This is a genomic window from Pseudomonas sp. BN417, assembly GCF_029871205.1.
Taxonomy (GTDB): Bacteria; Pseudomonadota; Gammaproteobacteria; order Pseudomonadales; family Pseudomonadaceae; genus Metapseudomonas.
Genome location: NZ_SSOJ01000106.1, coordinates 1 through 55,875 on the forward strand (window position 1 = coordinate 1; position 55,875 = coordinate 55,875).

A 55,875-nucleotide genomic window follows, 5' to 3' on the forward strand; every position below is an offset into this window, starting at 1 on the left:
TCGGACTGGCTCAGGCCCACGGAGGTGTTCATGGCTGCGCCGACGCTGGTCTGGTAGGCCGCGCCGATGCTGAGGAACTTGGCCATGCCGATGGTTTCGATCTTGGTCTTGGCGACGGTTTCGGTCTTGTGGCCGCCGATGGTGACGCGGCGGTTGCGGCCGATCTCGATGGTCTCGTTCTTGCCCACGTCTTCCTTGCGGTGCCGGCCGATGGAGATGGTTTCGTCGTTGCCGACATCCTCCTTGCGGTCGTGGCCGATGGAGACGGTCTCGTCGTTGTCCACGCGCTCGCTACGGTCATGGCCGACGAAGGTGGTCTCGTCGTTGTTGACGATGTTGTTCTGGTCCTTCTGGGCGTGGATGAAGACCTCTTCCTGCCCGGCCTCGTCCTCGTAGCGGATTTCATTGAAGCCATCGCCCTTGTGGGTCTGGCTCTTGATGCTCATGCGCGTCTTGTTGGCCGGCAGCTCGTAGGGCGGCAACTGCAGGGCGTTGTAGGTCCGGCCCGTGATGACGGGCTGGTCCGGGTCCCCATCGAAGTTGCTGACGATGACCTCCTGGCCGATGCGCGGGATGGCCATGTGGCCCCAGAGCGCGCCCGCCCAGTTCTGCGACACCCGTATCCAGCAGGAGCTGTGCTCGTCGTTCCTGCCTTCGCGGTCCCACGGGAACTGCACCTTCACCCGGCCGTACTCGTCGCAGTAGATTTCCTCGCCCGGTGGGCCGACCACGGTGGCCTGCTGCGGGCCGTCGATGCGCGGCTTGGACAGCGGCTCGGCGCGCCACTCGGCATCGTCCGGCACCAGGGTGGCGGTGCTGCTGTAGTGCGTGCCCTGGGCGGCGTCGGCGCTTTCCTCGGCCTGGCTGGTGTACTGCCTGCCATGGTGCTCGATGCGCACCGGGCGCCAGCCGCGGTTCATGTCCGCACGTGGGTGGCCGATGAGGTCGAAGGCGATGCCCGGCACCAGGCGCGCGTCGTCGCCCTCGACGGTGGCTTGGCGCACATCGCCGCGGTGGCCGCGCAGGCGGTCCTGGGTGAAGCCCTCGCCCGCCGCGCTCTTGTAGCGCCCGGGGTAGTCGTAGCGCTCATAGCCGCGCGCCTGGTGCACCAGGTAGTCGCCATCGCGCTTGGTCTGCTGGTGGTAGCGCGGGTTCTTGAAGTCGTAGTCGCGTTGGGTCTGGCGCGCGGTGCGCACGTTCTCGCTGTAGGCGAAGCTGCGCAGCGCCGGGCGTGGGCGGTCGCCGCCGGCCATGGGGTTGTACTCCACCGGCAGGCCCGCCTGCTTGCCGAATATCCACAGGCGGTCGCAGTGGATGAGGCGGTGGCCCTCGGCGCTGTGCTGGAAGCCGTAGAAGAACCCTTCCTCGCGCATGATGCGTTCGACGAAGTGGTAGTCGGTGTCGCCGGCCTGCACGCAGTACTCGCGCGGTTCGTGGGGGTTGGTGACCTTCTGCTCGTAGTCCAGGGTGATGCTGTGCTTCTTGAGCACGGCCTGGGCGATGTCGGGCACAGAGAGGGTCTGGAAGATGCGCCAGTCCGAGGCCAGCTGCAGGCGGGTCAGACGCGGCTCCACGGTGGCGCGGTAGCGGGTGCGGCGAAAGCCGGTATCACCTTGGACGAAGGCCGAGACGGTGCCGTGGACGAAGCGCACCGGCTGGCCGCCCTGCCAGATGGTGAGCAGCCCGGGGCCGTCGAGCACCTGGCCGAAGTCGACGGCCGGGTTGGCGCAGCTCAGGTCGACGTCCAGCTTGAAGGTCTCGGACAGGCCTTCGTTGAGGTGGAACTCGACCACCTCGAAGTCGTCGCTGCCGGCGAGGAAGGTGAAGCGCAAATCGGATTGAACGGCCATGGGAAATCCTTGCCGGACCGCTGCCGGCCCAGTGCTCCTTGTGCAAGAGGGAGCAACCGGCGCGCGTAGCGCCGGTTGCCGGATATGCCTGGGGGTTAGGCTTCCTGGGGCTTGCGCCAGTCGTCAGAGGCTTCGGTGCCGGCGATGGCATGGGTCCAGGTGATCTTGCGGTAGGCCATGGCGACCTTGACCAGTTGGGTATACGCAGCCTTGCTCGGGTCCTGCGCGTGCGGCAGGACGGTGTTGATGTTGACGACGGTGGCGTCTTCGAGCTTGGTGGTGAAGAAGTGCTCCTGCTTGCCCTCGGTGGAGGTGCGGTACCACTTCACTTCCACTTCCGGAAGCATTTCGCCAGAGGCCAGGGCTTGATACAGCAGCGGGGTGGCCTTGTTCAGCGGCGCGGTGAAGATAAAGGGCTTGTGCACGCGCTGGCCGGAAGGCTGGCCGCTCTGCGGGTCGGTCGGGGTGGCGATCAGGTGCTCGATTTCCTGGACCAGGATCTGGTCCTCATGGCCTTCCTGGTAGACGTTGCCCACGGAGTCGGCAGTGAAGGCGCCCTGGGTGATGTTGCCCTGGGTCTTGCCCTGGATGCTGATATAGGCGGGAGTTGGCATTGGCTGCTTCCTTGTATCGTTGAGGTGAAGGCCCTGAGGGCCGCGCGCCATCGGTGATGACAAGGGGGGTATCGCAATCGCCGTGCCAGCTGCTTTCTGATTTCTACATTCCTCTTTAATAACAATGAGTTAGTGGCTTTCTACGTGAGTTGGAAGCCGCGCCCTCGGAAGCCGATTCGCTGAAAAACGCTTTTTTTCAAGGGTTTTCGAGCCACTGTTGGCCCGATTAATCGTAAGTAATTGATTTTTATATAGAAAAAATCGGGCCATTTCTGGCCCGGCGAGCCATTTCTGGCCCGATGCGCCTCCTGGCTTCGATATGGAGGCCTGGTCGCGCCGCCGGGAGGATGTCGGGCACGGAGAGGGTCTGGAAGATGCGCCAGTCCGAGGCCAGCTGCAGGCGGGCCAGACGCGGCTCCACGATGGCGCGGTAGCGGGTGCGGCGAAAGCCGGTATCGCCTTGGACGAAGGCCGAGACGGTGCCGTGGACGAAGCGCACCGGCTGGCCGCCCTGCTAGATGGTGAGCAGCCCGGGGCCGTCGAGCACCTGGGCGAAGCCGACGGCCGGGTTGGCGCAGCTCAGCTCCACGTCCAGCTTGAAGGTCTCGGACAGGCCTTCGACCAGATGGAACTCGACCATGTCGAAGTCGTCGCTGCCGGCGAGGAAGGTAAAGCGCAAATCGGATTGGACGGCCATGATCTATCTCTCCCTACTGTTTCCGCCGCTCAAGGCTTGAGGATGCTTTCGAGGGACTGCAGAACCTGGTCGGTGGTGCTACCCAGGCTCATGGAGAAGTAGAGGTAGGCGCCTATCAGTACGACCCCGGCGATGGCCCAAGGCGTCCACAGGGGCCATTGGCGCGCCAGGCGGTAGCGGCGGGAGGCGACGTTGTCGGGCGCGTCGGTCAGGCGTTCCGGCGCATCGCCGCGTTGTGTACGGAGAATCTTGTGCAGCTTTCCAATGATGTCGTTGAGAGTGTCTTTATGGTTGTGCTGCTGGCCGTACTTGCCCTGGAAGCCCAGGCACAGGCACAGGTACTTGAACTCCAGCACGTCGCGGTAGCGAGCCGGGTCCATCTGCATGCGCGCCAGGACGGTGAAGAATTTCTCGCCGCCCCAGGTTTCGTTGTGGTGGTAGCTGAGCAGGGAGCGCTCCCGCCACAGCGATGCCCGGCCCCAGGCGGTGGCCATGACGGCCTCGTCGATGTAGGCGCACAGCGCGTAGCGGTAGGCCAGCTGCGTGGCACCGTCATAGCCCAGTTGGCGGACTTCTTCGGACAGCGCGGTTATCTGGTCGCGCACGTTGGCGTAGAGCTTGGGAATGTCGTCGCATTTGTCGAGGCGACGCAGGCGTATCACCAGCCCCAGCAGGGGCTGGGCAGCGTCCACCAAGGGGTTGAGGCTGTGGCCGCGCAACTGGAATTGCAGGTCGTCGTCCTGGTCGATGCGGAACACCGAGTCGTAGAGCATGCTGCCCTTGTCGCGGATGTCCGCCATCGGCGCGGTGCGCAGGAAGTCATCCTGTGGCCGGGTGGTGGGCATGGGTGACTGCCCTTGCTGTGCGTCGGGTTCCTGTGAGGGGCGGTTGACCCGGTCGTTGCCGATTTCGATGGTGGTGGTCATGTCATTGGCTCCGAATGGCCCAGAATTGCATTTCCAGCTCCGGGAACTCGCCACTGATGTGGAAGCCGAAGCAGTTGGCGCCCTTTGGCATCAGCTTGTGCCAGGCGACCGAGGTGCGATCGAGCTGGAAGTATGTGAAGCCGGCATGGAATGGCAGGTGCCTCGGCGCCACGGGCAGCGGGCTGAGCGGTATGCCGGGCAGTTGCAGGCGAATGAGATCCATCAGTGTCTGCTGTGAGCACACCTTGGCCTGCTGCTGGAACAACTGGCGCATCTGTTCCAACGGCATGCGCGCCCGCACGGCGAGGATGAATTCCGCGCTCTGCATCAGGCTCGCGTCGTTGACCTGCGCGGTGACAATGCCGTGCGCCTGCTTGACCAGGGGCAGCGAGACGGCGCGCGGCTGCAGCACGGTGCTGAGCAGCTGGCGCAGGTAGTCTTCCAGCATCTGGAAGGAACCCTTGGGATTGTCGTGCTGGTAGGCCGGGAACTCGGGCGCCAGGCGGCCCTCGTCGATGCAGGTGGCCAGTTCGCCGCACGCCTGGCCGCAGGCCAGATAGGCCTCGACCGGTCGCACGTCTGGATCGCGGGCCATGTGGCGGAACAGGTGCAGCCAGCGGTTGAGGGCCTGCAGTAGGTTGAAGTCGGTGACGTCGGCCACGCCGGACTGACCAGGCGAGCCGATGCGTTGGGCGATGCTCTTGGTGCGCTCCTGCATCAGCGAGGAGATTTCTTCCATGAAATGCGCCAGCGGACGGATGGCATTGAGGTGCAGGCCGGTGATGTAGAACCCGGTATCCATTGTGAGGCTGCCATCCGGCCGCAGGTCGAGGATGCGGCCCAGGGCCAGTCCGGTGAAGGCGCTGCGGTCGTCGCGCTCCAGTGCCAGTTGCAGGTTGGGCACGGCGAGGTCCAGCGGAACGTGGTTGCCCTGGTGGCTGTGGGTGTCGCGGACTTCCTCGGTACGCAGGACGTAGCGGGTGTTGCCGTAGGTATCCGGCCAGCGTACCTGGGCAGTGCCGTCCGAGCGCAGCGGCAGGGTGAGGTAGACCGTCTGGTTGGCCGCGCCGGCGGCGGTAATGGCGAGCGGGTCTGGCGGCGGTTGGTCATGGGGAATATCGAACAGCGTGCCATCGGGCATGATGCCCCTGGCACGGACGATGGCAATCTTGCCGAAGGCGAGGAATTCCTGGTTCAGCTCCAGCTCGGAGAAGCCGTACCCGTACCGGCTTCCCTGGCGCGCGTTGATGTAGTGCTCCAGGTAGCGAGCGGTTTGCTGGAAGTGCTGGGGCTTGACGAACAGGCCCTCGCCCCAGACAACGGGATTGCGGGTGGTCATGGGTGGGTCCTTGCGTGAGGGGCCGCGCAGACATCGCCCTGCGCAGGCCGGTAGCTTTCATCGGTGATGGCCACGCGTGTGCTCTGCAGCATCACCATCAAGGGGTACTTGCGTCCGCGTGGCTCAATCCGGAATACGTCATGCCAGCGCTCGGCATTGGGGTCGTGAAAGTCCGCCACCACGGCGATGTAGCGGGTCTTTTCGTCGATGGCGCTGTACTCGATGAACTTGAACTGCCCCGGCGCCAGGGTGTAGTCGTCCGCGGCCAGGAAGGTGCTTCCCAACGCCTTCTTGGCGTCCTGGCGCAGCAACACGGGGTCGACGTTCTTGAGCATCGAGTCGTCCTTGAGCTGCAGTACACGGAAGGCGATCGGGGTTGCGGCGCTCGGCGTCGCGCGCACCTCGTCAGCGACAGGGACGATGCCTACGGTGCGGCTGTACTGGCCGAGGTCCTGGGCCTGCAGGGATTGAGTCCCTGGATCCGCGTCAGCGCCTGACAGGGGTTGCCGCCTCAGCAACCAGTGCGCCGGGTACGGCCCGCGTGACGTCGCGGTGCTGGTGAACAGTGTCTCGGGGAGTGTCTTGCCCAGGGTGAAGGGCGGGTATTGTTCGCCGACCGCCAGCCCGGGAATCGATGTCTTTTCCTGGGTAACCCGTGAGTGGGGTGAGCGTGCCGGCTCTTCCTGGAGGTGCCCGAGCAACGCCCGCAGGTGCTCGATGAGCTCGCCCTTGTTCGCGCTGCGCAGGCTGACCGCGAACGGGCCATCCTCCTCCAGTTCCAGGGAAGGAGCCTCGACGTCCTCGAGGGGCGCTGCTGTCGGGCAGCTGACCGGGTTCGGGTTGACGTCGGGGCTGGCGTACAGGCTCAGGGCGACCTGCGTGGGCTGGTCCTCGGCGGCGCCTACCTGGATGGAGGGGTCCATCAGTATCTGCCCGGTCTTCTTGAAGACGTTGCCCACTGTGCTGCATCCGGCAAGGCTTGCGGCGAGCAGGAGCACGATGGCTTGTTTCATTACGCCTCCGTGCGCAATGCCTGGTCGAAGACTTGCTCGAAGACTTCCCAGAACAGTTTCTCGAAGCCTTGCTGCCGGCCAGAGGTCAATTCGGTGTAGTAGTGCCCGTACATGCGCCAGGCCCAGTCATCCGAGTGCGCCTGTCCCGATTGCACGCTGCGATAGCGTTGGAACCGCTGTTGCAGTTGTTCGGGGGAGAAGGCTTGCAACAGAGCGCCGAGGCCCGCCGTAATGGCCTTTTGTATGGCAACCTGCTGCCGTTGGAGTTGTTCCAGCGACTCCTCCACTGCCGCGGCTGGCGACAGGTGCACGACGCTGCGCTCCGCGGAGAACAGCGCACGCACGGTATCCGGGTAGCTCTGGCCGAGGCGCAAGGGGTTGTCTTCGATGGGTTGCAAGGTCCGTCCGGCCAGGGAAATTCTCTGCTGCTGGCCGGCCTGGCTGGCATTCAAGGCGGACAAGCCGCGAATCAGCGCGCCCAACGTACGGCCTGCTTCATGCAGCAGCGCATAGGCTTCTTGCCCATCCATGGCTCCAATCGGGGCGTCGATTCCCTCTACGAAAGGAGCGACCATGCCCGTCGGGTCATTGCCATTGGCAAGCTGCCCCTGCAGCCATTCCCTGGCGGCCGGAGTCTGGGTGTCCTGTTCCAACATGTGGGATTCTCCTGGGGCGTGCATGGGCGAGCCGTAGATGGCTTCAAGCTGGGTGGTGGAAACATCCGCCTGGGCGGCCAGCGGCGTGTGCCCGTAGTGATGTGGGTCGAGGCTGGCGGCGGCAGCGTCCCATTGCGTGGGTGCGCCAAGGGTGGAGTCCAACGCTTTCAGTGGGTCGAGCTGGCCTTGCGGCGGCGGTGGCTCGGCCAGCGCCTGGAACTCGGCCCATCCGGGCGGCTGTTGGGTGCTGCCCCTCGAATCCTCGGGCACGACGGTTGGCAGTCCATCCAGGTAGTCCTCGGACAGGTGGAGAATTTCGCCCACGTCGTGCTCGGCGAGGGTGCGGTGCGGATCGGGCAAATGGTGGTGTTCGTCATCCAGTCGAGCGGAGATGCGGTACGGACCGACATGCAGCGTGTCCGCATTGCGCAGCCTTGCGCTGGCGTTGAGGCCCAGCGGCCGAGTCTGGTCGTTTACGCGGGTATCGCCACACCGGTCGATGACGAGGTAGCCGCCGTCCTCATAGCGAATCTCGCAATGGCTGGCCTGTACCCTTCCCCTGCGATCATGCAATTCCCAATGGGCACCGTGCGAACCGATGGTTCCGCCGCCCGTGTCGAAGCTGTGCCGCGGTTTGCTGCCTTGCTGCAGCGCCTGGGGGTTTTCCACAACCAGGGACAGGCGAATGTCTGGAGTACTTGTATTCATGTGCGTACCGTGAGTCGAACCCGGGGAGGCCTGCGCAGTTCGGGTTGCTCCAGAAAGCTGGTCCATCCCAACTGTGAGCCGGAGCCGTCGGCCTGCCCGAGATTGAAGGGCGGGACTTCGTTCTCGCGCAGTCCCAGTTCAAGATCGCAAGGGGTCTGGTCGCGCAGGAGATAGGCAACCAGCATGCGCAGTCGCTCGAAGTTCTCGCCCTGAGGAAGAAACTGGCGAAATCGCGCTTCGGAAAGGTTGGTGATGACGATGGTGAACTTGCAGTGGCGCGTCCTGACGCTGTCGCCGACACGGAAGCTGTCGCCCAACTGGCCATTGAGACAGCCCAGTTGTGTGCGATCGCTCGGCGCGATGTCGGTGTAGCGCAGTTCGAAGTCGCGGATGGCGACGTCCTCAAGACCAAAGCAGTGCGCGACGAGCCCCGCGACCATCGCGGGCGAGCGGCTGCGGTGGACTACCGCACCGGCAAAACTGAGCAGCCGGCTCCAGGCAATGGGCGTGGCGCCTCGGATGGCGTCGTCCTTCAGCCCAACCAGCGCAAACAGCCGTTGCGATAGGCGGTCGCTCGCGCCGGGGCGAAAGCGTATGTAGTGCCGATACTTGCGCCAAGCCTGGTGCAGCAGGGTCAGCAATCTGTGGTTGAAGACGTCGAAAAATGCGGGCCGGATGCCCTCGCCCTGACCGGCCTCGTAGGCAAGTCGCTCCACGTAGTAGTCCGGCAGTGGCGAGTCGGGCCCGTGCATGCCGAAGAAGGTCGCTTGCACCAGGTACTGGTGCGGGTGGCTGTCTTCGAGGCGCTGCGCCAACGACACGTCGGAGGCGGGAAAGCCCATCCCGGCGTAGTTGGTCAGGCGGATGCGCTGCCCCTCGGCGGCAAAGGCGTCGTCGGACTCCAAGTCGTCGCCGTGCAGCCCGTGAAGGCGCTCGAGCAGTACAAAGAAGTCGTGGCCCTTGGCTTCGTCGAGGAGAATGGCACTCAAATCAGGGGCTGCGTTCCGCTGCGCATCGGCCATGCGTAGTGCTCCTGATTCTTGACGTTGATGGCTTCCAGCACATGAAACGATGAGATGCTGGCGTAGACGGAAAGAAAGTGGCTCAGCACCGTACCGAACAGGTAGAGGTCGCCTTCGCAGGAAAAGCCATCCTGGTCGAGCTTGACCACGCTGCGCACGCCCCGGATGGGCAACGCCTTGAACATGCGATCAACCGGCGCGGTCTCCACTTCCAGCAGGCCATCCAGGCGCATCTGCGTTGCACGTGCACGCTGGATGTCATGATGGGCAGCGAAGTCGTAGGCTCGAATGACCGCCTTCAATGGATCGGCGGAAAGCAGGGACAGGTAGGTAGGCGACAAGTTGGATATGAGGGTCCATTGCAGGTCGCCCTCCAGAACTGGCCGGTAGGAGGGCGTAGGCGTGGTCAGGTTGCGGCAAGACACGAATTTCGGCATGTCCTGTGTGCGTTCGCAGATGTCGCCCACAGCCAGCGACAATGGCAGGTCACGGTTGGTGCAGGTCAGCGAGAAGGAGACGGTCTCGTCCCGGCCGATGTAGCGCTGTTCGTCGCTGCGCACGAAGGACACCCGGTGTTCTACGCCCGGGCTCTCCAGCGATTGGTCGATGCGGGTACGGTAGTAGAGCGTGGCATGGCCCTGTTCGTAGTCGATCTGGTGGCGCAGCGACTCGAAAGGCTGGTAGGTGCGCAGCCATTCGCCGGGCTGGCCGGCGGACTCGCTTTTCCAGCCGTCGACGTGGTCGATGCTGAAAATCTCGAATGCCTCTGGGCGCTGGCCCGCCGGGCGCAGGCGGTGGTCCACTGTCTTGCCGGTCAGTCGCACCGGCTCGGCCTCATGCTCGAACAGGTTCACCGCCGGGGCGCAGTACAGCGCCAGGTCGCCCGAATGGATGCGCACGTCGTCGGGCATCGGGCGAGTGAAGTTGAACTCCAGCCGGATACGCTCCGTGCTATGGCTCGGCCAGAGGGAGCGCAGTCCGGTCAGGCCGAAAAAGAAGTATCTCCGCGGAAAGAGAAAGTACTCCTGGAGGATGCGATATCCATCCAGGGCGTTCTTCGGGTAGGGAAGCAACGCCTCGTCCGGGCTGAAGCCGGGGAAGACTATCTGGCTGGCGGGAATGTGCCGGACCACGCCATCGCATTCCAAGCGAACATCACCCAGGTACTTGGACAACCACAGGTAGAGCGTCATGGCGTTGTAGTCACTGCCGCTCAAGTAGAAGTCCAGCCGTTCGCAGTCGTAGGTGCTTGGCGGATTCTTGCTCAGGGTGGCAAGGTCCACCCGCACCGTTGACTTCTCCAAGGTATGTGCGTCGCTGACGCCGTCTATCTGCAGCGGGTAGATGGCAACATCCGAGCAGGTCCGATACTCGCACTCAACGCCGTCAACGCTGCGCGAGCGTATCCGCATGCCCATGGATATCTGTTGGCGCGTGGTGATGGCCCGGTCCACGGGCGGGAACTGCATGATGGTCGCGCTGGGCAGTGGCCGCAGGTAGTTGGGCCACAGCAATTGCAGCAGCGGATGTGTCAGCTCCGGGAGGTCATCCTCAATCTTCAAGCGAAGCTTGGCCGTCAGGAAGGCAAAACCTTCCAGCAGGCGCTCCACGTCCGGGTCAGTCGCTTCCTCACCGAGGAATCTCGCCAACTGCGGATTACTACGCGCGAACACACGCCCGAGTCGGCGCATGTAATCCAGTTCTTCCCGGAACTTCCCCTTCAGTGGCATCTAGCCTCCTCGGTAATCCATCACATCACGTTGATCCGCTGTTGTCGGTGGTGCACCAACAGGTCTATCTCCACTTGCTCCGAGGAGTCCTTGACGGGCACCAGACAGTGCAGGCGGAATTGCAGGCCAAGTGGCTGTTCGTTGGTGGCGAGGGGGTGAACATCCACAACCCGAACCCGTGGTTCGTAGGTGGCCACCACCTCCCTGATTTCCAGGCAGATCTGGTTTCGCAGATCCATCTGGCCTGCCCCGGCATCGTTCATGTCCGGCAGACCCAGTCCAGGGCAGCTCTGCGAGCCGCCCTGTCGGGTATTGAGCAGTAGCTCCAAATGGTTCTTGATGGCCCGAATGCGCTCGGTCGCCAGGTCCTGCCGCGTGCGGGCGCGCCGCGGCGGCAGGTTGGGGTCGAGCCGCTCAAACAGGCTTCCTTGTCCCGGCGACCGAGGCATGACTCAGCTCCTTGTCATTCCTTGTCCAGCCGACCGACCAGCGACAGCTCGAAGTTGGCGCCCATGTACTTGAAGTGCGGGCGGACCGACAACGAGACCTGGTACCAACCGGGGTTGCCGGCGACATCCTGCACGGTGACCTTGGCGGCTCGCAGCGGACGGCGGCTGCGCACATCGGACGACGGGCTTTCCTGGTCTGCGATGTATTGGCGTATCCAGTTGTTGAGCTCGCGCTCCAGGTCCTGGCGCTCCTTCCAGCTGCCGATCTGCTCGCGTTGCAGCACCTTGAGGTAGTGGGCCAGCCGGTTGACAATCATCATGTAGGGCAGCTGTGTGCCGAGCATGTAGTTGGTCTGCGCGGCTTTGCCTTCCACCGTGTTCGCGAAGACCTTGGGGCGCTGCACGGAGTTGGCGGAGAAGAAGGCGGCATTGTCACTGTCCTTTCGCATGGTCAGCGGAATGAAGCCCTCACTGGACAGCTCGAATTCCCTACGGTCGGAGACGAGCACCTCGGTGGGAATCTTGGCCTGCAGCTGACCAAGCGACTCGTACAGGTGGACCGGAAGATCGTCGACCGCGCCACCCGACTGCGGGCCGATAATGTTCGGGCACCAGCGGAATTGCGCAAAGCTGTCGGTGATGCGGCTCGCCAGCAGGAACGAGGTGTTTCCCCACAAGTAGTTGTCGTGATTGCCGTCGATGGTTTCGCGATAGTCGAAGCCGCGAACAGGGTTGTCCAACGGGTCGTAGGGCTGACGCAACAGGAAGCGCGGCATGGTCAGCCCCAGGTAGCGGGCATCCTCAGACTCACGCAGGCCGCGCCATTTGGTAAAGCGCGGGCCTTCGAAGATATCCTTGATTTCCTTGAGGTTCGGCAGCTCCTGGAAAGAGTCCACGTTGAGCATTTCAGGGCCGGCCGCGCCCAGGAAGGGGGCGTGAGCCATGGCACCCACCGAGGCAACATATCCAAGCAATTTGATGTCCGGAGCCGAAGGTCCGAAGGTGTAGTTGCTGACGATGCAACCCACCGGCTCGCCGCCGAACTGGCCGTAGCCGGAGGTGTAGACGTGCTTGTAAAGACCGCTGCGGGTGATATCGCTTGCGCTGTCAAAGTCATCCAGCAACTCGCGCTTGGTGACATGCAGCATGTACATGGTGATGTTTTCGCGGAAATTGGTGCGCTCAACGAGTACCTTGAGGCCGCGCCAAGCCGATTCCAGTTCCTGGAAGGCCGGTTGGTGCAGGACGTCATCAACCTGTTTGGAAAGCAGCGCGTCCAGCTTCGTCAGCATCTGGTCAACCAGTTGCTTGTTGATCGGCTGTTTGCGATCGCTGGACTTGAGTATCTCGGAGATAAAGACGGCTACACCGCGCTCGGCGATTGCATAGCCTTCCTGACTGGGCTCAAGGCGCGTTTGCGCCATGATCTGGGCCAGCAGGCCACCTTGCGGTTGGGATTCTTGCTTTTCGGCAGCGGCAGTTTGCGCCTTTGACATGGTCATGTCCTTTGAAACCTGAATTGATGGGAATGGTTGCTGGATCGCCTAGCGGCTTCGCCATAGGGGCGCGAGGTCGCGCAGCTCCCGGGTTCCGACTCAATAGAAGTTGGAGTCACCTGCCGTGGGGCCGATGGCCCCTGGCAAGTCGAGTCCGGATATGGAACTGAGCTCGAAGCCCTTTTGCTGAAGTGACTACCGGTCTCGCATGGCCACCAATGAGGGGTGGCGTCTAGCCAGGCGTGCGGATGCGCGTGGGCGCACGCCATCCCCGCCCCAGCTACCGTTTCCGGCATGTGTCGCTCATTGGTGATGGCCATATCCCTTGCAACCTTGGGTGGGGAGAGTCGGTGGGCTCGCGTCAGCTGTTGTTTGAGCCCAGCATCTGATCCAATTCCTTGGCCAGCTGGTTGCGCGCTTTGTCGTCGCTCAGCAGCCCTTGCAACTGCTTGCGAAACGCGGGGATATTTCCCAGCGGTCCTTTCAAGGCGACCAGTGCCTCTCGAAGCTCAAGCAGTTTGTTCAACTCGGGGATCTGACGAGCGACAGAGGTTGGGTTGAAGTCGTCGATGGAGCGGAATTTGAGGTCGACATGCAGGGTGTCTTCGGCGCCCTCCGTCAGTCGGTTGGGGACATCCATCTTCAACCCGATGCCGCTCTCGGCGAGCACATTGTTGAAGTTGTCCTTGTTGACCTGTACGGGCACTCGATCTTCGAGCGCGATGTCTTCCTCATGCCCCTTGAAGTCTCCCGTTACCAGCAACTTAAGGGGAAGTTCGACTTCCTCTTGCTCGCCACCCGTTGCTGGAACGTAAGTAATGTTGATGCGTTCCTTGGGGGCAACTGATCCTTTCTTTGCCATTAGCCACTCCTTCGATTTGTCGATTGTGAGTTGGTGTCCATTGAAGCTGCTTTGCTTGAGAGTAGAGCCAGGCTGCGACCTTGCAGATGGACAGAAAAGCGTGCCGCGACGTGCTTGAAACACACACCCTTGGGGCTCCATGGCGCTCCATGGAGTGCGTGTGCGCCTGCAACAAAGGCCGAGGCTAGAGCATGGGCAAGCCCCAAAGGAATAAGAATTTTCTCAATCGCCCACGAGAAATATCCTGTTCGTCGAGATGCGTCTTAGTTGATGTCTGCCGTCACTCTTTTCGGAAAATTCTCATATACGAGCGATATCCGCGCGTGTTCTCTTTCAAGGTCATTGCGCGTGCAAACGTGAGATTCGGTGTTTACGCAGAACACAAAGCTCTATTTCGGTGAGTTCACGGCTTATATGAATGAGCTGTCCTGAAACAGGGAAGTCTTCTACCTTGAAGTGAGTTTCAACACATGATCACGGTTGATCTAGCGGCACTATTCGAACGCCTTAGCCCCTTCTGCCGAAATGCAGTGGAGGAAGCAGGAAGCCTGTGCATCGGCCAACGCGGTGCGGAGGTGACGGTTGCCCATCTAATGACGGCCTTCCTCGATCAGCCTGGTTGTGACGTGCGTGGCGTACTGGCGGATGCCGGCATCGGTGTCGATGCTGCGCGGCATGCACTGTCCACGGCGTTCCCCGGCCGCGACGGTGGCCACAGCCAGTACCCTTCCTTCTCGCCGCTTCTCGTCGATGTGCTCCAAGAGGCTTGGCTACTCAGTTCGGTCGAGCTGGCGCAGCCGCATATCCGGAGCGGCGCGATCTTCCTGGCGACCTTGCTCAATCCGGCGCGCTACCTGCCGTTGGCAGCTATTCATCTGTTCGATGGCGTGAACCGGGAAGCGCTGCGCAAGCGCTTCACTGTCCTGCTGTCGGCGTCGGCCGAGGCCATAGGGGTAGACGCTGATACGGCGGGACGCAGAGACGCGGCAGGTGACGACAGTGCACTGGCCAAATTCGGCAATGATTTCACCGCGCAGGCGCGCGATGGTCGTATTGACCCTGTACTTTGCCGCGATGCCGAGATCGATCTGATGGTCGATATCCTCTCGCGTCGGCGCAAGAACAACCCCATCGTCGTGGGCGACGCCGGTGTGGGCAAAAGCGCGGTGGTCGAGGGGCTGGCTTTGCGCATCGTGCAGGGCCGCGTTCCCGAACCGTTGCGGGCGGTCGAGCTCTGGGGGCTGGACCTTGGCGCCTTGCAGGCCGGGGCGTCGGTGAAGGGGGAATTCGAGAAGCGCCTCAAGGCGGTCATCGACGAGGTCAAGGGCGCCTCCCGGCCGATCATTCTATTCATCGACGAAGCCCATACCCTTATCGGTGCCGGCAACGCCGCCGGTGGGAGCGACGCCGCCAATCTCCTCAAGCCGGCATTGGCGCGCGGCGAATTGCGCACCATCGCCGCGACGACCTGGTCAGAGTACAAGAAGTACTTCGAGAAGGACCCAGCCCTGACCCGCCGTTTCCAGCTCGTCAAGCTGGAGGAGCCTACGCAGGAGCAGGCCGTGCACATCCTGCGCGGGCTGCGCCCCATCTACGAGGCCTCGCACCAGGTGTTCATCGGTGACGACGCCCTACAGGCTGCCGCCACGCTCGCAGGCCGATACATTTCCGGACGGCAATTGCCGGACAAGGCCATCGACGTGCTGGACACTGCGTGCGCCCGGGTGGCTTCCGCACTGGCAGAGCCGCCGCGGCGGCTGTGCGCTCTGGAGACCAAGCTCAGCCAGATCGACGCGGAATCTTTCCAGCTGCTACGCGATGGACGGGCGGGACGCACGGTCTCCCCTGGCCGACTGGAAGCGCTGGCGACGACCCGGCATGGCGTTGAGCTGAGCATCGAGGAGTTGCGCCAAGCCTGGGAGCAGCAGAAGGCGCTGGTCGATGAAGTCGTGTCGCTGCGCAGAAGGGAGGAGGGTGAGGAGGTTTCCCTCGTCCTCGCCGACAAGCTCGGTCAATTGGCAGAGCTGCAGCGCAAAGGAGCACTGCTCCATCCCGATGTCGGTGCCGAGCAAATCGCCCAAGTTATCGCAGACTGGACGGGAATACCCGCCACGACTATCAACAGCGATCAGATGGCGCGTCTGGACAGCCTGCCGGCCAATCTCCGCAATCGCGTGAAAGGCCAGGACGGTGCGCTGGATATCGTCTACCGACGGCTGCTCACTGCACTGGCCGACTTGCGGCGCCCGGGTACACCGATGGGGGCATTTCTGCTGGTCGGCCCGAGCGGCGTCGGCAAGACCGAGACGGCGCTGGCGGTGGCTGATTCGCTCTTCGGCGGCGAACAGTTCCTCACCACCATCAACATGTCCGAGTACCAGGAGAAGTTCACCGTCTCGCGGCTGCTGGGCGCTCCGCCGGGTTATGTCGGCTACGGAGAGGGTGGCGTGCTGACCGAGGCCATCCGCAAACAGCCCTACTCGGTGGTGCTGCTGGACGAGGTGGAAAAGGCCCATCCGGAAGTCCTGAACGTGTTCTACCAGGCTTTCGACAAGGGTGAACTGGCAGACGGCGAAGGCAGGCGCATCGACTGCCAGAACGTCCTGTTCTTCCTGACGTCCAACCTCGGCTTTGACGAAAGCGACAACTCCCTGACCGATCTCGATGCGGATACGCTGCGCCAACGGCTCATGCGCTTCTTCAAACCGGCGCTGCTGGCGCGGATGCAGATAGTTCCGTATCGCTATCTGGACGAGGTCGTCCTCAACGACATCATCGACAGCCGCCTGCAGCGGCTGCAACAGCAGTTTTCCCAACGCTACAACGCCACCCTGGTGGTGGCACCGGAAGCGCGCGATGAACTGCGGACGCGCTGCTCACGGCATCAGAACGGCGCCCGTATGCTCGATGCCAGCATCGACGGCGAGCTGCTCCCCCCTCTCTCGCTGGCAGTGCTCCAGCGGTTGTCTCGAGGGGACGAGTTTCAGCGGGCGGAAGTCGGCTGGGCAGACGGCACGTTCGCGGCAACGCTCGGCTGATCGGGGATACGACATGGAGGCCATGGATGTTGCCACCTTACTGCGTGACCTGCTCCTGGCCCGCAGTCTTGAGGCGGCGGCAAAGCGATTTCTCATCGAGCTGTGTAGGTCGCCGGGGATTAGCCAGGGCTATTGCTACTGGCGAGAACCTGTCGGCGATCGCTTGCTTCCTGTTGCTGACCATGGTGGGCCAGAAGGTGTTCTACCCGACATTTCGCTGGAGGAGATGGACAATCCTCTGGTCTACGGCCTGATGAGCAACAAGGCCTGCCATGTCGAACAACTGGGCCACCTCGTAGGTTTCGGAGCAGGGTTCGATGCGCTAAGGGAGCGGCACGCTGTCCGTGACGCCATGCTGGTACTGCCTATCTCCGGAAGGGGGCGCCAAGGTGCGCTGGGCGTCGTGGTCGTCGTTGGCAGTGACGCCGCGCTTCGCTTATGGCACCAGGACGGTGTCTGGCAGGAACTTTTCCGGTGTCAAGAATTAGTCATCGAACGTCTGCGCGAGCTGCACGGCGAGACTTCGCAAGGGCACCGGGAGCGAGTCGCCGACCAGCGTCGTGAAGTGGAACGGGGTAACGCTCGGGCGTCGAGACTTCTAGCCGGGGGATTCATCGGGGTCGGTGCCTCAGCCAAAAAGCTACGCACGGAAATGCTGCGCCTGGCCGACTCCTCCCTTTCGCTCCTGATTACAGGAGAGACCGGTTCGGGAAAAGACCATGCGGCATGGCTAGTTCACCAGGCGTCGGCGCGTCAAGGCAACTTCGTGCCAGTGAACTGCGCAGCCATTCCCAAGGACCTGATCGAAGCGGAGCTGTTTGGTGCGTCGCGCGGTGCATACACCGGAGCCGTGCAGGCACGCAAAGGCCTGGTGGCCGAGGCTGATGGCGGCACGCTGTTTCTCGACGAGATCGGTGACATGCCACTGGGGTTGCAAGGAACCCTGCTGCGTTTGCTCAACGAGAAGAAGTTCCGTCCTGTGGGCGCCACCCGTGAGCAAGCTTCGGATTTCCGTTTGATCTGCGCTACTCATCGCCCGCTGTCTGAGCTGATCCTAGAGGGATCTTTCAGGGAGGACCTGTATTTCCGAATACGCCAGCTGACCCTGCACATCCCGCCCCTGCGCGAACGACCAGAGGACATCCCTGCACTCGTTGCTCACGTGCTGCTCCAGCACAACCGGGAGAGTCGAAGCAGCGTGGCAGGCATATCCGCAACCGCTTTGGCGCGGCTACAAGCCTATGCCTTTCCCGGCAATGTGCGCGAACTGCGCAGTCTGGTGCTTGCCGCGGCAGAGCGCACCGCTGCCGGCAAGCATATCCGCAGCACGTTGCTGGACGAGTTGGTCGACAACCATGCGGCCAACCTGCGTTCGGCGAGACGAAGCGTGACAGCGGTGCTGCACGATCTGGTGCAGACGGACAACCTGCCAGAGGCCTTGTCGACAATCGAACGACTGATCGTGACCGACCGCCTGCGCAAGGTCGATGGGTCGCGCCGCAATGCTGCATTGAGCCTGGGCATACCCAAGCGCACGTTGGCGCGCAAATGCCTGGAGTGGAACTTGGATGGAGAGGATTCCAAAGCATGAAACTATTCAGCCTGACGCTGCTGTCGGCCGTGGCCATGATCGGCTGCGATACCGGAGGCACGGCTGTGGCCGCCGGCCCCGACTGCACCAGAATTGTCTCCGCGCTTGAGCGGCTTGCGTGCTTCGACGCCGCGGCCGGTACACCGCCCACACCCACGGCTGCGCAGCCATCAGCGCCTCCCTCCGTAGCAGTCGAACCCACCATGACGGGCCCCGACATCACCGTACTCGTGCATGCCAACGAAGCGATCCGGCCCCCAGACCTAACCGCATCGATGCTGATGCGAAGCGAGGATGTGCTGCCAGGACAGTACAAGGTCGTCATTTCTGCCCCAGCCCTGGGCGGTGCGGCGCCCCGTCCCTATCTGGCGATCAGTTGCCTGTCGAACATCTCCCGGCTGCAGTTGCTGACCGTCGAACCGTTGCCGGTGAATCGCGCCAACATCCGCCTGCTCCTCGATGGTCGCCCGATTTCCGACGCCAGGCCCTGGCAGGTGCTGGAAGACGGCACGGTCACGGACGCCGGCCGTGGCTTGGTGGCCATCGAGCAGCTCCGCCATCTGACCCGTCCCGGCCAACAACTGCAGCTTGAAAGCGACCACAGCCCATTCGATGGCCTGAGGTTCGATGCCAGTGCGCTTTCCGGGCACATGGCCGTGCAACGAGAGGCGTGTCACTGGTGACTCAATTTCCCCCACTCGACCTCAAGGCGTTGTTGGCCCCGCTGGATGAACGTCAGCCTGCGGGCGTATTCGATGAGGAAGACGAACTGTTCCAAGGCATCGACCACGAGATGATCAAACTCGGCAGCCTGCAAGAGCAGACCATCGATTGGACGTTCATCGACGAGGGCGCGCGACGATTCCTGAGCAACCAGTGCAAACACCTGCGTATTGCCGGGCACCTGATGACGGCGAGGTTGCGCTCGCGTAGTTGGCGCGGTTGGTCCGAAGCGGCCGGCGTGCTTGCCGGCATGGTGGAACGCTACTGGGAAACGGGACACCCCAAGCCTGGTAATACTGGCTACATCACCAAGCGGCGCGTGATTGCCCAACAGATTGAGCGCTTGAACGACGCCCTCGCTTCGCTCGACGGCCAAGGCTATGCCGAGGAGTTCTACAAGGTTGGGCAACAGGCGCTCGACAGTCTCCAGGCATCCGCCGAGCAGACAAAGCTCGACGTCCCCGCATTGAGCAGGCTGGAGGCTCAACTGCGGCGTCAAGCCGAGTCAAATCGCGCGCCGGAGCTTGCTGAAGAGGCCTCTGTGGTGCCCGTGAAAAGCGACGCGCTGACGGATGCCTTCTTTGCCCCGGTCATGGCCAACCCGGGCAATGAGCGAGAGAGCCGGCGTTCATTGCTGTCGGCCGCGGAAATCATCAATCAGCAGGACGCCTATGACCCTACAGGTTATCTGCTGCGGCGCTTCGCCCTGTGGGCCCACCTGACCCAGGCACCGTCGCCGCAGCGGGACTGCCGAACCGATCTCATGGCCGTGCCGGCGGACATTGCGGATCACTACGGCGAAGCGCTCAGCGCAAACGCTGTCGACCCGCCCCTTTTGCAGCGCGTGGAACGCAGCGTCACCTCGTCACCTTACTGGCTGCGGGGCAGTTTCTTGGCGGCAGGCATCGCCCGCAGGCTGGAGATGCCGCTGGTAGCCGAAGCCATACGACAGGCTGCCGAGCGCTTTGTCACGCGCCTGCCTGCGTTGGCCAAGCTGGAATTCGCCGATGGGCGTCCCTTTGTCGATGGAGATACTCATGCCTGGTTGAGCGGTGCGCAGCAGGACGCGACCGCATCAGGTTCCGGCCTCGAGTACCCGGCGCTTCGCGGTGAACTTCTCGCGCTACTCGAGTCCGTTGGCGTGGAACCGATGCTTCGCCGGCTGGAAACCCTCCAGCAGGAAGGGGCCGACATGAGGCATCGCTGCCACCTCATGGCCATCGCCGCCGATTTGCTCGCCGCCCGTGGGCTGAGCTGGCTCGCTGATGGCCTCTACGCGCGGGCGCATGACGCCATGCATAGCGCGAGTGCGAGCGAGTGGGAGCCAGAACTATTCAATCTTCTCGCGCGGCACGCGCCGGCCGTCGTGGCATCCAGGGATTAATCAGGAGCATCACCATGTGGAAAATCTGGTCCAACCTCCAACGCTATGGCCGGCCAGTGCTGCGCTGGTTCAAGCCTGGTGTACCACTCATGCTGCTGGTGCTCCTGGGCCTCGCCTTGGGTGCAATATGGTGGCTTGGCCCCAAATGGACCTGGGGCGAGTACCGACCCCTGGAAAGCCTGGCCACCCGCGTTCTGGCTACGGTGGTGCTCCTAGTCATCCCGTTGCTGGTGTGGGCGTTGCGCCTGCGCTCACGGGCACAACGCCTGGAAGCCGAACGCACGCACGACGAAGCGATTCAGGTCGACGCCTGCCTGCGCTATGTTGAAGCCCAGGAGCGCGATCTGGACCGAAGCCTGGCATTGCTCCAGTCCAACCTCAAAGGTCGCAACACCCTGTACCAGATGCCTTGGTACCTCGTGCTGGGTCAGGAGAACTCGGGGAAGACCAGCTTCGTCAACCGCTCCAATCAGAGCTTCTCGTTGACCGGTGAGGTGAAGGCCGGTAGCCGGCGCCTGCAAGAGGACCCGAACAAGATCTACTCCATCGACTGGTGGATGGGTGACCAGGCGGTGCTGATCGATCCCCCTGGCGAAATCATCAGCCAACCCAGGATTGTCGCCGACGCCAAGGACGCGGCTATCCAGGACGCAGCCGCAGTCGACACAGGCGTATCGCCGCGCAGGCTACCGGCAGGACTGCCGGAAGATCTCCATTCACGCCTGTGGGACAGCTTCGTCGCTTGGCTGGGGCGCAATCGCAGCCGCCGGCCTCTCAATGGCGTGGTGCTGATGGTCAGCCTGGTGACCTTGCTGAACCAGAAGCCCAGTGATCGCAAGGCGCTAGCCGCACTGCTGCGTGCCCGCCTGACCGAGCTTAGCCGCGAACTCGGCACGCGCCCTCCGTTGTACGTCGTACTCAGCAAGTTTGACCTGCTGGAAGGCTTCGAGACCCTTTTCGCCCGTCTTCCAAAGTCAGCGCGGGAAGACATCTTCGGCTTTACGTTCACGTTGGATTCCGTACGCGACTATGAGGCCTGGCTCGAAGAGCTGGGTGTGCGTTACGACGCCTTTCTTGACCGTCTGAATGAGCAAGTCTTCGACGCCATGGCGGACGTCAACGAAACGTCGCAGCGAGAAGCCCTCTACTCCTTGGTACGTCAGCTGTCTGGCCTGCGGCCGGTGCTCCTGGGCTTCCTGGCAGACGTGATGGGCAGCGACCGCTTCGCGACGCCTGCTCTGCCGCGCGGCGTGTTCTTTTCCTCGGTGTATCAGCAGGGCGTGCTCAACAATGCCTTTGTCGCCTCGGCCGCGCAGACTTACGACCTGCGCGAGCCCGTCAACCACATGCAGCCCAGTGGGCGGGCGATGGTGTATTTCACCCAGCAGCTGTTTCAACGCATCATCTACCCTGAATCCGGCTTGGCCGGGGACAATCCCAGGGTCCTGGCGCAGAAAAAGAATGCGCTCGCCCTACGTTTTGGCATCGCCTCTGTTGGAACCCTTCTGATTGTCGGCGGGTGGTACCACTACTACGCGGTGAACCGCGACAAAGCCTTGAATGTTCTGGAGCGCAGCCGCGACTTCAGTACCCGCGCCATCGACGGCAAGCTGGACCCGACCGGACGCAACCTGCTGCAGCCACTGGACCAGATCAGCAACGCGGTTGCCGTCTACGGCGACTACCGCAACGCCTGGCCTCTGGTGGCCGACCTGGGGCTCTACCAAGGACGTGCGATTGGTCCCAAGGTCGATGAGGCCTACCTGGCGTTGCTATCGCAGCGCTTCCTGCCTGCCCTGGCCAGCGGTGTGATGGAAAAGCTCGACGGCACCGAAACGGACAGCGACGCCCAGTTGGCCGCCCTGCGTGTCTACCGCATGATCGAAGATCGACCCAACCGCCGCCCACCGGTGGTGGAGAACTGGATGGCCACGCAATGGCAAGCCGCGTTCCCAGGCGAGGACCGTGTTCAGCGCGCCTTGAGGCGCCACCTCGACTACGCCATGAAGTATGCCGATACACGCCTGCCCCAGTACCTGGCCCGGGTATCTATCGTCCAGCGCGAGCTACGGCAGATCCCTCTGCCTCAACGCGTCTACATGACCATGCGCCGTGAAGCTGGAACTTCGCTGCGCTCGCCGCTGGATCTGCGCAATGAAATTGGTCCTGCATTCGATATCGTCTACCAGCCTGCAGCGGCGCCAGAGGAGGAGGGCGGTCATCTCCCGGCCAATGGCCGCATCGATGCCCTGCTGACCGCCAGGGGCTATCGGAGTTACTTCGCACCCCACAGCCAGGATCTCACTGAGCTGGCGATGATCGACCAATGGGCGCTGGGCGAGCGAAACTCGATCGACTATTCGGAGGCCGACAAGACCGCCCTGGCTGAGCGCATCCGTGCCATCTACAGCCGCGACTATGTGGACACTTGGCAGCGCAACCTGAGCCAGTTGGAGGTACGCGACTTCCAGGACATCTCTCAGGCGGTCAGTATCCTAGGCAGCGTCACCAGTCCGGCCGCGCCGCTAAGGCGCCTGTTGGAGACCGTGCGTGACAACAGCGAACTTGGCACCAAACCTACGCCTGCCAAGGCCAGCGCCGACACCGTGGCCGACAAGGCTGCCGTCCTGGCTGAGAAAACGACCAAGACCGTCGACAGCACGGAGACTACACCTCCGATCATGGATATCGCGCGCGCGTTCGCTCCCCTGAGCCAGCTTCTGGAAGCCAAGGGTGAACGGGCGTCCTATCTGGACGAGACCATGCTGGCCATCGGCAGCGTGCAGGACAAGGTACGCATCGTGCACGACAGCCCCGACCGCGGCAAAGCGGCCCTCGGTGTAGTGTTGGAACGCTTCTCCCTGAAAGGGCCCGACCCCATCGCCAACCTGCAGCGCATCGCCGCCGGACTGCCGGAACCCGTCAACCACCAAGTCACCAAGCTGGCCGATGAGTCTTCCAGGGTCATCCTGGTCGAAGCATTGCGCGAGCTGGAGCGGCGTTGGGATGCCGACGTCCACCGCTTCTACCGAGAACGCCTGGCCAACCGCTATCCGTTCAATCCAGCCAGCCGGGAAGAGGCTTCGCTTGAAGACTTCACGGTGTTCTTCGGCCCGCAAGGCCGCCTCCAGCAGTTCCGTGAGAAGTACCTGAATCTGTTCCTGGAGGAGAACCTGGAAGCCCTGTACTCCGAACGCCTGGGCGGCTACTTGGTGCGTTCCGACGTGCTCACCCAGTTGGAGTCGGCTGACCGCATCCGCGACGCATTCTTCAACAGCCGCGGCATGCTGGGTGTTCAGTTCTATGTTGAGCCGCTAGGACTGTCGCCCACAAAGCGCAGTAGTTCGCTCAGCGTGGAGGGGCAACTAGTCACCTACAACCATGGACCCACCACCAATACGGCGCTCATCTGGCCCAACACCCTTGCACCAAGCAACGAAAGCCGCATGACGCTCGTCAACGCGGGCGGCAGCAGCAGCGGGCTGGTCTACCGCGGGCCTTGGTCGCTTTATCGTTTGTTGAGCCAGGCTCGCCTGAATGGCGCTACCAGCACCAGCGTGGACATCAGCTTCTCTGCGCCAGATGGCGGTATGCGGTACCGCATCAGCACCGAGAAGACCAACAATCCGTTCACGCAACCTCTGTTCAAGGGCTTCGTACTGCCACAGACGCTATTGCAGGACGGTCTGAGGGTGCACGCTGAATCCAGTACAGATACTCGGGCAGAAGGGCGCACGCACAAAGCTGGATAAGATGCCGCCAGTAGAGAGGAACTAATGAGCAATAAAAAGGGGCGTAATCGCGCATGGACGCGGTGGATTGGTGCAAGCACGCTGATGCTGCTCCTGGGCTGTGCCCAGGCCTGATCAGCCCGCTACGCAAGCGGAGTGGTCGGCTTTGGTCGCCCAGCGGATCCAAGTGGGCATGCTTTATCCTGGACCGGAAATGCGCCAAGGTGAAGTGGGCAGTACCGTTCTGCGGGTGACGATTGGACGAGATGGGCTTATCCGTTCGCTCAAGGTCACCCAATCATCCGGCAGCGTGGATTTGGATAACGCTGCGCTGGACGCAGTGTGGCGGGCACGCCGATTCCCACCGTTCGCGCCCGGAATGGTGGGAGACGAACTGGTAGTAAATATGCCGGTTCAGTTTGACAGCCAGCAGAACCGCGTTGCATCCCCGCCCCGGGAACCATCTGCATCTGATCCCACCGATGCAGCGTCAACGGAGGGCAAAGCGGAAGAGCTGAGAGCCTTCCTTGATACGCTTCGTCAGGGCTCGGTGAAGCCGGAAAGGCTCACGTACGTGGAACCTCGTATTCGTGGACCGTCCACTCCAAGAGATCCCCGTCATGATGTGCCCCGCCTTGCGCCGCGACGACAGCCAGAGCGATGCAGAGCAAGGCAATCCAGAAGGAGACATACAGGAGCCCCGCCATCAAGGCGAGCCTGAATGCCCAGACGAAAGCCTTGGCCATGGTCACAGGCACACCCCGCACCGCCAGCCACCCAATGACTCGGCCCTCACGGCGCACATAGCTCCACCAGCCGCGGCCGAGCCAACGGCCAAGGCGCTCTGCGGTACTGATTCGAGTGGTCGTCGTCATGATGGGTTCGATCTCCTGTAACCCCCTGGGTTGACCCCAAGGTGGCTTTCCCGGCTGTCCCTTTGCCGTATCTCCAGTTGGCCTTGTTTGAATCAATGGCAATAAATTACACTCTGGGTTGAAATTTGGAGACTTATCCTGTCCGTTTCCCCATCCTGATTGGATTTTGTATAATTTTTTCAACCATGAGTGGAAATTCCAGATACCAAATACTCAAGCAGCTGCTGGCGGACATTCCCCGCGGGGTTCCGTTCGACCTGGCTACGCTGGAGCAGGTCGGAGTGTCGCCTCAGCTGGCTGCGCGCCACGCCAAGAGCGGCTGGCTCGAACGCCTGGCGCAAGGCGTCTATTCCTTCCCGAACGATACGCTGGATCTTCACCGCACGCTGCTCTTCCTGCAGAAGCGTGTACCCAGCCTGCATGTCGGCGGCAAGAGCGCCCTGGCCCTGCAGGGCGTGCGCCACTACCTGAACAACCGGGAGAGGCTGGTGCTGTGGGGGGATGCCAGCTTCACGCTCCCGGACTGGTTCGTCAATCGCTTCCCCGCGCGGTACGTCCACGCCCAGCTATTCGACTGGCAGAACACCGAGTTGCCCGGCAAGACCCTACTCACGCCGCCGGGGCTGCCCGATGGCTTGCATGTGGCGACCCAGGAGCGTGCAGTGTTGGAGCTGTTGTACGAGGCGGGCACCAAGGAAAGCCTGGACGAGGCCCGCAACCTGTTCGACGGCCTGCGCTCGCCACGCCGGGAGCTGCTGGGGCAATTGCTATCGTGCTGTACCAGCGTGAAAACCGTGCGCCTGTTCCTCACCTGGGCACGCGAGACGGGTGTAGTGAACGTGGAAGAACTTCTGAAAAATCACAACGTGCACACCGGCAGCGACAAACGCTGGATAAGCCGGATGGCAGACGGCACCCTCCTGAGACTCAACCCCCATGGATAAGACCTACGCCGATACGGTTCGCCTGCTGCTGACCGTGGCCCCCGACGTGTTCGCCAACGACTTCTTCGCCATGAAGGGCGGTACTGCCATCAACCTGTTCGCGCAGGAGATGCCGCGCCTGTCGGTGGACATCGATGTGGTGTATGTGCCCCGCCAGGTGCCACGCGAGGAGGCGCTGGCCGCCATCAATGCCGAGCTGGCGGCCATTGCACAACGGGTGCAGCGCCTGGACTTGCAGACCCGGCTAGTGAGCGCTCGAGATCTGGGGGAGACCAAGCTGGTGGTCGAGAATGCGACCAGCCAGGTAAAGGTCGAAGTCAATGTGGTCTTCCGTGGCACTGTCCTTCCTGTCGCACCGTTACCTCTGTGCGCACGTGCAGCCGACATGTTCGGCGTAGAGTTCGAGCTACCGCTGTTGGACCGCGACGAACTCTACGCTGGCAAGCTGGTGGCGGCGCTGGATCGTCAGCATCCACGCGACCTGTTTGATGTGTGGCAGCTCTATGAATTGGGTGCCATCACCGATGGCATGGTCGAGTGCTTCGTCGTCTACCTGGCAGGTCACAATCGCCCCATCCATGAGGTGTTGTTCGGCAACGACAAAGATGTTGAGGACGAATACGAGCGCGCGTTTGTCGGCATGACCGAAATCGAGGTGCCGCTGGAGCAGCTGCTGGTCGCGCGCCGGCGTCTTCGCGAGGAAATGCCGGAGCGGCTGACACAGGCCCATCGGGATTTTCTCTACGGCTTGGCGATTGCTGAACCCGATTGGTCGCTCCTTCAGTGCGGTCACGCCGCGGAGCTACCTGCCCTGCGTTGGAAGCTCAGCAACCTGGAGACCTTCCGCAAGCGTCGGCCGCAGGACATTGCTGCGCAGGCCGAGGTACTTCGCAGTCGCCTGTTTCCATCCAAGTAACAACGCCTTCATGACTGCGATGCTTCCTGACGCATTTTCAGACTTTTCTGGTCTCGCTGCTTCCTGGAATTCGGTAGCCTCAACATCTCAATGAACGGGGCTGTGGATGGCCCCTGTGGGAGGCGAAGCATGGCAAAACGATTCTCGAAGCGACGTTTCGACGGCACCGTCGTCCACTACGACAGTGAGGCCGAGATGCTGGCTGACCGGGAATCACAACCCCGACTGTTCGACTTCTCGCTGTTCCATGCTTCCTACGGATTCGTCGCGTTCCTCATTCTGGGCCTGGTGCTGTCCTATAGCTTCGGCTTTCTCGATAGCTGGCCGCGCTGGGCACGGTTCACGGGCGTTCTGGTATTTGCCTGCACCGGCGGTTACGTGATTGGTCGTCTTGGCCAAGTGCTTCTCTATCTGTTCCTGGTACTTATCCTGCTGGGCATCTTGGCCGCGATCAGCGCGCTGGTCTGGCACTTCGTGTAAGTCCTCCAGCGCGGCAACAGGGGGTCTCTGCCAAGCTTCAACCTCCCCAACCCGCGACAGCAGGCAGTCCCAATGGCCCCCACTGGCCCGTTTTTTGAAACAGCCGAATCCTTTGCGATGTTGGCTGGCTCTTACCTAGTAGGAGTTCAGTCCTTCAACAACAGGAGAGGTTAAATGTTCTTTCAGAAGAATCTTCCAACGTGGGAGCGCGCACTGCGTCTGTGCATCGGCTTGGCTGTCGCAGTCGGGGCGTTGCTCCTGCTGGTCGACCCGACGATCAAATGGGGGACGGTAGCCGCCGGCGTTGTGTTCGCCTGCACCGGCTTCATCGGCTTCTGCCCGATGTGTGCAATGTTTGGCCGCAAGCTGAAACGGCCTGATTGATCATGGGAATCGACACCCAATTGGTAGAGGCCGCCTATCGGGGCGATGCCCGCGCACTCGACCAGTTGCTCGTCATCCTGCAACCGGACCTCAAGCGTTTCGCCCGTCGCACTTGCGCCAACGCAGAAGATGCAGAGGAGGCGGTTCAGGTGGCGCTGTGGAAGCTGCACCGCAAGCTCCACATGCTGCAGAAGCTGTCGGCACTGGCTGCTTGGATGTTTCGCATCGTCGAGCGCGAGTGCTATCGGCTGTTTTCGCTCTTGAGAAAGACGGTACCGCTGTCGCAATCGATTGAGGAATCGCTACATCAGGCCCCGGTGCCGCATCAGCTGCGTCATGACCTGGTGGCTGCGATTGCGGCGTTGCCGCCGCATTACAGGGAAATCCTGATTTTGCGCGATATCGAAGAGCTGTCCGCACCCGAGACTGCCGCATATCTCAACATCTCGGTGGCGGCGGCCAAGAGCCGCTTGCATCGCGCGCGGCCTGATGCGTGACCACCTGATGGCAGGCGGCTACTGGTCAGGCAATCCCTGAAGCCAGTTCCGCAGTATCTACCCAGTCTATCCATCGTAAAGAGGCGCTATGTTTTGCAGCCGGTCCGTCGCTATGCACCTGTTGAAAGGTTTGGTGAACTCGCCTAATGATCTTGGACACCTTACTCGGGCGCTATGATGGCGCCCAAATCCGAGGTGTTTTGTGATGCGTAAGTTCTATTCGAATGAATTCAAGCTCACCGCTGTGAGCATGGTGTTGGACGAGGGACAGTCTGTTCCCGACGTCTGTGCCAGCTTGGACGTTGGCCCTACAGCACTGCGCCGGTGGGTCGATCAGGTTCGCCAAGAGCGTTTGGGATCGACACCCGCTGGAACCAAGGCGATCACCGCTGACCAGAGAGAAATTCAGGAACTCAAAGCCCTGCTTAGGCAAAAAGACCGGGATATCGAAATTCTAAAAAAGGCCAGTGCTCTCCTGCTATTGGGCGCCAAAGATCATTCACGTTGATCAATGAGCTGGCTGAGCACTATTGCGTTAACGACTGTTGTCGCGTGTTTGGGATCAGCCGTAGGCATGCGCTGGCGCGCTCGCATGCACATAACCATCGCCCGGCCACTCGCTGAGCTGGTGCAGCGCTTCCAGCAGGAAGGCGGTGCGCCAGCGGGCCCGCTCCGGGTCCTGAGTGCCGAGCGGTACCACCCAACTCTTGAAGTCGAGGAGCACCTGGCTGGCGCCGGGTTTGCCGAGCGGGGCGTCGAGGGCGGCGAAGTAGAGCTCGCCGTCTTTGAAGATCACCGGCCGCAGGCTTTCCAGAATCTCCAGGCGGTGATACCCGGCCGTGAGCGGCTGGAGAGCCAGCTGCTGCGGGGTGGGCAGCGAACCGAGGGGCAAGTCCAGCGAGTGCAGCGCTCGGTAGTTCAGGGTGCGCAGCTGTTCCAGTTGCTGCAGCACCTGCTGCGCGCTCATGCCAGGCGCCTTCGCCACCAGCTTTTCAAAACCGGCATTGAGTTTCTCGGCGAGTTGCTTGGCGGTCTCGTAGTGCGCGCCGAGCGACCAGCGCACCGCCTTGGGCAGGCCGGGGATATGGCGCATCGATTTGGGCAGGGCGAAGTAGTACTGGAAGCCGACGCCAGAGGTGAAGACAAGGTGCGGAATACGTGGTTTGGACATGGGTAAGTCCTCAGAAATGGAATTTCTTGGACTGACAGCTACCCATTAACCTCAAAGCCGTCGCGGAAGGCCCGTGCTAGAGCGGTTCCGTGAGGAGTATGGAGCGGGCGAAGGGAATCGAACCCTCGTCATGAGCTTGGGAAGCTCAGGTAATGCCATTATACGACGCCCGCGAAGGGTGCCATTTTTACCAGAAGCGAGCCGCAAGGTGAAGCCCAGGGCAGTTACAAGTTACTGAAAATACTTGCATCTGCCCGGGCGGCCGCGCGCTCAAACCGCTACAGCCTGGTAGTCGGCGGCCTGCTGCGGACGGGCCTGGCCCTTGCCCACCGGCGTCTTGAGGAAGCTCAGCAGGGCCTGCTGGGTCTGCAGCCACGCGGCCTTGGTTTCCACATCCACGAAGTGGCCGGCGTTGTCGATGACCGCGAACTGGCAGTCGCGCGCGTGCTTGGCGAAGTGGCGGGCATCTTCGGCAGAGGTGTACTCGTCGCACTCGCCGTTGACGAACAGCAGCGGGATGTCGACGTTGGCCAGGCAATCCACGTAGCCGCGCGAATCCATGTTCAGCACCTGGCGGACATGGTGGTGCATCTGCAGGTACTCGTGATCGTCCAGGCTGCTGCAGTGCTTGTGGTTGAAGCGCTGGTACAGCGACGGCAGGTGCTTGCCGATGGTGTTGTTCACCAGGTGGCCGACGTTGTCGCGGTCGATGGCCGACAGGTAGTCCAGGCCGCGGTTGAGGTAATCCATCATCGGCTCGTTGAGGATGGGCGAGAAGGAGGTGATGACGGCCTTCTTGATCCGCGCCGGGCACTGGGCCAGGGCGAGCAGGGCGGAGACGCTGCCCCAGGAGAAGGACATCAGGTAATCGGCCCGGAAATGCTCGATCAGGTGGAGGAGGATGTCGGCCTCGGTCTCCTTGCCGATGAAGCGGGTGTTGTCGTTGTGCGGCTTGGAATGGCCGGCATAGGGCTGGTCGAAGAGCACCACGTTGAGATGCGGTTGCAGGTATTTCACTGTCTGCGCGAACGAGGCTGTCGTCGACAAGGAGCCGTTGACCAGGATGATGGTCCCCTTGGCTTCAGGGCTGCCGTAGAACTCCGTGTAAACCTTGTACTGGCTGTGAATCTCGACGATGGCGGTTTCCGGCCTCATGTCGTTTCCTCCTGGCGCAGATGGGTCATGCGAGCCCTCTCAACGGCTTGGCTCGCGCTAAGTCTTGGCAGTAGGAAAACGCCTTTCGATGACAATCCAATGTCAGGCGAGAATTTTTAAAATTCTTTATTTTTCAAGCGGATAGGTCGAGAAAAGACGGCGGGTTCCAGCGCTTTTGGAGCGCCGGACGGAGTCTTCAAACCAGGCAGGGAACCTACGAGTGCAAAGCACAGGAAACCGCAGGGAACGCTTAGAAGGTTGGCGTGACTCTTTGGTCACACTCAGACCTTGTGTCCGATTTAAGCAGGCCCTCTTTACCGCTGCAAGCTCATTGAAAGGAAATATTCTTGCAGTTCGTCGGTTTATTCGATCCCGATGTGACTCGATTAGATCTAGCTAAAAGTGCGCCACTTCTTCGTCGGTGAGCGACCGGTAGTCACCTGGCTTCATTTGCGGGTCCAGTTTCAGCGGCCCGACACTCTCGCGATGCAGGCCCACGACGCGGTTACGGAAGTGCCCGAACATGCGCTTGACCTGGTGATAGCGGCCTTCGTGCAGGGTCAGCCGGGCTTTGCGGGTGTCGAGGATGTCCAGCTGGGCGGGGAGGGTGGTCAGGCCCTCGTAGGCGAAATAGAGCCCTTGGGCAAAGGTCTCGGCGTACTCGGCACCGATGGGCTGTTCGGTTTCCACCAGATAGACCTTGGGCTGCTTGCGCTCGGGCTGGGTCAGCCGGCGCGACCAGAGCCCGTCGTTGGTGATCAGCAGCAGGCCGGTGGTGGTGAGATCCAGGCGCCCGCCCAGGTGCAACTCGTGCTTGTCCGGCTCGTCCAGCAGGTCGAGCACCGTGGGGTGCTCCGGGTGCTCGGTGGCGCTGACGTGGCCGGAAGGCTTGTAGAGCATGAAGTAGCGGGCCGGCTTGCCGGCCTGGAGCAGGCGTTCGTCCAGTTCCACCCGGCTGAACTCGCGGACCTCGAAGCGACCATCGGTGATGCGTCGGCCATCCACCCGCACCCGACCGGCGGCCAGCAGCATGCGTGCGTCGAGGCGGCTGAACTCCGGGAAATTGCTCAAAAATCGATCAAGGCGCATCAGCTTGGTGCATTGGGCGGCAGCGCCTGGGCGCAGCGGGGGCAGAGACAGGAACGGTCGATCTCCTGGGGCGGAGTGCGCGCCAGGGCGGCCGGGTCGATCGGCACCGCAAAGCACCAGCAGTCCTGGCCGGCGCTCGTCGGGTCGGCCTGGGTGCACTGGTTGCTCTGGCCACAGAGCGGGCAGCGGGTGGGATCGGACGGGGCGCTCATGACGGCGGTTCGCGAAGGAAAGGGCGCAAGGGTGCAATGCCCTGTCCTGGCGCGCAAGTCCGCGCCGATAGGCGCGGTTTTTCCGACGTTGAGGGCACCAGCGGCCATTGCCGTCTGGCGCGGATCGCCTAGGCTCGAATATGCAAGAGGAAGATGTCTGAAAACGACATGGCCGGATTCATAAAAGTCTGAAGGCCTGAAGAAGCTGACGCATAATCGCGGTCTATCGATTCTGTCACCCACATTCAGAGCAGAGCTGCCTCGTGTCCACCAACATCAACGTAGTCAATAAAGCCAAGGCCTGGTCCGCTCACGGGGTCACCGCCACCGGCGTCGTGCTGGCACTGATGGCCATCCTCGCCCTGTTCGACAACCAGCCCCGGGATTGCCTGCTCTGGCTGGGGGCGGCACTCCTGGTCGACGGACTCGACGGCACCTTCGCCAGAAGAGTGCAGACCAGCACCATGCTGCCGAACTTCGACGGCTCCACCCTGGACCTGGTGATCGACTACCTCACCTATGTCTTCATCCCCGCCATCTTCATCTACCGCTATATCGACCTGCCCGAGCACACGGCGCTGGTCACCGTGAGCCTGATCCTGGTGTCGTCGCTGTTCTGCTTCTGCAACCTGAACATGAAGAGCAGCGACAACTACTTCGTCGGCTTCCCCGCGGCGTGGAACGTGGTGGCGCTGTATATCTGGATCATCGACCCGCTGCCCGTGGTCAGCCTGCTGCTGATCTGCTTCCTCGCCGCCCTGACCCTGACCAAGCTGAAATTCCTCCACCCCTTCCGGGTGCGCAAACTGATGGCACTGAACATAGTGGTGACCTTCGTCTGGATGATCAGCAGCATGTTCCTCATCCTCCAGCACCCCTTCTACAAATCCCTGGTGCTGGGCATCTGGTGGCTGGCCTCGGCCTACTTCGTCGGCATCTGCCTGTGGCGCAGCCTGCTGGACTGGACCCACAAGCTGAAGGCTTGAGGCCGGTCTCTCGTCTCCCACAACCATTTCCCGCTCCCCGCGGCTGATTGGCCACCCGGCATTCGAGCCAATTGGCCGTAGGCCGCAGACCCCGCCGGTAGTAGCTTGGGACATCCCTTCCCCCACGAGGATGTCTCGATGACCCCGCGCCTGGATTTCTACGCCGCGTCCCCCGATGCGCTCAAGGCGATGCTCGCCCTCGACGCGGCCGTGAGCAAACTGCCGCTGGAAAAGCCGCTACTGGAACTGGTCAAGTTGCGAGCGTCGCAGATCAATGGTTGCGCCTTCTGCGTCGACCTGCACAGCTCGGATGCGCGCAAGCGTGGTGAAACCGAGCGCCGCCTTTATGCGCTCGCCGTCTGGCGCGAGAGCAATTTCTTCACCCCCCGCGAGCGCGCGGCGCTGGCCTGGACCGAAGCCCTGACCCGACTCTGCGAAACCCATGCCCCGGACGAAGACTACGCCCAGCTCAGCGCCGAGTTCAGCGAGCGCGAGCGGGTGGACCTGACCCTGGCCATCAACACCATCAACAGTTGGAACCGGCTGGCCGTCGGCTTCCGCAAAGTCCCCAGCGAGTGAGACCACCATGCGCAACCTGAAAACCCTGAGCGCCCTGGCCGCCGGCCTGGCGTTGCTGACCGCCCCCCTGGCCTTCGCCCATGACAGCGGCGATGGCAAGGAACAACGCGCCGTGCTGCAGGAACACGAGTTGCTCAACGCGCCGGGCAAGAAGGCGATCATGCTGACCGTGAGCTACGCGCCGGGGCAGCGTTCCCTGCCCCACAGCCATCCGGGCTCGGTGCTCGCCTATGTGGCCGAAGGGGAGGTGATCTCCCAGCTCAAGGGCGAGGAGCCCAAGCTCTACAAAGCCGGCGAGAGCTGGTACGAGCCGGCCGGCAGCGTGCACCTGCAATCGCGCAATGCCAGTGAGAGCAAGCCGGCGAAGCTGGTGGCGTGGATATTGAACGATGCGAAGGACGCGATCTCGGAGCCTTACAAGCAGTGATCGTCAGCCTCTCCTCCAGTTCTTGGCCTGGATGCAATCCGGGACATACCCGGCCACCGCTCCCGGATTTCATCCGGGCTACGGATCTGAAGAACCATCCCGTAGGTTGGGCTGAAGTATGAAGCCCAACGTGCTCCCGCGCGCGATGGCGGGGCGCTCGTTGGGCTTCGCAGGCTCAGCACCAACCTACGGGAGCTCCGTTACCACAGCGGCAGGGTATAGCTGAGGATCAGGCGGTTCTCGTCGATATCGCTGCCGAAGTTCGTCGTGCGCACCGTCGCGTTGCGCCACTTCAGACCCAGGTTCTTCAGCGGGCCGCTTTGCACCACGTAGGCGATGTCGGTGTCGCGTTCCCATTCCTTGCCGTCCGCCTGGCCCGCGCCGAGCTCGATGCCATCGCCCGAGAGGTAACGGGTCATGAAGGTCAGCCCCGGAATCCCCACGGCGGCGAAGTTGTAGTCGTAGCGCGCTTGCCAGGAGCGTTCCTCGCGGTTGGCGAAGTCGCTGATCTGCACGAAGTTCACCAGGTAGGCATCGCTGCCGTTGACGTAGGCGAAGCCGGTGTCGCCGCTCATGCGCTGATAGCCGAGGCCGAAGGCGTGGCTGCCGAGGGCGTAGGTGAAGAGCGCGCCGAAGGCTTTGTTGTCGATATTGCTGCCGCCTTCGTCGCTGGAGCGGGCGAAGCGCAGGTCGCTCTTCAGGCTCTGGCCGTCGCCGAGCGGCAGCAGGTGGTTGAGGGTCAGCATGTGCTGGCGGTAGAAGTCGTCGAGGCGGCCGAAGCCGTAGCCGGTGCTGAGTCTGTCATTCCACTTGTAGGCGAGGTTGGCGAAGTCGAAGGCGTCGCTGGTGGTGCTCCGCGTGCGGATGTTCTTCACGCCGACCGTGGTGATGCTCATGTCCTCGTAGTCGGAAGAGTCGCGCTGGTTGACCTGGGTAAGGCGTCCGGCATCGAAGGTCAGGCCGTCGAGCTCCAGGGAATTGAGCTGGCCGCCCTCGAAGGTCTGCGGCAGCAGGCGCGAATCGTTGGCCAGCAGCACCGGCAGCTTGGGCATCAGGGTGCCGAGCTTGAGGGTGCTCTTCGACGCGCGCAGCTTGGCGGTCAGGCCCAGCTCACCGTATTCGTCCTGGGCGCGCTTGGGCGCCTCGCGATCACGCTTGAGCAGGCCGGAGCCGGCGCGGTCCGGGCTGGAATCGAGCTTGACGCCGAGCAGGCCGATGGCGTCCAGGCCGACGCCGATCTGCCCCTCGGTAAAACCTGACTCATAGCGCAGGAGGAAGCCTTGGGCCCATTCCTCTGCCTTGGACTGAGCGGCGTTGTCCTGGCGGAAGTCGCGATTGAAGTAGAAGTTGCGCAGCTCCAGGCTGGCCTTGCCGTCCTTGACGAAGTCCGCCAGGGCGGGGGTGGACAAGCCGAGGGGGCCGCCGGCCAGGAGCAGGCCGGTGGTGAGGGTCGTACGGTACATGGTGGGTCCTCTTGTTCTTGTTGTGAGGGCACAGCGGGAAAAAAAGAGCGCGGCCCAAAGGAGCTGAGGCCGCGCCACGCTTAACAGTCGTGTTCGATCAGCCAGCCCGACGCGGGGAGGGCACGGCGGCAAGTCCGTGCCCTATCGGTCAATGGCTGCTGGCGGCCGCCGCCCCAAGGCCGGTCTGGGCACGGACGAACTGGTCGTCGTAGGCGGCGCGCTCGCGCTCGGCGCGGGCGCTGCGGTCGAGGTTGGAAACCACCACTATCACCAGGAAGGCCAGCGGCATGGAGAACAGCGCCGGGTGGTCGTAGGGGACTATGGCCTTGGCATGGCCCAGCACTGTCACCCACACCGCCGGCGAGAGGATCACCAGCACGAGCGCGGAGACCAGGCCGGTGAAGCCGCCCCAGAGGGCACCGCGGGTGGTCAGGCCCCGCCAGTACATGGCCATGATCAGCACCGGGAAGTTGGCCGAGGCGGCCACGCCGAAGGTCAGGCCAACCAGGAAGGCGATGTTCATCTGCTCGAACAGCAGCCCCAGGCCGATGGCCACCAGACCGAGGCAGACGGTGGCGATGCGGCTGACGCGCATCTCGTCCTTCTCGCTGGCGCGGCCTTTCTTCAGCACGGTGGCATAGAGATCGTGGGAGATGGCCGAGGCACCCGCCAGGGCGAGGCCGGCGACGACCGCGAGGATGGTGGCGAAGGCGACGGCGGAGAGGAAGCCGAGGAACAGGTTGCCGCCCACCGCCTTGGCCAGGTGCATGGCGACCATGTTGCCGCCGCCCACCAGAGCGCCGCCCAGCTTGCCGTCGACGAAGTACTGAGGGTCGGTGCCGACGATGACGATGGCGGTGTAGCCGAGTACGCAGACCACCAGGAAGAAGAAGCCGATGAAGCCGGTGGCGAAGAGCACCGAGCGACGCGCTTCCCTGGCGTTGGGCACGGTGAAGAAGCGCATAAGGATATGCGGCAGGCCGGCGATGCCGAAGACCAGGCCGAGGGACAGCGACACGGCGTTGATCGGGTCGGCCAGCATGGAGCCGGGGCCCATGATGCCGTGGCCGACGGCGTGGGCTTCGACGGCGCGAGCAGCGAGATTCTCGAGGCTGAAGCCGAATTCGCTCATGGCCATCAGCACCAGGCTGGTGCCGCCCGCCAGCAGCAGTACGGCCTTGACGATCTGCACCCAGGTGGTGGCGATCATGCCGCCGAAGATCACGTAGACCAGCATCAGCATGCCGACCACCACTACCGCCATCTGGTAGTCCAGGCCGAACAGCAGCTTGATCAGCTGGCCGGCGCCGACCATCTGCACGATCAGGTAGCAGCACACCACGGTCAGCGAGCCGATGGCGGCGAAGCTGCGTACGCGAGTCTGGTCCAGGCGGTAGGAGACGATGTCGGCGAAGGTGTACTTGCCGAGGTTGCGCAGGCGCTCGGCCATCAGGAAGGTGATCACCGGCCAGCCGACGAAGAAGCCGATGATGTAGACGAAGCCGTCATAGCCCTTGGTGAACACCAGGCTGGTGAGGCCCAGCAGGGTGGCTGCCGACATGTAGTCGCCGGCGATCGCCAGGCCGTTCTGGAAACCGGAGATGCCGCCGCCGGCGGTGTAGAAGTCGGCGGTGGAGCGGGTGCGCCGCGCGGCCCACCAGGTGATCGCCAGGGTGGCGAGGACGAAGACGAAGAACATGCCGATGGCGTTGAGGTTCAGCGGCTGTTTCTCCGCCACCATGGGGGCGGCGAAGCTGGCCAGTGGCGTCAGGGCGAGGAGGGCGGCTGGGACGAGACGCGCTTTCATGCCTGGGCCTCCTCGAGGATCTGTGCGCTGAGGCTGTCGAAACGGGTGTTGGCGCTGCGCACGTACCAGGCGGTCAGCAGCCAGGAAAGGATGATGATGGCGGCGCCCAGCGGAATGCCACGCGTCAGGTTGCTGCCCTCGTAAAGTGGCGTGTGCAGCCAGCCCGGGACGAAGGCCACCAGCATGATGAACAGGTAGTAGACCCCCAGAACCACGGCGCTGAGGGACCAGGCGAGCACCGCGCGCTGGCGTGCCAGGCTCTGGAACTTGGGATTGGACCGGATGCGGTCGCAGCTTTGGGCGTTGGATGTGTCGTGGCTACTCATGACGGGCTCCGCTTGTTGTTGTTGTCGATGCCTGGTGCCGGCCGCCGCCGCTTTTTCGGGCATGCGACGGCCCGTGGCGGCGGCCCTGGAGCCGTCGCCTTGTTCCTGAGTCTTGCTGTTAGAGGTTCTTCGCCCTGTCGCGCAGGACGTACTTCTGGATCTTGCCGGTGGAGGTCTTCGGCAGCTGGGTGAAGATCACGGTCTTCGGCACCTTGAAGCTCGCCAGGTGCTCACGGCAGAAGGCGATGATCTCCGCCTCGCGGGTATCCTGTTGGTCGGCCTTGAGGGTGATGAAGGCGCAGGGCGTTTCACCCCACTTCTCGTCGGGGCGTGCTACCACGGCCGCTTCCAGCACCGCCGGATGGCGGTAGAGCACGCCTTCCAGCTCGATGGTGGAAATGTTCTCGCCGCCGGAAATGATGATGTCCTTCAGTCGGTCGCGGATCTCCACGTAGCCGTCCGGGTGCCAGACGCCCAGGTCGCCGGTATGGAACCAGCCGCCCTCGAAGGCCTCGCTGGTGGCACTGGGGTTCTTCAGGTAGCCCTTCATCACGGTGTTGCCGCGCAGGAAGATCTCGCCGATGGTCTGGCCGTCCATGGGCAGCGGTTCCAGGGTCTTCGGGTCGGCCACCATCACGCCCTCCAGGGTCGGGTAGCGCACGCCCTGGCGGGACTTGATGCGGGCGCGCTCTTCAAGCGGCAGCGCGTCCCATTCCTCGTGCCAGGCGCAGACGGTCACCGGGCCGTAGACCTCGGTCAGGCCGTAGACGTGGGTCACGCGGATGCCCATGGCTTCTACCGCGCCTATCACCTTGGCCGGTGGTGCGGCGCCGGCGACCATGGCGTTCACCGGATGGTCGATGGCGGCCTTGGCCGATTCCGGCATGTTCACCAGGGCGTTGAGCACGATGGGCGCGCCGCACAGGTGGGTTACTTGGTGCTCGCGGATCAGGGTGAGAATCTTCTGCGGGTCCACCCGGCGCAGGAACACATGCACGCCGGCGAGGGCGGTGACCGTCCAGGGGTAGCACCAGCCGTTGCAGTGGAACATCGGCAGGGTCCAGAGGTAGACCGGGTGGTTGCCCATGGCCCAGGTCATCTGATTGCCCAGGGCGTTCAGGTAGGCGCCGCGATGGTGGTAGATCACGCCCTTGGGATTGCCGGTGGTGCCGGAGGTGTAGTTCAGGGAAATGGCCTGCCACTCGTCGTCGGGCCAGCGCCAGGCGAATTCCGGGTCGCCTTCGGCCAGCAGTGCTTCGTAGTCCAGCTCGCTCACCGGCTGGCCTTCGCCGTACTCGGGGTCGTCGACGTCGATCACCAGCGGCGGGTGGTCGAGCATGCCGATGGCGGCGTGGATCACCTCATGGAATTCGCGGTCGGTGATCAGCACCTTGGCTTCGCCGTGCTGCAGCATGAAGGCGATGGCCTCGGCATCCAGGCGCACGTTCAGGGTGTTGAGCACCGCGCCGATCATCGGCACGCCGAAGTGCGCCTCCAGCATCTGCGGGATGTTCGGCAGCATCACCGCCACCGTGTCGCCCTTGCCGATGCCGCGCCCGGCCAGGGCCGAGGCCAGGCGTCGGCAGCGGCTGTAGGTATCGGCCCAGTTGCGGCGGATGGAACCATGGATGACCGCCGGGTAGTGCGGATAGACGGCGGCGGTGCGCTCGATGAAGCTGAGGGGCGAGAGGGCGATATGGTTGACGGCGGCAGGTGCAAGGCCCTGATCGTAGATCGACATGCTGGATACCCGGCGGCTGATTATTAGCTCTTGTTCACCGGCGCCTCTGGGGGCCGGCAGATCTCTGGGGCGATTTATATACCAATATTGGATTGATATGGAAGTACATCTAGAGTCGTATAGTAAAACTACTATATTATTTTGCTCGAACCCTAGGGTGGGCCGGGCGGCGCTCCGCTTCAGCCTCCCAAAAGGCCGGACTGTGGGCTGAAGCCGACCCTACGACGATGCAGCAGAGTCCCGCCCGGCCCACGCCGGTATATCCTTGCCCACCCCCAGAAGCTGGACCCGCCATGACCCAGACTCCGGTTCGACTCCACACCTGGCTGCGCCTGCAACGCGAGGACGTGCCCCTGGCCGCCCGCGCCGATGCCTTGTGCCGGGCGCTGCGCGGCTGCCCCGAGGTGCGCCAGGCCTACTACCTGAGTTGGCTGCCCGGAGCACGTATCTACAGTCACGAGGGCAGCGGCCAGCAGTTGCCGCCAGGCATGGGCGACCCGCTGCAGGCCAGCGACGAGGCCCTGGCCGCGCGCCTGGCCGCCGAGGGCAGGCTGGGTCTCGACCAGTTGCGCCAGCTCGACTGCTGGCTGGCCGGCCGCCTGCGCCGTGCCGCCATCAGCCACGGCCAGGCCTTCGACCTGGCGCTGCACGCCGGCCAGCAGGGTCTGCTGCTGGTGGAAGTGCGCGAGGGTGTGAGCCTGGACTGGCTGGGCTGGGTTTATGAATTGCTGACCACCCTGCTCGGCAGCGTCAGCGGCCTGTTGCGCGCATCGCCGCTGCTCGGCCACGACCCGCAGCCGAGCCTGCTGGTGGATGCCGAGGCGCGCCCGCTGGAACTGAACGCCGCGTTGCTGGCGCTACTCGGCGAGCTGCCCTTGGCCGAAGTGCTGCGCTTCCTGCCGGTGAATCACGGCTCCCTGGTGCGCGCCTGCCTGGCCCAGGAGCGCGCCATCGAAGGAGTGGAGGCCCAGTGCGGCGAACGCATGCTGATCTGGACCTACATCCCCGATCCGCAGGAGTGCCGGGTGCTGGCGCGCTGCCGCGAGGCCACCGCGCAGATCCTCACCGAACGCGAGGCGGCGCGGGCGCGGCGGCTGTATCGGCTGATCACCGAGAACACCACCGACCTGATCTCCCGGCATACCCCGGACGGCCGCTTCCTCGATGCCTCGCCGGCCTCCTGGACCCTGCTTGGCTACTGGCCGGAAGAATTGCGCGGCCAGCTCGCCCAGTGCCTGTTCCATCCCCAGGAGCTGGCCCAGCTGGTGCAGCGCGCCCGCGACGCCCTGGAGCAGGACGGCTACCACACCATGACCTACCGCATCCGCCACCGCGGCGGGCATTACCTCTGGTTCGAGACCGCCAGCCGCGCCATCCGCGAGACGTACACCGGGGCCGTGGTGGAGGTGGTCAGCGTGTCGCGCGACATCACCGCGCGGGTGCAGGCCGAGGAGAACAAGCGTCGCCTCGCCGAGGTGGTGGAAGCCAATACCGACCCGGTGCTCTTCGTCGACCCCGCCGGGCACATCACCTACCTCAATCCGGCGGCGCGCCGTGCCCTTGGCCTGGGGGCGAAGCAGCCGATGCCGGCGCTGGCCGAGGTCATCGCCGCCGACGACCTGGCGCGCCTGCACCGAGAGGGCTGGAGCTGCGCCGAACGCAAGGGCGTGTGGAGCATCGACTCGCGCCTGCTGCCGCCGGGCGGCGGTGCCTCGGTGCCGGTTTCCATGGTGCTGTTGGCCCACAGCACCGCCGGCGGCGAGCGCTACTACTCGCTGGTGGCCCGGGACATGACCGAGCGCGAACTGCGCGAGGCCCAGCAACGCAGGCACCAGGATGAGCTGGCCCATACCGCGCGTCTGATCACCCTGGGCGAGCTGGCTTCCGGCATTGCCCACGAGATCAACCAGCCGCTGGCGGCAGTGGTCAACTACGCCAGCGCCAGCCAGCGCTACCTGCAGTCGCTCGCCAGCAATCCCAAGGCCGCCGAGCGCGTCGCCCAGGGCCTGGAGCGCATCACCGAACACGCCAACCACGCCTCGGAAGTGATCAAGCGGCTGCGTGCCTTCCTGCGCAAGGGCCAGCGCAAGATGCAGGCGCTGAACCTGGCCGAAGTCGCCCGCGAAGCGGTGCGCCTCTGTGCCTGGGAAGCCAGCGCCAGCCAGGTGGCGATCGAGGAGCAATTCCCGGACAATCTGCCGCCGGTCTACGCCGACCGCGTGCTGCTGGAGCAGGTGCTGCTCAACCTGCTGCGCAATGCCATCGATGCCAACCGCGAGGCTCATCCCGGCCGCGGGTCGGTGATCCGCCTGGCCGCGCAGGCAGGCGACGGCCACCTGGCCATCGAGGTCCGCGACCAGGGGCCGGGACTCGGCGAAGAAGAACTGGCGCGCATCTTCACCCCTTTCTACACCAGCAAGCCGGATGGCCTGGGCCTGGGGTTGTCGATGAGCCGCAGCATCATCGAAGGTTTCGGTGGCTCCCTCGACGGGATACCGGGCGAGGAGGGCGGGTTGCTGATGCGCTGCCGCCTGCCGCTGCAATAACAAGAACGTAAACGGAGGGGAACGATGTCCAACGGCGAACAGGTGGTCTATGTGGTGGATGACGACCAGGGCATGCTCGACTCCACCGTCTGGCTGCTGGAGTCGGTAGGCCTCAAGGCGCTGCCCTTCACCAGCGGCCGCGCCTTCCTCGACGCCTGCGATGCCAGCCTCGACGCCTGCGTCCTGCTGGACGTGCGCATGCCGGGCATGGGCGGCCTCAACGTCCAGGAAGAAATGCGCAACCGCGGCCTCGACGTGCCGGTGATCTTCGTCAGCGGCCACGCGGACGTGCCCATCGTGGTCCGCGCCTTCAAGGCAGGAGCGCGCGACTTCATCGAAAAGCCCTACAACGAGCAGTTGCTGCTGGACAGCGTGCAGCAGGCCCTCAGCAGTTTCGACCAGCGCCGCACCGCCGACGGCGGCCAGGGCCAGTTGCAGGAACGCCTCGACAGCCTCACCCCGCGCGAACGCGATGTGCTGCTGCCGCTGGTGCAGGGCTACACCAACCGCGAAATCGCCGAGCAGCTGGATATCAGCGTGAAGACCATCGACCTTTACCGCGCCCGGGTGATGAAGCGCATGCAGGCCGAGCGCTTGCCCGACCTGGTGGGGATGGCGATCGCGGCGGGGCTGGTGGATCCGTTGAAGCTGCGCTGATTGACCTGGCCGGCGGGAAACCTGTAGCGAATTCATTCGCGATGGCCGCGAAGCGGCCCGTAGGTTGGTGCGGGCCACGCTGGTCAGAGCGAAGCGAAGCCCAACGTCCCGATTACCACCTAATGTTTAGCCCGAGATAACCCAAAGATAGAAAAACCTGCATTTTATTCACCCATCCCGCCGTGCGAGCCTCCAGCGCATTCCAATAACACGGCTTTCCCTCATGGGTTGTTCCACTCCACATACCTCTCCGCTCGCCGCCCTGTCCCTCGGGCAGGTCCGTGCCGCGCGCCGAGCCCCCGGAGTGGCACCCACGGTCCAGTTCTCCCTCAAATGGGCCGTCAACCTCCTGATCTCCCTGCCGCTCGAACTCGCCTTCTGGGCGCTCTGGCATTGCCGCCACGCTCGTCCGCCGGATAGCACTCTCGCCTGATCCCCGGCCGCCACCGCAGCGGCCACCCCTCACCCAGAACGAGATTGTGTCCCTTGCCCCTGATGGCAAGGGCCTGTTTGTGTGCCCACGGGCACTAAAGAGAGCGCCATGAAATTTGCCAGCGTGCAGGAAGCCCGGGATTTCCTCGAGCAGAACCCGGACATCGACGCCTTCGAACTCTTCATCCTCGACGCCAACGGCGTTCCCCGTGGCAAGCTGCTGCACCGTGACGAACTGCTGGCCGTGTACGAAACCGGCCGTCCGTTGCCCAGCACCATCCTCGGCCTGACCATGCACGGCGAAGACGTGGAGAACTCCGGCCTGGTCTGGGACGTGGGCGATATCGACTGCCGCGCCTACCCGCTGGAAGGCAGCCTGGTGCGCCTGCCCTGGCGCAAGATGGCCACTGCCGCCGTGCAGGTCAGCATGCACCCGCAAGAGGGCATGCCCGCCGCCATCGCCGACCCGCGCCATGTGCTGATCGACGTGATCGAGCGCCTCAAGGCCGACGGCTACCACCCGGTGATGGCCTGCGAGCTGGAGTTCTACCTGCTCGACCAGAAGCGCGACGCCCAGGGCCGTCCGCAACCGGCGCTGGATGCCGACGGCAACCGCCCGCGCGGTACTCAGGTCTACGGCCTGCGCGAGCTGGAACAGATCGAACCCTTCCTTGCCGACCTCTACGCCGCCTGCAAGGCCCAGGGCATTCCGGCACGCACTGCCATCTCCGAATACGCGCCGGGCCAGGTGGAAATCACCCTGGAGCACGGCGACGCACTGGAAGCCATGGACCAGGCCGTGCGCTACAAGCGCCTGGTCAAGGGCGTGGCCCATGCCCATGGCATGCAGGCCTGCTTCATGGCCAAGCCCTTCGGCGACCTGGCCGGCACCGGTATGCACATGCACGTTAGCCTGGCCGACGCCGAAGGCCGCAACCAGTTCGCCAGCGAAGACCCTGCCGGCACCCCGCTGCTGCGCCAGGCAGTGGGCGGGATGCTCGCGAGCCTGCTGGATTCGCTGCTGTTGTTCTGCCCCAACGCCAACTCCTACCGCCGCTTCCAGGCCAACAGCTACGCGCCGTTGGCGCCGACCTGGGGTGTGGATAACCGCACTGTCAGCCTGCGCGTGCCCGGCGGGCCGGCCAACAGTCGGCACATCGAACACCGCATCTGCGGCGCCGACGCCAACCCCTATCTGGCCGCCGCCGCCATCCTCGCCGGTATCCACCGCGGCATCCGCGAGGGTCTCGACCCGGGCAACCCGGTGGAAGGCAACGGCTACGCCCAAGCCAAGGAGCTGCTGCCCACCGACTGGCTCACTTCGCTCCGTGCCCTGGAACAATCCAGCTGGGCGCGCGACGCCTTCGGCACGGCCTTCCTCGGCGTCTACCTGGCCGTGAAGCGCGCCGAGTACCGGCAGTTCATGGCCGAGGTCGGCGAGCAGGACTGGAGCTGGTACCTGACCCAGGCCTGAACCTGATTTTCGTATTGATTCGAGGCTGCTCTTGTAGGGGCGAATTCATTCGCCACAGCAGGCCGAAGGCTTGCCCTGACGGACTCGTGCATTTCCAAAGGATTCCTCCATGACCGCTGCATTCAAACACCCGCTGCCCGCCCCCGAGCGCGCGCCGTCCTATTACTCCGCGAGCCTCAACGAGGAGACCGCCTATCCCACGCTGGAAGGCGAGGTGAGCGTCGATATCGCCATCATCGGCGGCGGCTTCACCGGCGTCGCCACGGCCGTGGAAATGGCCGAGCGCGGCTACAAGGTGGCGCTGGTGGAGACCCACAAGATCGGCTGGGGCGCCACCGGCCGCAACGGAGGTCAGGTCACCGGCAGCCTTTCCGGCGATGCCGCCATGCGCAAGCAGATGAGCCGCCATATGGGTGCGGAGGTGGACGATTTCATCTGGTACCTGCGCTGGCGTGGCCACGAGATCATCAAGAACCGCGTGGCGAAATACGGCATCCAGTGCGACCTCAAGCACGGCCATCTGCACGCGGCGATGAAGCCCTCGCACATGGACGAACTGAAAGCCTCCCATGAAGAAGCGGTGCGCCGTGGCATGGGCGACGAAGTGACCCTGCTGGACGCCGCCGGCGTGCGTGCGCACCTGGATTCCGACCTCTATGTCGGCGCCATCAAGAACACCCGCAACATGCACCTGCACCCGCTCAACCTGTGCATCGGCGAAGCCAAGGCCGCCGCCAGCCTGGGGGCGCTTATCTTCGAGCATTCGGAAGTGCAGGACATCATCCACGGCGACCGTCCGGCGGTGATCACCACCCGGGGCCGGATCAACGCCCAGCAGGTGCTGCTGGCCGGCGACGTCTACCACAAGCTGGAGCGCAAGCAGCTCAAAGGCATGATCTTCCCGGCCATGGGTGGCATCGTCACCACCAAGCCGCTGGGCGACCTGGCCAAGGAGATCAACCCCCAGGACCTGGCCGTCTACGATTGCCGCTTCGTCCTCGACTACTACCGCATGACCGGCGACGGCCGCCTGCTGTTCGGCGGCGGCGCCAACTACTCCGGGCGCGACTCCCGCGATATCGCCGCCGAACTGCGGCCCTGCATCGAGCGCACCTTCCCCAGGCTCAAGGGCGTGGAGATCGACTTCAAGTGGAGCTGCGCCATGGGCATCGTGATGAACCGCATCCCACAGCTGGGCAAGCTGTCGAAGAACGTCTGGTATTGCCAGGGCTACTCCGGCCACGGCGTGGCCACTACCCACATCATGGGCGAGGTCATGGCCAACGCCATGAGCGGCAGCCTGGAGAAGTTCGACACCTTCGCCCGCTGCCAGCACATCCGCGTGCCCCTGAGCGAGCGCCTGGGCAACCACATGCTGGCGCTGGGCATGTGGTACTACCAGATGCTGGAGAAGCTGCGCTGACCGATTTTGTTGTGCGTCCTTACACAGCCGGCCTCGCGCCGGCTTCTTTTTGTGGGGGCGATTTCAATCGCTAAGCAGGCCGCAGGCCTGCCCTGAGCGTTTCAGGGGTCGCTTCGCGAATGAATTCCCTCCCACAGCTAAGAGCCCACAAACAAAAAGCCCCGCATGGGCGGGGCTTCTCGAAAAGGCGCCGATTACAGATCGAAGTCGTAATCGTTAAGCTGCTTCTGCAGGCGCCGTTCTTCGAGGTAGTTGTCGATGATGCGGCGCTTGGTCAGGTTGGTTTTCGCGGTTTCTGCGGGGGCTTCCGAATCCTCGGCATCCTCGGAAACGAATTCTTCTTCGAGCTCGATTTCGTCTTTGGCTGTGCTCATAAGGGTCACTCCACAAAGCGGGGCGCTATTGGCGCACCTTATAACTGCAAAGCCAGGGTCGGTAAAAAAGATTTTTTCAATCGGATACCTGAGTGAATCAATAGGTTATCAATCGTCGGAAGTCTTCGCCTTGTACTCGCACAGGTCCTCGATGCGGCAGGCGCCACAACGTGGTTTTCGCGCCACGCAAACGTAGCGGCCATGCAGGATCAGCCAGTGGTGGGCATCCAGCAGGAATTCTTTTGGTACGAACTTCAGCAGCTTCTTCTCCACCTCCAGCACGTTCTTGCCGGGGGCGATGCCGGTGCGATTGCTGACCCTGAAGATGTGCGTATCCACCGCCATGGCCGGTTGGCGGAAGGCGGTGTTGAGCACTACGTTGGCGGTCTTGCGGCCGACCCCGGGCAGGGCTTCGAGGTCTTCGCGGTTGTCCGGTACCTGGCTGCTGTGCTTCTCGATCAGGATGCGGCAGGTCTCGATGACGTTCTTGGCCTTGCTGTTGTAGAGGCCGATGGTCTTGATGTACTCGGACAGCCCCTCGACACCCAGGGCATGGATGGCTTCCGGGGTGTTGGCCACCGGGTACAGCTTGGCCGTGGCCTTGTTCACGCCCACGTCAGTGGCCTGGGCGGAGAGGATGACCGCGATCAGCAGCTCGAAGGGCGTGCTGTAGGCCAGTTCGGTGGTGGGGTTGGGGTCGTCGTCGTGGAGGCGGCGGAAGATTTCGTAGCGTTTCGCGGCGTTCATCTGGAGTCAGCTGTCTGGTTGGTCAGGCGGCGCCAAAGCGCCAGTAGCGTACCTAGCAGGATAAAGGCTCCGGGCGCCAGGGCGAACAGGGGAATGCCGTCAGCGCCGAACTGGAGGGTCCAGGGCAATGCGGCCTGTCCCAGCAGCCAGTCGAAATGGGCGAACAGGCTGGCGTGGCCCAGGGCTTCGCGCAGGGCACCCAGCAGCAGGGCGAGCAGGGCGAAGGTGAGACCTGCGCGCAGGCCGTCGAAGGGGCCTGTGGACTCCTCGCCGGCCAGTTGCAGGCAGGGCAGTACCAGCAGGTAGAGATAAGGGCCGAAGGCGCGTTGCAGCTCGAAGGCACCAGCTTGCATCAGCAGGTTCGCCAGGCTGGCCAGCAGGCCGGCCAGCAGCAGGGCGCCCAACCAGTAGCCGACGCCGTCCAGATGCCGGCGCAGGATGGGCAAGGCCAGGCCGAAGAGCAGCAGCAGGGGCAGGCCGGCCAGGGCCAGGCCGAGGCCTTTCACCAGCAGGTCGGTGGCGCCCACCAGCAGCGCCAGGCCCATCAGGCCAAGGTGGTGGGTATTCATGGCGAGGCCTGCCCGGCGCTGCCCAGCAGCTGTTGGCGGTGGCCGTCGAAGAATTGCAGCGCGTGCTGGGTGGCGCTGACCACGGCGCGGGAGGTGATGGTGGCGCCGGCGATCTGGTCGAACTGGCCGTTGTCGGCCTTCACCCGCCATTCCGCTTCCGGGTGACCGGCCAGGGAGGCGTCGGTGAATGTCCGCAGCCAGGGGCTGCGCGCCGGCTCCATGCGGTCGCCTATGCCAGGGGTTTCCCGGTGGCCGAGGACTTTCATGGCCAGCAGCCGGCCATCCGGGCGGATGGCCAGCAGCAGGCGGATCGGGCCTTCGTAGCCTTTGGCGGTGGCGGGTAGCAGCACCGCGACCGGAACGCCTTCGCGTGTGGCCAGCCAGGCGGAAGGCGGGGGCGGGCTGCCCAGCAACTCGCTGGGTGGCAGGGGGATGGGCCGGGTCAGCGGATGGTTGTCGTAGCTGCCGGCGGGGAGCAGGTCGAGCAGGGCGCGCTCGTCGGCGGCCTGGCGCCCGGCCTCGATACGCCCGGCCAGCAACTGGTTGGCGGCGACCAGCAGCGCCAGGCCGAGGCCCGCGAGCAGGGCCAGGATCGCCACGGTGCGGCCCTTCATGGCTGCGCTTCCTGGTCGCGCATGGCGAGTCGGTCAAGCGTCGGCACCAGCAGGTTCATCAGCAGCACGGCGAAGGCGACGCCGTCGGCGTAGCCGCCCCAGGTACGGATCAGATAGACCAGCAGGCCCGCGCCAACGCCGAACAGCAGGCGGGCGCGGTCGCTGCCGGCGCCGGAGACCGGCTCGGTGGCGATGAAGAAGGCGCCGAGCATGGTGGCGCCGCTGAACAGATGGAACAGCGGCGAGCCGTTGGAGTCCGAGCCCGAACCGTTCCAGCAGAGCAGGCTGATGACGAAGAGGCTGGCGAGGAACCCCGTAGGCGTATGCCAGCGGATCACCTTGCGTTGCAGCAGCAACAGGCCGCCGAGGAGGAAGCCCAGGTTGACCCACTCCGCGCCGCGCCCGCCGAAACCACCGAAGGCAGGGTGGCCGCTGAAGAGTTCATCCACGGTCAGGCGGTCGTTGTGCTTGAGGCTGTCCAGGGCGGTGGCCTGGCTCCAGCCATCCACCAGCCCGTCACCGAAACCCACGACCTGCTGCAGGGCATCGAGCAGGCCCGTGTGCTGGCCGGGCGCGGGCCACTGGTTGAGCTGCCCCGGGAAGGCGACCAGCGCCAGGGCATAGCCGAGCATGGCGGGGTTGAGCGGGTTCTGGCCGAAGCCGCCGAACAGGGCCTTGCCGAAGAGGATGGCGAAGGCGCAGGCGCAGGCCGTCAGCCACCAGGGCGAGTAGGGCGGCAGGGCCAGGGCCAGCAGGGTGGCGCTGACCAGGGCGCTGCCTTCGCCCAGCAGCGGCTGGTTGAAAAGCGCCGTGTCCGGCACTGCGGGCTGGTGGCGCAGGCGGCGCACCAGGGCCTCGCAGGCGAGGACGACGGGAATGGCCACCAGCAGTTGCAGCAGGCTGCCCCAGCCGTACTGCCAGAACAGCGCCAGCAGGCCCGGCAGGCAGGCGACCAGCACCAGCTGCATGCTGGGTCGCGGGTCGAAGGCCGGGCGCGTGGTCATGGCCGGCGGTCGCTAGCGCTGGTCATCGAGGGCTCGCTCGGCCTTGGCCAGGCGCTCGCGGGCCTGGGCCAGGGTGGCCGGGTCGGTGCCGGCCTGGCGCTCCAGCTTGCTGAGGTCGGCGCGGGCGTAGGCCAGTTCGGTTTTCAGGGCGCGCATGGCCGGGTCCACCGGGCGTTTGTCGATGCGTTGCAGGTTCGGCGGCTGCTTGCCGGAGGCGTCTTCGGCGGCGTGCAGGGCCTGTTCCGCGTCGGCCAGGGCTTTGCGCAGCGGCGCCAGTTCCGCTTCGCTCGCACCGCGTTGCTCTGCGCCCTTGAGTTCGGCACGGCGGCTGGCGAGGGCGATCTTGGCCTGCTTGAGGCGAGCTTCGCCGGCACTGGGTGTCGACGCCGCCGGGGTGCCCTGGCAGGCGTCCAGGCGTTGCTGGGCCTGTTCGACGGCGGCGCGCAATTCTGCCAACTGGGCCTGCTGTTCGGCGCTCGGGGTTTCACCGAAGGCCTTCTCGGCCTTGCTCAGCTGGGCGCGGCTCATGGCGGCGGCGATCTTCGCCTGTTTGAGGGCGGCTTCGTCCACCTGCGGGGCCGGCGCCTCCATGGCCGTCTTGAGTGCGGCCTGGGCCTTGTCGTTGGCGGCACGCAGCTCGGCGACCTGGGCCTGGAGGTCCGAGGTGCCGTAGATCTCCAGCTGAGTTTCAGCCTTCTTCAGCGCCACCTGGGCCATGGCGGCCTCGATCTTCAGGCGCTTCTGCTGGTCGCTGAGGCTGGGAGCGGCGGCCTTCTGCGCCTTGACCCGCTCGATGGCGGCCTGGACAGGGTCCAGCGGTGCGGCAGTGGCTTGCTGGGGCTGGGCCTGGGCCTGGGCCGCGCGGGCAGCACGGGCTTCGCGCTCGGCCTGGCGACGGGCTTCGTCACGGGCGAGGCGGGCGTTGCGGAATTCGAAGCGCTCGCGGAACTGGTCGGCGCGCTGACGCTGGGCACCGGCAGCCGGCTCGGCCAGCGGCAGGATGTCGATGCAGTCCACCGGGCAGGGCGCCACGCAGAGCTCGCAGCCGGTGCACTCGTCGCTGATGACGGTGTGCATCTGCTTGGCGGCGCCGACGATGGCGTCCACCGGGCAGGCCTGGATGCACTTGGTGCAGCCGATGCATTCGGCTTCGCGGATAAAGGCGATCTGCGGCGGCACCGGGCCGTTGGGCGCATCCAGGGGCAGCGGCTGGACGTGCAGCAGGTCGGCCAGGGCGATGATGGTGGCGGTGCCGCCGGGCGGACACTTGTTGATGGCTTCGCCCTGGGCGATGCCTTCGGCGTAGGGCTTGCAGCCGGGGTGGCCGCACTTGCCGCATTGGGTCTGCGGCAGCAGGGCGTCGATGCGCTGGATCAGGGCCTGGTTCATTGCGCCCCCATGCCGTTGAAGCCGAGGAAGGCCAGGCCCATCAGGCCGGCGCAGATCAGCAGCATGGGGGTACCACGGAAGGGAGCCGGCACATCGGTTTCCTCCACTTGCTGTAGCAGGTCGTCGAACAGCCTGAGCACCAGCCAGAAGCCGAATCCACCGCCAATGCCCAGGCTCAGGGCGGCGGCGAAACCGCCTGCGCTGCCCAGCAGCATGGCGCCCAGGGCCGCGCCGTTGGCCAGCAGCAAGGGCCAGAGGCCGTCCCGTGGCAGGGCAGGGCGCAGCCGGCTAAGCAACTGCAGGCATAGCCAGGCGAGCGGCGCCAGCAGCGGCAGGAAGAAGAACAGGCGCAGCTGGCCGAGGCCCAGCGGGGCGAGCAGGAACTGGTCGAGCAGCCAGGCGAACGGCGTGCCCAGGGCGATCAGCGCGCCGCCGGCCAGGGCCAGGGCCTGGCTGCGAGGCTGGCGCAGGCTGTCGGCGCCCAGGGGCAGGCCAAGAAGCAGGTTGTTGACCAGGGCTGCGCCGAGCAACGTGAGGATGAATTCGATCATGGCCGCACAGGGGCAGGGAGAATGCTTGGAAGTCTAGCGTGCGGGAGCGGTTGGGCCGCTCCCGCATGGCTCTTACTTGACCCGCTGACCCGGCTTGGCGCCGCTGTCGGGGCTGAGCAGGTAGATTTCCTCGCCACCGGGACCGGCGGCCAGGACCATGCCTTCGGAGACGCCGAACTTCATCTTGCGCGCCGCCAGGTTGGCGACGTACAGCGTGAGGCGGCCTTCCAGCTTGCTCGGGTCCGGGTAGGCGCTCTTGATGCCGGAGAAGACGTTGCGCTTGGCGTCGCCGATATCCAGGGACAGGCGCAGCAGCTTGTCGGCACCTTCGACGAACTCGGCCTTCTCGATCAGCGCGATGCGCAGGTCGACGGCGGCGAAGGTGTCGAAGGCGATTTCCGCCGCCAGCGGGTCCTTCGCCAGTTCGCCGTTGCCCTTGGGGGCGGAGGCGGCGGCCAGGTCTTCCTTGGAGGCGGCGACCATGGCGTCGATCTTCGCCGGCTCGATGCGTGTCATCAGCGGGTTGAACGGGTTCAGCTGATGATCGGCGAGCAGCACCTTGTGGTCGTCCCAGGTCAGCGGGGCGACGTTGAGGAAAGCCTCGGCGTCGGCGGCCAGCTTCGGCAGTACCGGCTTGAGGAAGATCACCAGTTGGCGGAACAGGTTGACGCCAGCGGCGCACACGGCCTGGACCTCGGCCTGCTTGCCTTCCTGCTTGGCCAGGGCCCAGGGGGCCTTGTCGGCGATATAGGCGTTGGCGCGGTCGGCCAGGGCCATGATTTCGCGCATGGCGCGGGCGAAATCGCGGTTTTCATAGGCTTCGACGATGCCGGGGGCAGCCGCGCGGAACTCGTCGAACAGCTCTGGCGCGGCGTTCTCCGCTACCAGCTTGCCGGCGTTGCCCTTGTGGATAAAGCCGGCGCAACGGCTGGCGATGTTGACCACCTTGCCCACCAGGTCGGAGTTGACCTTCTGCACGAAGTCCTCGAGGTTCAGGTCGAGGTCGTCGACGCCGCGGCCGAGCTTGGACGCGTAGTAGTAGCGCAGGTATTCCGGGCTCAGGTGGTCGAGGTAGGTGCGTGCCTTGATGAAGGTGCCGCGGGACTTGGACATCTTCTGTCCATTCACCGTCAGGTAGCCGTGCACGTTGAGCGCGGTCGGCTTGCGGTAGCCGGCGCCTTCGAGCATGGCGGGCCAGAACAGGGCGTGGAAGTTGACGATGTCCTTGCCGATGAAGTGGTACAGCTCGGCGGTGGAATCCTTGTTCCAGAAGGCGTCGAAGTCCAGTTCCGGACGGCGCGCGCAGAGGTTCTGGAAGCTGGCCATGTAGCCGATGGGGGCGTCCAGCCAGACGTAGAAGTATTTGCCGGGGGCGTCCGGGATCTCGAAGCCGAAGTAGGGCGCGTCACGGCTGATGTCCCACTCCTGCAGGCCGGCATCCAGCCATTCGGCGATCTTGTTGGCCACCGACTCCTGCAGCGCACCGCCGCGGGTCCACTCCTTCAGCATGGCGTCGAAGTTCGGCAGCTTGAAGAAGTAGTGCAGCGACTCCTTGAGCACCGGGGTGGCGCCGGAAATGGCCGACTTGGGATTCTTCAGCTCGGTGGGCGAATAGGTCGCGCCGCAGGATTCGCAGTTGTCACCGTACTGGTCTTCGGTGCCGCATTTCGGGCAGGTGCCCTTGATGAAGCGGTCGGCCAGGAACATTTCCTTTTCCGGGTCGAAGTACTGGGTCACCGGGCGGGTGCCGATGTGGCCGGCGTCGCGCAGCTTGGTGTAGATGCTGCTGGAGAGGACGCGGTTCTCTTCCGAGTGGGTCGAGTAGTAGTTGTCGAAGTCCACCAGGAAGTCGGCGAAATCGGTGGTGTGCTCGGCACGCACGTTGTCGATCAGCTGCTCGGAGGTGATGCCCTCCTTCTCGGCGCGCAGCATGATGGCCGAGCCGTGGGCGTCGTCGGCGCAGACGTAGATGGCCTGATTGCCGCGCATCTTCTGGAAGCGCACCCAGATATCGGTCTGGATGTACTCGACCATATGCCCAAGGTGGATGGACCCGTTGGCATAGGGGAGGGCGCTTGTCACGAGGATCTTGCGGGGCTCGGTCATGGTGCTCGGCTACCGGATACGAAACAAAAGGGAAGTCGGCAACTATATAGGCCTGGCGCGATTTTTTCACGTCCGGAGGACCCAGCGGCCGGGCGGTCGGTTAGGATAGCCACCTGATTTGCTCGGTTATTCTTTGGAGCCCTGCCATGAGCACCGTTACCCGCGCACAGGTCGAAGCCACCCTGCGCCAGTTCACCGATCCCCATCTCGACCAGGACCCGGTCAGCGCCGGTTGTCTGCGTGAAGTCGACATCCAGGGCGGCAAAGTCCGCGTGCGTCTGGAGCTCGGTTATGCCGCCGGGCTGTTCAAGGCCGGCTGGGCGCAGATGCTGAAGATGGCGCTGGAGAACCTGGATGGCGTGGCCAGCGCCGAGGTGCAGGTGGACTGCGTGATCGGCGCGCACAAGGCCCAGGACCAGGTGCCGGCCCTGACCAACGTGAAGAACATCATCGCCGTGGCCTCCGGCAAGGGCGGCGTGGGCAAGTCCACCACCGCGGCCAACCTGGCCCTGGCGCTGGCCCGCGAGGGCGCGCGGGTGGGCATCCTCGATGCCGATATCTACGGTCCCAGCCAGGGCATCATGTTCGGCATCCCGGACGGTACGCGGCCCAAGGTGCGCGACCAGAAGTTCTTCGTGCCCCTGGAGGCCCATGGTGTCGAGGTCATGTCCATGGCCTTCCTCACCGACGAGAACACCCCGGTGGTCTGGCGCGGGCCGATGGTGTCCGGTGCGCTGATCCAGCTGATCACCCAGACCGCCTGGGACAACCTCGACTACCTGGTAGTGGATATGCCGCCGGGTACCGGCGACATCCAGCTGACCCTGGCGCAGAAGGTGCCGGTGGCTGGCGCGGTGATCGTCACCACGCCGCAGGATCTGGCCCTGCTGGACGCCAAGAAGGGCGTGGAGATGTTCCGCAAGGTCAATATCCCCGTGCTGGGCGTGGTGGAGAACATGGCCGTGCACATCTGTTCCAACTGCGGCCACGCCGAGCACCTGTTCGGCGAAGGCGGTGGCGAGAAGCTGGCTGCCCAGTATGGCGTCGAGCTGCTGGCGTCCCTGCCGCTGTCCATGGCGATCCGTCTGCAGTCCGATGGCGGCAAGCCCACCACCATCGCCGATCCGGAAAGCCAGATCGCCATGATCTACCAGCAGATGGCCCGCTGCGTCGGCGCGCGCATCTCGCTGTCCGAGCAGGCCGCCGTCGCCATGCCGAACATCACTGTCAGCGACGACTGACGGCCCGGCCATCCGGCGGGGCCTTTGCCGAGGCTTCCGCCGGACTGTAAGATTCGCCGTCATTTTTCAGCCCCTGACAGGACAGCCGCCATGAGCATCAAATCGGACAAGTGGATTCGCCGCATGGCACAGGAACACGGGATGATCGAGCCGTACGTCGAGCGCCAGGTGCGCGGCGCGGACGCGAACCGCGTGATTTCCTACGGGGTGTCCAGCTACGGCTACGACGTGCGCTGCGCCGACGAGTTCAAGGTGTTCACCAACATCTACTCGGCGGTGGTGGACCCGAAGAACTTCGACGAGAAGAGCTTCGTCGACATCAAGAGCGATGTCTGCATCATCCCGCCGAACTCCTTCGCCCTGGCCCGCACGGTCGAGTATTTCCGCATTCCCCGCGATGTGCTGACCATCTGCCTGGGCAAGAGCACCTACGCGCGCTGCGGCATCATCGTCAACGTGACCCCGCTGGAGCCGGAGTGGGAAGGCCACGTAACCCTGGAGTTCTCCAACACCACCAACCTGCCGGCGAAGATTTACGCCAATGAAGGCGTGGCGCAGATGCTTTTCCTGCAGTCGGACGAAGCCTGCGAAGTGTCGTACAAGGACCGTGGCGGCAAGTACCAGGGCCAGACCGGGGTGACCCTGCCCCGTACCTGAGGCCATTCGGGAATGAAAAAGCCGGGCAGATGCCCGGCTTTTTTGTGCGCGCAGATAAAGCCGTAGGGTGGACCACGCTTCACCGGTCCACCGGCTCTCCCGCCGGTTGGCAACGAGGCTTCCTGAACCCTCGAATGGTGGAAATCCGCTTCGTGGATTTCCACCCTTGTATCTCGACTATCGCTCTGTGATGGGGCGATAGTTCCCGACTGATCATCGGGGGAGGGTCAGGAAGCCGTTTCCACCCTAAGGCCTCGAGCCAGCAACGTAGATAGTGCTCCTGCCCTCCACACTCACTCGAATAGCTCGAACGGTATCCAGAGCCCACCTCAGGTGAGAGCTCGCATTCACAAGGTCGTGCCGAGTGCAGTGATGATCCTTCTGGAGAGATTGAGGAGTTCGCATGTCCGGCATCGTTGGCATTGACATTGCCAAGCACAGTTTCGATATCGCCACCCAGCAGGCCAACGGCAAGTACCGCACCAAAGCCAAGCTGGCCAATAGCGCGGCGGGTTTTCAGGTACTGCAGGAGTGGCTGCTCAAATACAGCGAACCAGGGGCCTGGATCGTGATGGAGGCCACGGGGACCTACCACGAGGCGCTGGCCGAATACTTCCATGGCTTGGGCTACCGGGTTTGCGTGACCAATCCGGCGCAGATTGCCCTCTATGCCCGCAGCCAACTGCAACGGGTGAAGACGGACCAGGTCGATGCCAAGCTGATTGCCGACTATGGCGCCCGGCACGTGGACGAGTTGCGTGCCTGGCGGCCCGAACCGCCGGCCATCCGCCGCCTGCGGGCCCTGGTACGGCGCCTGCAGGACCTCCAGGAGATTGCCCAGATGGAGCGCAATCGCTTGGACGTCGCCGATGTCAGTGTGCAGGACTCGATTCGTTCGGTGCTGCAACACATCGAACAGCAGATCGCCGAAACCTTGAAGGCGATTCAGGCGCACATTGACGACGATCCCGATTTACGGGGTAAGCGCGACTTGCTGACCAGTATCGACGGCGTCGCGGACAAGACTGCGGCCCTGCTTCTGGCCGAGCTGGGAGACCCGCTGCAATTCAAGAATGCCCGGGCCATCACGGCGTTTGCCGGGCTGAATCCGCAGCTGCGGGAGTCCGGCACCCAAAAGGCCTACGCCTGCATTTCCCGGATGGGCTCCAGCCGACTCCGCGCGGGTCTCTACATGCCGGCCATCGTTGCG

The 55,875-nt window shown here is 63.9% G+C and carries 51 protein-coding genes and 1 tRNA gene (1 of these 52 only partly in view); 21 read left to right on the forward strand and 31 right to left on the reverse strand.

Going from position 1 to position 55,875, the window contains the following annotated elements; all coding sequences use genetic code 11:
• The 13 genes from tssI to tssB all read right to left on the reverse strand — a co-directional run.
• A partial coding sequence (tssI, locus tag E8F11_RS12830; RefSeq protein WP_280286842.1) for a type VI secretion system tip protein TssI/VgrG occupies positions 1 to 1,850 on the reverse strand: 1,850 nt, incomplete at its 3' end.
• A 95-nt stretch (positions 1,851 to 1,945) separates the two neighbouring features.
• Positions 1,946 to 2,464 (reverse strand): Hcp family type VI secretion system effector, encoded by a 519-nt coding sequence (locus tag E8F11_RS12835; protein ID WP_280286841.1) that lies wholly within the window; start codon positions 2,462 to 2,464, stop codon positions 1,946 to 1,948.
• Between the two features lie 247 nt (positions 2,465 to 2,711).
• Entirely contained in the window at positions 2,712 to 2,963 is a 252-nt protein-coding gene (locus E8F11_RS30175; RefSeq protein ID WP_348529774.1) for a contractile injection system protein, VgrG/Pvc8 family, read from the reverse strand.
• A gap of 15 nt (positions 2,964 to 2,978) precedes the next feature.
• Complete coding sequence (locus tag E8F11_RS30180) at positions 2,979 to 3,161, reverse strand: hypothetical protein (protein WP_348529775.1); 183 nt, start codon at positions 3,159 to 3,161, stop codon at positions 2,979 to 2,981.
• A 29-nt stretch (positions 3,162 to 3,190) separates the two neighbouring features.
• Positions 3,191 to 4,087: a type IVB secretion system protein IcmH/DotU gene (icmH, locus tag E8F11_RS12845; RefSeq protein WP_280289198.1), complete on the reverse strand. Its 897-nt coding sequence runs from the start codon at positions 4,085 to 4,087 to the stop codon at positions 3,191 to 3,193.
• A 1-nt stretch (position 4,088) separates the two neighbouring features.
• Positions 4,089 to 5,426 carry a type VI secretion system baseplate subunit TssK gene (gene tssK / locus E8F11_RS12850; protein ID WP_280289199.1) on the reverse strand — a complete coding sequence of 446 codons (1,338 nt, stop codon included), beginning with the start codon at positions 5,424 to 5,426 and terminating at the stop codon, positions 4,089 to 4,091.
• Positions 5,423 to 6,439 carry a type VI secretion system lipoprotein TssJ gene (gene tssJ, locus E8F11_RS12855; RefSeq protein ID WP_280289200.1) on the reverse strand — a complete coding sequence of 339 codons (1,017 nt, stop codon included), beginning with the start codon at positions 6,437 to 6,439 and terminating at the stop codon, positions 5,423 to 5,425. Before tssJ ends, tssK begins: the two co-directional genes overlap by 4 nt.
• Entirely contained in the window at positions 6,439 to 7,764 is a 1,326-nt protein-coding gene (tagH, locus tag E8F11_RS12860; protein WP_280289201.1) for a type VI secretion system-associated FHA domain protein TagH, read from the reverse strand. The genes tssJ and tagH overlap by 1 nt, the downstream gene beginning before the upstream one ends.
• A gap of 35 nt (positions 7,765 to 7,799) precedes the next feature.
• Entirely contained in the window at positions 7,800 to 8,825 is a 1,026-nt protein-coding gene (gene tssG, locus E8F11_RS12865) for a type VI secretion system baseplate subunit TssG (RefSeq protein WP_280289202.1), read from the reverse strand.
• Complete coding sequence (tssF, locus tag E8F11_RS12870) at positions 8,789 to 10,555, reverse strand: type VI secretion system baseplate subunit TssF (protein ID WP_280289203.1); 1,767 nt, start codon at positions 10,553 to 10,555, stop codon at positions 8,789 to 8,791. The genes tssG and tssF overlap by 37 nt, the downstream gene beginning before the upstream one ends.
• 20 nt (positions 10,556 to 10,575) lie before the next feature.
• Positions 10,576 to 11,004 carry a type VI secretion system baseplate subunit TssE gene (gene tssE, locus E8F11_RS12875; protein WP_280289204.1) on the reverse strand — a complete coding sequence of 143 codons (429 nt, stop codon included), beginning with the start codon at positions 11,002 to 11,004 and terminating at the stop codon, positions 10,576 to 10,578.
• Between the two features lie 14 nt (positions 11,005 to 11,018).
• Positions 11,019 to 12,500 carry a type VI secretion system contractile sheath large subunit gene (tssC, locus tag E8F11_RS12880; RefSeq protein ID WP_280289205.1) on the reverse strand — a complete coding sequence of 494 codons (1,482 nt, stop codon included), beginning with the start codon at positions 12,498 to 12,500 and terminating at the stop codon, positions 11,019 to 11,021.
• Positions 12,501 to 12,861: 361 nt separating this feature from the next.
• A complete protein-coding gene (gene tssB, locus E8F11_RS12885) occupies positions 12,862 to 13,362 on the reverse strand; it encodes a type VI secretion system contractile sheath small subunit (RefSeq protein WP_280289206.1) in 501 nt (166 codons plus the stop codon).
• A 470-nt stretch (positions 13,363 to 13,832) separates the two neighbouring features.
• On the opposite strand from tssB, the gene tssH reads away from it, so the two are divergent.
• The 5 genes from tssH to tssM are packed head-to-tail and all read left to right on the forward strand — an operon-like array spanning position 13,833 to position 23,850.
• The gene (gene tssH, locus E8F11_RS12890; RefSeq protein WP_280289207.1) at positions 13,833 to 16,400 is read left to right on the forward strand and encodes a type VI secretion system ATPase TssH; all 2,568 of its coding nucleotides are present in this window, start codon (positions 13,833 to 13,835) and stop codon (positions 16,398 to 16,400) included.
• A 13-nt stretch (positions 16,401 to 16,413) separates the two neighbouring features.
• The gene (locus tag E8F11_RS12895; RefSeq protein ID WP_280289208.1) at positions 16,414 to 17,991 is read left to right on the forward strand and encodes a sigma-54 dependent transcriptional regulator; all 1,578 of its coding nucleotides are present in this window, start codon (positions 16,414 to 16,416) and stop codon (positions 17,989 to 17,991) included.
• Complete coding sequence (vasI, locus tag E8F11_RS12900) at positions 17,988 to 18,674, forward strand: type VI secretion system-associated protein VasI (protein WP_280289209.1); 687 nt, start codon at positions 17,988 to 17,990, stop codon at positions 18,672 to 18,674. The genes E8F11_RS12895 and vasI overlap by 4 nt, the downstream gene beginning before the upstream one ends.
• Positions 18,671 to 20,098: a type VI secretion system protein TssA gene (gene tssA / locus E8F11_RS12905; RefSeq protein ID WP_348529776.1), complete on the forward strand. Its 1,428-nt coding sequence runs from the start codon at positions 18,671 to 18,673 to the stop codon at positions 20,096 to 20,098. The genes vasI and tssA overlap by 4 nt, the downstream gene beginning before the upstream one ends.
• A 14-nt stretch (positions 20,099 to 20,112) precedes the next feature.
• Positions 20,113 to 23,850, forward strand: a complete 3,738-nt coding sequence (gene tssM, locus E8F11_RS12910; protein ID WP_280289211.1) for a type VI secretion system membrane subunit TssM — start codon at positions 20,113 to 20,115, stop codon at positions 23,848 to 23,850.
• Between the two features lie 545 nt (positions 23,851 to 24,395).
• Here tssM and E8F11_RS12915 read toward each other — a convergent pair.
• Complete coding sequence (locus E8F11_RS12915; RefSeq protein WP_280289212.1) at positions 24,396 to 24,704, reverse strand: DUF3742 family protein; 309 nt, start codon at positions 24,702 to 24,704, stop codon at positions 24,396 to 24,398.
• Between the two features lie 185 nt (positions 24,705 to 24,889).
• Between E8F11_RS12915 and E8F11_RS12920 the strand changes: the two genes are divergently transcribed.
• The 6 genes from E8F11_RS12920 (at position 24,890) to E8F11_RS12945 (ending at position 28,433) form a co-directional block, all read left to right on the forward strand.
• Entirely contained in the window at positions 24,890 to 25,648 is a 759-nt protein-coding gene (locus tag E8F11_RS12920) for a type IV toxin-antitoxin system AbiEi family antitoxin domain-containing protein (RefSeq protein WP_280289243.1), read from the forward strand.
• A complete protein-coding gene (locus E8F11_RS12925) occupies positions 25,641 to 26,564 on the forward strand; it encodes a nucleotidyl transferase AbiEii/AbiGii toxin family protein (protein ID WP_280289213.1) in 924 nt (307 codons plus the stop codon). Before E8F11_RS12920 ends, E8F11_RS12925 begins: the two co-directional genes overlap by 8 nt.
• Positions 26,565 to 26,693: 129 nt before the next feature.
• Positions 26,694 to 27,044: a hypothetical protein gene (locus tag E8F11_RS12930; RefSeq protein WP_280289214.1), complete on the forward strand. Its 351-nt coding sequence runs from the start codon at positions 26,694 to 26,696 to the stop codon at positions 27,042 to 27,044.
• Between the two features lie 174 nt (positions 27,045 to 27,218).
• A complete protein-coding gene (locus tag E8F11_RS12935; RefSeq protein ID WP_280289215.1) occupies positions 27,219 to 27,428 on the forward strand; it encodes a DUF2892 domain-containing protein in 210 nt (69 codons plus the stop codon).
• A gap of 2 nt (positions 27,429 to 27,430) precedes the next feature.
• On the forward strand, positions 27,431 to 27,925 hold the full coding sequence (locus E8F11_RS12940) for an RNA polymerase sigma factor (protein WP_280289216.1): 495 nt from the start codon (positions 27,431 to 27,433) through the stop codon (positions 27,923 to 27,925).
• A 205-nt stretch (positions 27,926 to 28,130) separates the two neighbouring features.
• Positions 28,131 to 28,433 carry a transposase gene (locus E8F11_RS12945; protein WP_280289217.1) on the forward strand — a complete coding sequence of 101 codons (303 nt, stop codon included), beginning with the start codon at positions 28,131 to 28,133 and terminating at the stop codon, positions 28,431 to 28,433.
• Between the two features lie 54 nt (positions 28,434 to 28,487).
• Here E8F11_RS12945 and E8F11_RS12950 read toward each other — a convergent pair whose 3' ends face one another.
• The 5 genes from E8F11_RS12950 to E8F11_RS12970 all read right to left on the reverse strand — a co-directional run bounded on the left by E8F11_RS12950 (position 28,488) and on the right by E8F11_RS12970 (position 31,552).
• Complete coding sequence (locus E8F11_RS12950) at positions 28,488 to 29,096, reverse strand: hypothetical protein (RefSeq protein ID WP_280289218.1); 609 nt, start codon at positions 29,094 to 29,096, stop codon at positions 28,488 to 28,490.
• Between the two features lie 99 nt (positions 29,097 to 29,195).
• Positions 29,196 to 29,269, reverse strand: a tRNA-Gly gene (locus tag E8F11_RS12955).
• Positions 29,270 to 29,366: 97 nt separating this feature from the next.
• On the reverse strand, positions 29,367 to 30,251 hold the full coding sequence (locus tag E8F11_RS12960) for an alpha/beta hydrolase (protein WP_280289219.1): 885 nt from the start codon (positions 30,249 to 30,251) through the stop codon (positions 29,367 to 29,369).
• 396 nt (positions 30,252 to 30,647) lie between these two features.
• Positions 30,648 to 31,340: a pseudouridine synthase gene (locus tag E8F11_RS12965; protein ID WP_280289220.1), complete on the reverse strand. Its 693-nt coding sequence runs from the start codon at positions 31,338 to 31,340 to the stop codon at positions 30,648 to 30,650.
• Positions 31,340 to 31,552, reverse strand: coding sequence for a cysteine-rich CWC family protein (locus tag E8F11_RS12970; RefSeq protein WP_280289221.1), 213 nt, complete (start codon positions 31,550 to 31,552; stop codon positions 31,340 to 31,342). Before E8F11_RS12970 ends, E8F11_RS12965 begins: the two co-directional genes overlap by 1 nt.
• Before the next feature lie 263 nt (positions 31,553 to 31,815).
• Between E8F11_RS12970 and pcsA the strand changes: the two genes are divergently transcribed.
• The 3 genes from pcsA (at position 31,816) to E8F11_RS12985 (ending at position 33,544) form a co-directional block, all read left to right on the forward strand.
• Complete coding sequence (pcsA, locus tag E8F11_RS12975; protein WP_280289222.1) at positions 31,816 to 32,538, forward strand: phosphatidylcholine synthase; 723 nt, start codon at positions 31,816 to 31,818, stop codon at positions 32,536 to 32,538.
• A gap of 138 nt (positions 32,539 to 32,676) precedes the next feature.
• Positions 32,677 to 33,117: a carboxymuconolactone decarboxylase family protein gene (locus E8F11_RS12980; protein WP_280289223.1), complete on the forward strand. Its 441-nt coding sequence runs from the start codon at positions 32,677 to 32,679 to the stop codon at positions 33,115 to 33,117.
• 7 nt (positions 33,118 to 33,124) lie between these two features.
• Entirely contained in the window at positions 33,125 to 33,544 is a 420-nt protein-coding gene (locus tag E8F11_RS12985) for a cupin domain-containing protein (RefSeq protein WP_280289224.1), read from the forward strand.
• A gap of 200 nt (positions 33,545 to 33,744) precedes the next feature.
• Here the strand turns inward: E8F11_RS12985 and E8F11_RS12990 are convergent, their stop codons facing one another.
• From E8F11_RS12990 to E8F11_RS13005, 4 genes are all read right to left on the reverse strand, one after another.
• Entirely contained in the window at positions 33,745 to 35,007 is a 1,263-nt protein-coding gene (locus tag E8F11_RS12990) for an OprD family porin (RefSeq protein WP_280289225.1), read from the reverse strand.
• A 148-nt stretch (positions 35,008 to 35,155) separates the two neighbouring features.
• A complete protein-coding gene (locus E8F11_RS12995) occupies positions 35,156 to 36,814 on the reverse strand; it encodes a cation acetate symporter (protein ID WP_280289226.1) in 1,659 nt (552 codons plus the stop codon).
• The gene (locus tag E8F11_RS13000; protein ID WP_280289227.1) at positions 36,811 to 37,140 is read right to left on the reverse strand and encodes a DUF485 domain-containing protein; all 330 of its coding nucleotides are present in this window, start codon (positions 37,138 to 37,140) and stop codon (positions 36,811 to 36,813) included. The genes E8F11_RS12995 and E8F11_RS13000 overlap by 4 nt, the downstream gene beginning before the upstream one ends.
• A 118-nt stretch (positions 37,141 to 37,258) precedes the next feature.
• Positions 37,259 to 38,881, reverse strand: a complete 1,623-nt coding sequence (locus E8F11_RS13005; protein ID WP_280289228.1) for an acyl-CoA synthetase — start codon at positions 38,879 to 38,881, stop codon at positions 37,259 to 37,261.
• Between the two features lie 293 nt (positions 38,882 to 39,174).
• Here E8F11_RS13005 and E8F11_RS13010 point away from each other — a divergent pair, with 293 nt between their 5' ends.
• From E8F11_RS13010 to E8F11_RS13025, 4 genes are all read left to right on the forward strand, one after another.
• Positions 39,175 to 41,427 (forward strand): PAS domain S-box protein, encoded by a 2,253-nt coding sequence (locus tag E8F11_RS13010; protein ID WP_280289229.1) that lies wholly within the window; start codon positions 39,175 to 39,177, stop codon positions 41,425 to 41,427.
• A gap of 24 nt (positions 41,428 to 41,451) precedes the next feature.
• Positions 41,452 to 42,084 (forward strand): response regulator, encoded by a 633-nt coding sequence (locus E8F11_RS13015; protein WP_280289230.1) that lies wholly within the window; start codon positions 41,452 to 41,454, stop codon positions 42,082 to 42,084.
• A gap of 541 nt (positions 42,085 to 42,625) precedes the next feature.
• On the forward strand, positions 42,626 to 43,990 hold the full coding sequence (locus tag E8F11_RS13020) for a glutamine synthetase family protein (RefSeq protein WP_280289231.1): 1,365 nt from the start codon (positions 42,626 to 42,628) through the stop codon (positions 43,988 to 43,990).
• A 109-nt stretch (positions 43,991 to 44,099) separates the two neighbouring features.
• Complete coding sequence (locus tag E8F11_RS13025; protein WP_280289232.1) at positions 44,100 to 45,413, forward strand: FAD-binding oxidoreductase; 1,314 nt, start codon at positions 44,100 to 44,102, stop codon at positions 45,411 to 45,413.
• Positions 45,414 to 45,607: 194 nt separating this feature from the next.
• On the opposite strand, the gene E8F11_RS13030 is transcribed toward E8F11_RS13025, so the two are convergent.
• The 8 genes from E8F11_RS13030 to metG form a co-directional block, all read right to left on the reverse strand.
• Positions 45,608 to 45,787 carry a hypothetical protein gene (locus E8F11_RS13030; protein ID WP_280289233.1) on the reverse strand — a complete coding sequence of 60 codons (180 nt, stop codon included), beginning with the start codon at positions 45,785 to 45,787 and terminating at the stop codon, positions 45,608 to 45,610.
• 108 nt (positions 45,788 to 45,895) lie between these two features.
• Entirely contained in the window at positions 45,896 to 46,534 is a 639-nt protein-coding gene (gene nth / locus E8F11_RS13035) for an endonuclease III (RefSeq protein WP_280289234.1), read from the reverse strand.
• Positions 46,531 to 47,103, reverse strand: a complete 573-nt coding sequence (locus E8F11_RS13040; protein WP_280289235.1) for an Rnf-Nqr domain containing protein — start codon at positions 47,101 to 47,103, stop codon at positions 46,531 to 46,533. Before E8F11_RS13040 ends, nth begins: the two co-directional genes overlap by 4 nt.
• Complete coding sequence (locus tag E8F11_RS13045; RefSeq protein WP_280289236.1) at positions 47,100 to 47,717, reverse strand: RnfABCDGE type electron transport complex subunit G; 618 nt, start codon at positions 47,715 to 47,717, stop codon at positions 47,100 to 47,102. Before E8F11_RS13045 ends, E8F11_RS13040 begins: the two co-directional genes overlap by 4 nt.
• A complete protein-coding gene (locus E8F11_RS13050; RefSeq protein WP_280289237.1) occupies positions 47,714 to 48,721 on the reverse strand; it encodes an RnfABCDGE type electron transport complex subunit D in 1,008 nt (335 codons plus the stop codon). Before E8F11_RS13050 ends, E8F11_RS13045 begins: the two co-directional genes overlap by 4 nt.
• A gap of 12 nt (positions 48,722 to 48,733) precedes the next feature.
• Positions 48,734 to 50,110: an electron transport complex subunit RsxB gene (gene rsxB / locus E8F11_RS13055; RefSeq protein WP_280289238.1), complete on the reverse strand. Its 1,377-nt coding sequence runs from the start codon at positions 50,108 to 50,110 to the stop codon at positions 48,734 to 48,736.
• Entirely contained in the window at positions 50,107 to 50,661 is a 555-nt protein-coding gene (locus tag E8F11_RS13060; RefSeq protein ID WP_280289239.1) for an Rnf-Nqr domain containing protein, read from the reverse strand. Before E8F11_RS13060 ends, rsxB begins: the two co-directional genes overlap by 4 nt.
• A gap of 72 nt (positions 50,662 to 50,733) precedes the next feature.
• Positions 50,734 to 52,767 (reverse strand): methionine--tRNA ligase, encoded by a 2,034-nt coding sequence (gene metG, locus E8F11_RS13065; RefSeq protein WP_280289240.1) that lies wholly within the window; start codon positions 52,765 to 52,767, stop codon positions 50,734 to 50,736.
• A gap of 146 nt (positions 52,768 to 52,913) precedes the next feature.
• Between metG and apbC the strand changes: the two genes are divergently transcribed.
• From apbC to E8F11_RS13080, 3 genes are all read left to right on the forward strand, one after another.
• Positions 52,914 to 54,008, forward strand: a complete 1,095-nt coding sequence (gene apbC / locus E8F11_RS13070) for an iron-sulfur cluster carrier protein ApbC (protein ID WP_280289241.1) — start codon at positions 52,914 to 52,916, stop codon at positions 54,006 to 54,008.
• Between the two features lie 90 nt (positions 54,009 to 54,098).
• Complete coding sequence (gene dcd / locus E8F11_RS13075) at positions 54,099 to 54,665, forward strand: dCTP deaminase (protein ID WP_280289242.1); 567 nt, start codon at positions 54,099 to 54,101, stop codon at positions 54,663 to 54,665.
• Between the two features lie 403 nt (positions 54,666 to 55,068).
• On the forward strand, positions 55,069 to 55,875 hold the 5' portion of the coding sequence (locus E8F11_RS13080) for an IS110 family transposase (protein ID WP_280287409.1). 165 nt of this gene lie beyond the right edge of the window; 807 of the gene's 972 nt are visible here — the first part of the coding sequence; its start codon is at positions 55,069 to 55,071; its stop codon lies off the right edge, out of view.

Excerpts from the sequence above, each read along its gene's own strand:
- E8F11_RS12835 (WP_280286841.1), bottom strand. The coding sequence starts at position 2,464 with ATGCCAACTCCCGCCTATATCAGCATCCAGGGCAAGACCCAGGGCAAC.
- E8F11_RS30180 (WP_348529775.1), bottom strand. The coding sequence starts at position 3,161 with ATGGCCGTCCAATCCGATTTGCGCTTTACCTTCCTCGCCGGCAGCGAC.
- icmH (WP_280289198.1), bottom strand. The coding sequence starts at position 4,087 with ATGACCACCACCATCGAAATCGGCAACGACCGGGTCAACCGCCCCTCA.
- tssK (WP_280289199.1), bottom strand. The coding sequence starts at position 5,426 with ATGACCACCCGCAATCCCGTTGTCTGGGGCGAGGGCCTGTTCGTCAAG.
- tssJ (WP_280289200.1), bottom strand. The coding sequence starts at position 6,439 with ATGAAACAAGCCATCGTGCTCCTGCTCGCCGCAAGCCTTGCCGGATGC.
- tssG (WP_280289202.1), bottom strand. The coding sequence starts at position 8,825 with ATGGCCGATGCGCAGCGGAACGCAGCCCCTGATTTGAGTGCCATTCTC.
- tssF (WP_280289203.1), bottom strand. The coding sequence starts at position 10,555 with ATGCCACTGAAGGGGAAGTTCCGGGAAGAACTGGATTACATGCGCCGA.
- tssE (WP_280289204.1), bottom strand. The coding sequence starts at position 11,004 with ATGCCTCGGTCGCCGGGACAAGGAAGCCTGTTTGAGCGGCTCGACCCC.
- tssC (WP_280289205.1), bottom strand. The coding sequence starts at position 12,500 with ATGTCAAAGGCGCAAACTGCCGCTGCCGAAAAGCAAGAATCCCAACCG.
- tssB (WP_280289206.1), bottom strand. The coding sequence starts at position 13,362 with ATGGCAAAGAAAGGATCAGTTGCCCCCAAGGAACGCATCAACATTACT.
- tssH (WP_280289207.1), top strand. The coding sequence starts at position 13,833 with ATGATCACGGTTGATCTAGCGGCACTATTCGAACGCCTTAGCCCCTTC.
- E8F11_RS12895 (WP_280289208.1), top strand. The coding sequence starts at position 16,414 with ATGGAGGCCATGGATGTTGCCACCTTACTGCGTGACCTGCTCCTGGCC.
- vasI (WP_280289209.1), top strand. The coding sequence starts at position 17,988 with ATGAAACTATTCAGCCTGACGCTGCTGTCGGCCGTGGCCATGATCGGC.
- tssM (WP_280289211.1), top strand. The coding sequence starts at position 20,113 with ATGTGGAAAATCTGGTCCAACCTCCAACGCTATGGCCGGCCAGTGCTG.
- E8F11_RS12915 (WP_280289212.1), bottom strand. The coding sequence starts at position 24,704 with ATGACGACGACCACTCGAATCAGTACCGCAGAGCGCCTTGGCCGTTGG.
- E8F11_RS12920 (WP_280289243.1), top strand. The coding sequence starts at position 24,890 with ATGAGTGGAAATTCCAGATACCAAATACTCAAGCAGCTGCTGGCGGAC.
- E8F11_RS12925 (WP_280289213.1), top strand. The coding sequence starts at position 25,641 with ATGGATAAGACCTACGCCGATACGGTTCGCCTGCTGCTGACCGTGGCC.
- E8F11_RS12930 (WP_280289214.1), top strand. The coding sequence starts at position 26,694 with ATGGCAAAACGATTCTCGAAGCGACGTTTCGACGGCACCGTCGTCCAC.
- E8F11_RS12935 (WP_280289215.1), top strand. The coding sequence starts at position 27,219 with ATGTTCTTTCAGAAGAATCTTCCAACGTGGGAGCGCGCACTGCGTCTG.
- E8F11_RS12940 (WP_280289216.1), top strand. The coding sequence starts at position 27,431 with ATGGGAATCGACACCCAATTGGTAGAGGCCGCCTATCGGGGCGATGCC.
- E8F11_RS12945 (WP_280289217.1), top strand. The coding sequence starts at position 28,131 with ATGCGTAAGTTCTATTCGAATGAATTCAAGCTCACCGCTGTGAGCATG.
- E8F11_RS12950 (WP_280289218.1), bottom strand. The coding sequence starts at position 29,096 with ATGTCCAAACCACGTATTCCGCACCTTGTCTTCACCTCTGGCGTCGGC.
- E8F11_RS12960 (WP_280289219.1), bottom strand. The coding sequence starts at position 30,251 with ATGAGGCCGGAAACCGCCATCGTCGAGATTCACAGCCAGTACAAGGTT.
- E8F11_RS12965 (WP_280289220.1), bottom strand. The coding sequence starts at position 31,340 with ATGCGCCTTGATCGATTTTTGAGCAATTTCCCGGAGTTCAGCCGCCTC.
- E8F11_RS12970 (WP_280289221.1), bottom strand. The coding sequence starts at position 31,552 with ATGAGCGCCCCGTCCGATCCCACCCGCTGCCCGCTCTGTGGCCAGAGC.
- E8F11_RS12980 (WP_280289223.1), top strand. The coding sequence starts at position 32,677 with ATGACCCCGCGCCTGGATTTCTACGCCGCGTCCCCCGATGCGCTCAAG.
- E8F11_RS12985 (WP_280289224.1), top strand. The coding sequence starts at position 33,125 with ATGCGCAACCTGAAAACCCTGAGCGCCCTGGCCGCCGGCCTGGCGTTG.
- E8F11_RS12990 (WP_280289225.1), bottom strand. The coding sequence starts at position 35,007 with ATGTACCGTACGACCCTCACCACCGGCCTGCTCCTGGCCGGCGGCCCC.
- E8F11_RS12995 (WP_280289226.1), bottom strand. The coding sequence starts at position 36,814 with ATGAAAGCGCGTCTCGTCCCAGCCGCCCTCCTCGCCCTGACGCCACTG.
- E8F11_RS13000 (WP_280289227.1), bottom strand. The coding sequence starts at position 37,140 with ATGAGTAGCCACGACACATCCAACGCCCAAAGCTGCGACCGCATCCGG.
- E8F11_RS13005 (WP_280289228.1), bottom strand. The coding sequence starts at position 38,881 with ATGTCGATCTACGATCAGGGCCTTGCACCTGCCGCCGTCAACCATATC.
- E8F11_RS13010 (WP_280289229.1), top strand. The coding sequence starts at position 39,175 with ATGACCCAGACTCCGGTTCGACTCCACACCTGGCTGCGCCTGCAACGC.
- E8F11_RS13015 (WP_280289230.1), top strand. The coding sequence starts at position 41,452 with ATGTCCAACGGCGAACAGGTGGTCTATGTGGTGGATGACGACCAGGGC.
- E8F11_RS13020 (WP_280289231.1), top strand. The coding sequence starts at position 42,626 with ATGAAATTTGCCAGCGTGCAGGAAGCCCGGGATTTCCTCGAGCAGAAC.
- E8F11_RS13025 (WP_280289232.1), top strand. The coding sequence starts at position 44,100 with ATGACCGCTGCATTCAAACACCCGCTGCCCGCCCCCGAGCGCGCGCCG.
- E8F11_RS13030 (WP_280289233.1), bottom strand. The coding sequence starts at position 45,787 with ATGAGCACAGCCAAAGACGAAATCGAGCTCGAAGAAGAATTCGTTTCC.
- nth (WP_280289234.1), bottom strand. The coding sequence starts at position 46,534 with ATGAACGCCGCGAAACGCTACGAAATCTTCCGCCGCCTCCACGACGAC.
- E8F11_RS13040 (WP_280289235.1), bottom strand. The coding sequence starts at position 47,103 with ATGAATACCCACCACCTTGGCCTGATGGGCCTGGCGCTGCTGGTGGGC.
- E8F11_RS13045 (WP_280289236.1), bottom strand. The coding sequence starts at position 47,717 with ATGAAGGGCCGCACCGTGGCGATCCTGGCCCTGCTCGCGGGCCTCGGC.
- E8F11_RS13050 (WP_280289237.1), bottom strand. The coding sequence starts at position 48,721 with ATGACCACGCGCCCGGCCTTCGACCCGCGACCCAGCATGCAGCTGGTG.
- rsxB (WP_280289238.1), bottom strand. The coding sequence starts at position 50,110 with ATGAACCAGGCCCTGATCCAGCGCATCGACGCCCTGCTGCCGCAGACC.
- E8F11_RS13060 (WP_280289239.1), bottom strand. The coding sequence starts at position 50,661 with ATGATCGAATTCATCCTCACGTTGCTCGGCGCAGCCCTGGTCAACAAC.
- metG (WP_280289240.1), bottom strand. The coding sequence starts at position 52,767 with ATGACCGAGCCCCGCAAGATCCTCGTGACAAGCGCCCTCCCCTATGCC.
- apbC (WP_280289241.1), top strand. The coding sequence starts at position 52,914 with ATGAGCACCGTTACCCGCGCACAGGTCGAAGCCACCCTGCGCCAGTTC.
- dcd (WP_280289242.1), top strand. The coding sequence starts at position 54,099 with ATGAGCATCAAATCGGACAAGTGGATTCGCCGCATGGCACAGGAACAC.